This is a genomic window from Nocardioides sp. GY 10113 (assembly GCF_004919105.1).
In the GTDB taxonomy this organism is placed as follows: Bacteria; Actinomycetota; Actinomycetes; order Propionibacteriales; family Nocardioidaceae; genus Nocardioides.
Map to the genome: position 1 here is coordinate 1 of NZ_STGK01000002.1, position 56903 is coordinate 56903.

At 73.9% G+C, this 56903-nt stretch carries 51 protein-coding genes (1 of these 51 running past the window's edge); 28 read left to right on the plus strand and 23 right to left on the minus strand.

From position 1 onward, the window contains the following. Both E8D34_RS02290 and E8D34_RS02295 read right to left on the minus strand, forming a co-directional pair. The coding region (locus tag E8D34_RS02290; RefSeq protein WP_206056516.1) for a hypothetical protein at positions 1–1025 on the minus strand (1025 nt) is incomplete at its 3' end. Between the two features lie 538 nt (positions 1026–1563). Next, positions 1564–2052 carry a flavodoxin domain-containing protein gene (locus E8D34_RS02295; protein WP_136592988.1) on the minus strand — a complete coding sequence of 163 codons (489 nt, stop codon included), beginning with the start codon at positions 2050–2052 and terminating at the stop codon, positions 1564–1566. Between the two features lie 125 nt (positions 2053–2177). Between E8D34_RS02295 and E8D34_RS02300 the strand changes: the two genes are divergently transcribed. Beyond that, a complete protein-coding gene (locus E8D34_RS02300) occupies positions 2178–3302 on the plus strand; it encodes a DUF2157 domain-containing protein (RefSeq protein WP_168929309.1) in 1125 nt (374 codons plus the stop codon). A gap of 102 nt (positions 3303–3404) precedes the next feature. On the opposite strand, the gene E8D34_RS02305 is transcribed toward E8D34_RS02300, so the two are convergent. Continuing rightward, positions 3405–4901, minus strand: coding sequence for a M28 family metallopeptidase (locus E8D34_RS02305; protein WP_206056517.1), 1497 nt, complete (start codon positions 4899–4901; stop codon positions 3405–3407). A 101-nt stretch (positions 4902–5002) separates the two neighbouring features. Further along, positions 5003–6004 carry a TIGR00341 family protein gene (locus E8D34_RS02310; RefSeq protein ID WP_136592990.1) on the minus strand — a complete coding sequence of 334 codons (1002 nt, stop codon included), beginning with the start codon at positions 6002–6004 and terminating at the stop codon, positions 5003–5005. 147 nt (positions 6005–6151) lie between these two features. On the opposite strand from E8D34_RS02310, the gene E8D34_RS02315 reads away from it, so the two are divergent. After that, entirely contained in the window at positions 6152–6703 is a 552-nt protein-coding gene (locus tag E8D34_RS02315; RefSeq protein ID WP_136592991.1) for a DinB family protein, read from the plus strand. A 35-nt stretch (positions 6704–6738) separates the two neighbouring features. Here the strand turns inward: E8D34_RS02315 and E8D34_RS02320 are convergent, their stop codons facing one another. Together E8D34_RS02320 and E8D34_RS02325 are read right to left on the minus strand one after the other, a co-directional pair. Further along, a complete protein-coding gene (locus E8D34_RS02320; RefSeq protein ID WP_136592992.1) occupies positions 6739–7203 on the minus strand; it encodes a phage tail protein in 465 nt (154 codons plus the stop codon). 138 nt (positions 7204–7341) lie between these two features. Then, complete coding sequence (locus E8D34_RS02325) at positions 7342–8316, minus strand: hypothetical protein (RefSeq protein WP_136592993.1); 975 nt, start codon at positions 8314–8316, stop codon at positions 7342–7344. A gap of 82 nt (positions 8317–8398) precedes the next feature. Here E8D34_RS02325 and E8D34_RS02330 point away from each other — a divergent pair, with 82 nt between their 5' ends. Further along, positions 8399–8740 (plus strand): DUF2200 domain-containing protein, encoded by a 342-nt coding sequence (locus tag E8D34_RS02330; protein ID WP_136592994.1) that lies wholly within the window; start codon positions 8399–8401, stop codon positions 8738–8740. A 172-nt stretch (positions 8741–8912) separates the two neighbouring features. On the opposite strand, the gene E8D34_RS02335 is transcribed toward E8D34_RS02330, so the two are convergent. The 3 genes from E8D34_RS02335 to E8D34_RS02345 form a co-directional block, all read right to left on the minus strand. Then, positions 8913–9281 carry a VOC family protein gene (locus tag E8D34_RS02335; protein ID WP_136592995.1) on the minus strand — a complete coding sequence of 123 codons (369 nt, stop codon included), beginning with the start codon at positions 9279–9281 and terminating at the stop codon, positions 8913–8915. A gap of 45 nt (positions 9282–9326) precedes the next feature. Further along, the gene (locus E8D34_RS02340) at positions 9327–10121 is read right to left on the minus strand and encodes a class I SAM-dependent methyltransferase (RefSeq protein ID WP_136592996.1); all 795 of its coding nucleotides are present in this window, start codon (positions 10119–10121) and stop codon (positions 9327–9329) included. A 69-nt stretch (positions 10122–10190) separates the two neighbouring features. Next, complete coding sequence (locus tag E8D34_RS02345) at positions 10191–11117, minus strand: hypothetical protein (protein ID WP_136592997.1); 927 nt, start codon at positions 11115–11117, stop codon at positions 10191–10193. A gap of 96 nt (positions 11118–11213) precedes the next feature. On the opposite strand from E8D34_RS02345, the gene E8D34_RS02350 reads away from it, so the two are divergent. Next, a complete protein-coding gene (locus tag E8D34_RS02350; RefSeq protein WP_136592998.1) occupies positions 11214–11948 on the plus strand; it encodes a TetR/AcrR family transcriptional regulator in 735 nt (244 codons plus the stop codon). Here E8D34_RS02350 and E8D34_RS02355 read toward each other — a convergent pair. After that, complete coding sequence (locus tag E8D34_RS02355) at positions 11872–13473, minus strand: hypothetical protein (protein WP_136592999.1); 1602 nt, start codon at positions 13471–13473, stop codon at positions 11872–11874. The genes E8D34_RS02350 and E8D34_RS02355 overlap by 77 nt on opposite strands. Before the next feature lie 92 nt (positions 13474–13565). On the opposite strand from E8D34_RS02355, the gene E8D34_RS02360 reads away from it, so the two are divergent. From E8D34_RS02360 to E8D34_RS02395, 8 genes are read left to right on the plus strand one after another with little or no spacing between them, the layout of a single operon-like run. Next, positions 13566–14009, plus strand: coding sequence for an OB-fold domain-containing protein (locus tag E8D34_RS02360; RefSeq protein ID WP_206056518.1), 444 nt, complete (start codon positions 13566–13568; stop codon positions 14007–14009). Then, the gene (locus E8D34_RS02365; RefSeq protein WP_136593001.1) at positions 14006–14539 is read left to right on the plus strand and encodes a Zn-ribbon domain-containing OB-fold protein; all 534 of its coding nucleotides are present in this window, start codon (positions 14006–14008) and stop codon (positions 14537–14539) included. Before E8D34_RS02360 ends, E8D34_RS02365 begins: the two co-directional genes overlap by 4 nt. After that, positions 14532–15605 (plus strand): lipid-transfer protein, encoded by a 1074-nt coding sequence (locus E8D34_RS02370; RefSeq protein ID WP_136593002.1) that lies wholly within the window; start codon positions 14532–14534, stop codon positions 15603–15605. The genes E8D34_RS02365 and E8D34_RS02370 overlap by 8 nt, the downstream gene beginning before the upstream one ends. After that, positions 15602–16774, plus strand: coding sequence for a thiolase domain-containing protein (locus E8D34_RS02375; protein ID WP_136593003.1), 1173 nt, complete (start codon positions 15602–15604; stop codon positions 16772–16774). The genes E8D34_RS02370 and E8D34_RS02375 overlap by 4 nt, the downstream gene beginning before the upstream one ends. A 32-nt stretch (positions 16775–16806) precedes the next feature. Further along, entirely contained in the window at positions 16807–17631 is an 825-nt protein-coding gene (locus E8D34_RS02380) for an enoyl-CoA hydratase-related protein (protein WP_206056519.1), read from the plus strand. 1 nt (position 17632) lies between these two features. Continuing rightward, a complete protein-coding gene (locus E8D34_RS02385) occupies positions 17633–18883 on the plus strand; it encodes a beta-ketoacyl synthase N-terminal-like domain-containing protein (RefSeq protein WP_136593004.1) in 1251 nt (416 codons plus the stop codon). Between the two features lie 35 nt (positions 18884–18918). After that, positions 18919–19566, plus strand: coding sequence for a TetR family transcriptional regulator (locus tag E8D34_RS21480; RefSeq protein WP_346763604.1), 648 nt, complete (start codon positions 18919–18921; stop codon positions 19564–19566). A gap of 7 nt (positions 19567–19573) precedes the next feature. After that, a complete protein-coding gene (locus E8D34_RS02395) occupies positions 19574–21154 on the plus strand; it encodes a succinic semialdehyde dehydrogenase (RefSeq protein ID WP_136593006.1) in 1581 nt (526 codons plus the stop codon). Between the two features lie 105 nt (positions 21155–21259). Here E8D34_RS02395 and E8D34_RS02400 read toward each other — a convergent pair whose 3' ends face one another. Beyond that, on the minus strand, positions 21260–21796 hold the full coding sequence (locus E8D34_RS02400) for a 2'-5' RNA ligase family protein (protein ID WP_136593007.1): 537 nt from the start codon (positions 21794–21796) through the stop codon (positions 21260–21262). A 38-nt stretch (positions 21797–21834) separates the two neighbouring features. Here E8D34_RS02400 and cobT point away from each other — a divergent pair, with 38 nt between their 5' ends. Together cobT and E8D34_RS02410 are read left to right on the plus strand one after the other, a co-directional pair. Next, positions 21835–22875, plus strand: coding sequence for a nicotinate-nucleotide--dimethylbenzimidazole phosphoribosyltransferase (gene cobT / locus E8D34_RS02405; protein ID WP_136593008.1), 1041 nt, complete (start codon positions 21835–21837; stop codon positions 22873–22875). Beyond that, the gene (locus E8D34_RS02410; RefSeq protein ID WP_240771050.1) at positions 22872–23630 is read left to right on the plus strand and encodes an adenosylcobinamide-GDP ribazoletransferase; all 759 of its coding nucleotides are present in this window, start codon (positions 22872–22874) and stop codon (positions 23628–23630) included. The genes cobT and E8D34_RS02410 overlap by 4 nt, the downstream gene beginning before the upstream one ends. Before the next feature lie 34 nt (positions 23631–23664). Here the strand turns inward: E8D34_RS02410 and cobU are convergent, their stop codons facing one another. Then, on the minus strand, positions 23665–24198 hold the full coding sequence (gene cobU / locus E8D34_RS02415) for a bifunctional adenosylcobinamide kinase/adenosylcobinamide-phosphate guanylyltransferase (RefSeq protein ID WP_136593009.1): 534 nt from the start codon (positions 24196–24198) through the stop codon (positions 23665–23667). Between the two features lie 19 nt (positions 24199–24217). Between cobU and yaaA the strand changes: the two genes are divergently transcribed. From yaaA to E8D34_RS02435, 4 genes are all read left to right on the plus strand, one after another. Continuing rightward, entirely contained in the window at positions 24218–25003 is a 786-nt protein-coding gene (yaaA, locus tag E8D34_RS02420) for a peroxide stress protein YaaA (RefSeq protein WP_240771051.1), read from the plus strand. A 94-nt stretch (positions 25004–25097) separates the two neighbouring features. After that, positions 25098–25454 (plus strand): YchJ family metal-binding protein, encoded by a 357-nt coding sequence (locus E8D34_RS02425; RefSeq protein WP_240771087.1) that lies wholly within the window; start codon positions 25098–25100, stop codon positions 25452–25454. A 213-nt stretch (positions 25455–25667) separates the two neighbouring features. After that, on the plus strand, positions 25668–26606 hold the full coding sequence (sepH, locus tag E8D34_RS02430; RefSeq protein WP_136593011.1) for a septation protein SepH: 939 nt from the start codon (positions 25668–25670) through the stop codon (positions 26604–26606). A 106-nt stretch (positions 26607–26712) separates the two neighbouring features. Next, complete coding sequence (locus E8D34_RS02435) at positions 26713–27150, plus strand: hypothetical protein (RefSeq protein WP_136593012.1); 438 nt, start codon at positions 26713–26715, stop codon at positions 27148–27150. 25 nt (positions 27151–27175) lie between these two features. Here the strand turns inward: E8D34_RS02435 and E8D34_RS02440 are convergent, their stop codons facing one another. Together E8D34_RS02440 and E8D34_RS02445 are read right to left on the minus strand one after the other, a co-directional pair. Next, positions 27176–28651: a glutamate--cysteine ligase gene (locus E8D34_RS02440; protein ID WP_136593013.1), complete on the minus strand. Its 1476-nt coding sequence runs from the start codon at positions 28649–28651 to the stop codon at positions 27176–27178. A 60-nt stretch (positions 28652–28711) separates the two neighbouring features. After that, on the minus strand, positions 28712–29785 hold the full coding sequence (locus E8D34_RS02445) for a DUF4192 domain-containing protein (protein ID WP_136593014.1): 1074 nt from the start codon (positions 29783–29785) through the stop codon (positions 28712–28714). Between the two features lie 132 nt (positions 29786–29917). On the opposite strand from E8D34_RS02445, the gene E8D34_RS02450 reads away from it, so the two are divergent. The 3 genes from E8D34_RS02450 to E8D34_RS02460 all read left to right on the plus strand — a co-directional run bounded on the left by E8D34_RS02450 (position 29918) and on the right by E8D34_RS02460 (position 34774). Next, positions 29918–31366, plus strand: coding sequence for a DNA polymerase IV (locus E8D34_RS02450; protein ID WP_136593015.1), 1449 nt, complete (start codon positions 29918–29920; stop codon positions 31364–31366). A 9-nt stretch (positions 31367–31375) separates the two neighbouring features. Beyond that, entirely contained in the window at positions 31376–33601 is a 2226-nt protein-coding gene (locus E8D34_RS02455; protein WP_136593016.1) for a S9 family peptidase, read from the plus strand. 198 nt (positions 33602–33799) lie between these two features. Then, positions 33800–34774, plus strand: coding sequence for a sigma-70 family RNA polymerase sigma factor (locus tag E8D34_RS02460; RefSeq protein ID WP_136593017.1), 975 nt, complete (start codon positions 33800–33802; stop codon positions 34772–34774). 21 nt (positions 34775–34795) lie between these two features. On the opposite strand, the gene coaE is transcribed toward E8D34_RS02460, so the two are convergent. Beyond that, the gene (gene coaE / locus E8D34_RS02465; protein WP_136593018.1) at positions 34796–35380 is read right to left on the minus strand and encodes a dephospho-CoA kinase; all 585 of its coding nucleotides are present in this window, start codon (positions 35378–35380) and stop codon (positions 34796–34798) included. Positions 35381–35442: 62 nt separating this feature from the next. Between coaE and E8D34_RS02470 the strand changes: the two genes are divergently transcribed. Continuing rightward, positions 35443–36756: an AMP-binding protein gene (locus tag E8D34_RS02470; RefSeq protein ID WP_136593019.1), complete on the plus strand. Its 1314-nt coding sequence runs from the start codon at positions 35443–35445 to the stop codon at positions 36754–36756. Here the strand turns inward: E8D34_RS02470 and E8D34_RS02475 are convergent. Further along, entirely contained in the window at positions 36741–37685 is a 945-nt protein-coding gene (locus E8D34_RS02475; RefSeq protein WP_136593020.1) for a helix-turn-helix domain-containing protein, read from the minus strand. The genes E8D34_RS02470 and E8D34_RS02475 overlap by 16 nt on opposite strands. Before the next feature lie 93 nt (positions 37686–37778). On the opposite strand from E8D34_RS02475, the gene E8D34_RS02480 reads away from it, so the two are divergent. Continuing rightward, the gene (locus tag E8D34_RS02480) at positions 37779–38018 is read left to right on the plus strand and encodes a hypothetical protein (RefSeq protein ID WP_136593021.1); all 240 of its coding nucleotides are present in this window, start codon (positions 37779–37781) and stop codon (positions 38016–38018) included. Between the two features lie 28 nt (positions 38019–38046). Here E8D34_RS02480 and E8D34_RS02485 read toward each other — a convergent pair whose 3' ends face one another. The 3 genes from E8D34_RS02485 to rpsA all read right to left on the minus strand — a co-directional run bounded on the left by E8D34_RS02485 (position 38047) and on the right by rpsA (position 43094). Next, positions 38047–39369, minus strand: coding sequence for a GDSL-type esterase/lipase family protein (locus E8D34_RS02485; RefSeq protein ID WP_168929310.1), 1323 nt, complete (start codon positions 39367–39369; stop codon positions 38047–38049). Next, the gene (locus E8D34_RS02490) at positions 39366–41468 is read right to left on the minus strand and encodes an aryl-sulfate sulfotransferase (RefSeq protein WP_136593023.1); all 2103 of its coding nucleotides are present in this window, start codon (positions 41466–41468) and stop codon (positions 39366–39368) included. The genes E8D34_RS02485 and E8D34_RS02490 overlap by 4 nt, the downstream gene beginning before the upstream one ends. 150 nt (positions 41469–41618) lie before the next feature. Further along, positions 41619–43094 carry a 30S ribosomal protein S1 gene (gene rpsA / locus E8D34_RS02495; protein WP_136593024.1) on the minus strand — a complete coding sequence of 492 codons (1476 nt, stop codon included), beginning with the start codon at positions 43092–43094 and terminating at the stop codon, positions 41619–41621. Positions 43095–43270: 176 nt separating this feature from the next. On the opposite strand from rpsA, the gene E8D34_RS02500 reads away from it, so the two are divergent. Beyond that, on the plus strand, positions 43271–44086 hold the full coding sequence (locus E8D34_RS02500; RefSeq protein WP_240771052.1) for a class I SAM-dependent methyltransferase: 816 nt from the start codon (positions 43271–43273) through the stop codon (positions 44084–44086). A gap of 44 nt (positions 44087–44130) precedes the next feature. Here E8D34_RS02500 and E8D34_RS02505 read toward each other — a convergent pair whose 3' ends face one another. Next, positions 44131–45054 carry a DUF3068 domain-containing protein gene (locus tag E8D34_RS02505; protein WP_276606572.1) on the minus strand — a complete coding sequence of 308 codons (924 nt, stop codon included), beginning with the start codon at positions 45052–45054 and terminating at the stop codon, positions 44131–44133. Positions 45055–45183: 129 nt separating this feature from the next. Here E8D34_RS02505 and E8D34_RS02510 point away from each other — a divergent pair, with 129 nt between their 5' ends. Both E8D34_RS02510 and E8D34_RS02515 read left to right on the plus strand, forming a co-directional pair. Further along, positions 45184–46593, plus strand: coding sequence for a hypothetical protein (locus E8D34_RS02510; RefSeq protein WP_136593027.1), 1410 nt, complete (start codon positions 45184–45186; stop codon positions 46591–46593). After that, positions 46590–47882 carry an acyltransferase gene (locus E8D34_RS02515; RefSeq protein WP_136593028.1) on the plus strand — a complete coding sequence of 431 codons (1293 nt, stop codon included), beginning with the start codon at positions 46590–46592 and terminating at the stop codon, positions 47880–47882. Before E8D34_RS02510 ends, E8D34_RS02515 begins: the two co-directional genes overlap by 4 nt. Here E8D34_RS02515 and E8D34_RS02520 read toward each other — a convergent pair. Continuing rightward, positions 47765–52033: an alpha-(1->3)-arabinofuranosyltransferase family protein gene (locus tag E8D34_RS02520; protein ID WP_168929312.1), complete on the minus strand. Its 4269-nt coding sequence runs from the start codon at positions 52031–52033 to the stop codon at positions 47765–47767. The two genes, E8D34_RS02515 and E8D34_RS02520, sit on opposite strands and share 118 nt — an antisense overlap. Positions 52034–52038: 5 nt before the next feature. Next, a complete protein-coding gene (locus E8D34_RS02525) occupies positions 52039–52800 on the minus strand; it encodes a class I SAM-dependent methyltransferase (RefSeq protein WP_136593030.1) in 762 nt (253 codons plus the stop codon). A 37-nt stretch (positions 52801–52837) separates the two neighbouring features. Here E8D34_RS02525 and E8D34_RS02530 point away from each other — a divergent pair, with 37 nt between their 5' ends. After that, positions 52838–54031, plus strand: coding sequence for a glycosyltransferase family 4 protein (locus E8D34_RS02530; RefSeq protein ID WP_240771053.1), 1194 nt, complete (start codon positions 52838–52840; stop codon positions 54029–54031). Between the two features lie 395 nt (positions 54032–54426). Here the strand turns inward: E8D34_RS02530 and E8D34_RS02535 are convergent, their stop codons facing one another. Then, positions 54427–56124 (minus strand): hypothetical protein, encoded by a 1698-nt coding sequence (locus E8D34_RS02535; protein ID WP_136593031.1) that lies wholly within the window; start codon positions 56122–56124, stop codon positions 54427–54429. A gap of 116 nt (positions 56125–56240) precedes the next feature. Between E8D34_RS02535 and E8D34_RS02540 the strand changes: the two genes are divergently transcribed. Further along, on the plus strand, positions 56241–56903 hold the 5' portion of the coding sequence (locus E8D34_RS02540) for an oligosaccharide flippase family protein (protein WP_240771054.1). It continues 588 nt past the right edge of the window; 663 of the gene's 1251 nt are visible here — the first part of the coding sequence; the start codon lies at positions 56241–56243; the stop codon falls past the right edge of the window.

The following is a 56903-nucleotide window of genomic DNA, read 5'->3' on the forward strand; positions in this document are numbered from 1 at the left end:
GTCACCCCGTTGATGACGACCTTGTCGACCTTGTTGGCGTCGAACAGCTTGAACGACTTCGACTGCGCCACCGCGCCGTCGGTGCCCTTGTCGGTCACCTTCGGGGCCGTGCCGTCGACCACGAACGCGAAGTTCTGGGTGGTCGCGACGTTGCCGACCGCGTCGCGCGAGTTGTAGCGCAGCGTGTAGCTGCCGTCGGCGAAGGTCACCGGCACGTCGAGGACGTCACCGGCCGCCTGGAACGACGTGAACAGCGAGCCGTCCTTGTAGACGTTGCCGATGGTCCGCACGACGCGGTCGTTGTCGGTGGAGATCAGCCGGAAGGCGTAGCCGGGACGGACCAGCGGCGAGCCGTTGGTCAGGGTGGTGACCGGCTTCTCGACGTCGCACACGTACGTCTCCGGGACGTCGGTGACGGTGCGGGTGGCGACGAGCGTCGGCCAGCCGGTGGGGGCGTAGCGCACCCAGGCCGCCAGCGCGGGGTCGGTGGTGCCGCCGACCTTGCCGTCGTAGTAGACGGTGGTCACCGAGGCGGGCACGTGGTCGGGGTTGGCGACGACGATGGTCGGCTGGCCCTGGGCCGGGACGGTGATGGTCTCCTCCCAGGCTGCCTTGACCTCGCGCTCCTCGGTCCTGACGTTGCCGGTCGGCTCCCAGCCCGAGTGGGCGTCGGGGGCGTTCTCGACCTTGAACCAGTGAACGATCGTGGTTCCGGGGGTGGTCTTGGTGAACTCCCGCTCGACCACCACGGTCTCGTACTCAGCCGGGTGCCGGACGACGTCGGTGGTCGCCGGCACGTAGTCCGGATTGGCGACCTCGATCTTCTCCGGGCCGACGGCGGGAACGGTGACGGTCTTCGAGTACTGCGACTCGGTGTGCGTCACCGCGGGGACCACCTCGATCAGCTGCGCTGAGTCGGCGGTGCAGCTCGGGTCGGCTGCGGCGGCCGGGAGGGCCGGGGCGACCAGGACCACGGCGGTCAGGCTGGTGCTCAGGACCGCTGAGGCGGCAAGGCTCTTCTTCACTTCGGGTGCTCCTCGGGCAGGGTGGTGCGACACCCCGGGCGGCGAGTGCCGCCGGGGTGAGTGATGCACTCGACCGGGCCAGCAGACACCGTGGTGCTGCTGACGGGCTCCGAGCGAAGTCAAGCTGGAAGGCTCCGACTGGCTTGCTGGGCCCGTACCGGCCGAGCAAACGTCCAGGCGATTCACAGAGTGGAGATCGTTCTCTGGACACTGGCCAATCTACTCGGCGGTAACCCGGACGGTTAATCGCCACCCACCGCGTTACAGAGATCTCGGTCACACTGCGCGCGGGCCGTAGTACCCAGTCGCTTCCGGACCATGTCCCAGCGACTTGGGCCCCCGTACGGGGCGCGCGATCGCCCGGACCGACTCGCTGTGCGAGCGGCTCAACAGGGCCTTCTACGAGCAGGTCGCTACCCGGTCGTGGCGAACGGCGCAGCGATCACCGAACCGCGACCGAGGGGCTGTGCCGAGGCGCTCGACATCGTGGGGCGCGGGATCGAGGCGCACCGCTGACGACGCGGGGCGCCGGACGACGTCAGGCCAGGCTGGCGGCGATCTCCTTCGCCCAGGCGCTGACCGCCTCCGGGTCCCGCCAGTCGCCGGCCATCTTCTTCGCCATCGCGTTCGCCGGGAACCCCTTCGCGTCCGGCTCGAGCCGGCCGCCGAACGTCGCGTGACCCACGGCGCCCACCCGCTCCATCGCCGCGCGGACATGGCCCACGGGCTCCATCTCACCGGCCGGCTCCGCGTCGTCGCCGATCGGTCCGCTGCTGAACAGCCACACCTTCGTGTCGCGCAGCGCGTCGGATTCCCGCTTCACGAACCGACGGGCCGCCTTGTGCCACCGGCCGGCGTAGAGGGCACCCCCGACGACGACCGCGTCGTAGCTGCCCACGTCGCCCGTCCGCACGGCGGCGGAGCGGACGGTCACCTCGATCCCCTGCTCCGTGAGCGCATCGCCGAGCATCTGCGCGAGCCCCTTGGTGCCGCCGCGCTTGGAGCCGTAGACCACCAATGCCTTCATGGTTCCACCCTCGCCCCCGCACCCGCCCCGGCGGCAGGGGCCGACGACACACCGGCCGGGACCTTCGCCCCGTGCCCCGAGCCACGTCCAGCGGGACGATGGGAGCAGGCACGAGGAGGTGCGCCATGAACCGTGTGAGCGTGTCCAACGGACACCACCGCCTGGGGCGGGTCACCCCGGCCGCCACGCCGCTGACGGTGCTGGTGGACCGCTGGGTGACGGACGGGATCATCACCGCCGAGCAGGCCGCGCTGATCCGCGCCGAGGGCGTGGCCGGCGTCGTCGCGCCGGCTCCCGACAGCGAGCCGGCAGAGGACCGGCCCCACGCCGCGACGCTGGCCGTCGAGGCGCTCGGCTACCTCGGCGGGGTGATCGTCCTGGTCGGCGCGATCATGGTCGGCGCCCTGTACTGGGACGAGCTGTCCACGGCGGCCCGGCTCGCCCTGATCGGTACGGCGGCCGGCGGCCTGGTCGCCGGCGGGCTCCTGGTGCCCGCCCGCCTCGGCGAGGCCGGCGACCGGCTGCGCTCGGTGCTGTGGCTGGCCTCGACCGGCGCGTTCGCGGGGTTCATGGGCGTCGCCGCCGTCGACGTGCTCGACCTCGACGACAGCGCCGTGGGCCTGGCGGTGGCCGGCACGACGGCCGTGTGGGCGGGGGCCCTGTGGACGCTGCGCCACGGCTTCCTCCAGCAGGCCGCGACCGCGGTGCTGCTGATGCTCACCGCCGCCACGACGATCGTCCAGGTCTTCCCCGACGCCGACTCGCTGCCCGGGCTGGGTGTGTGGGGCGTGGCCGCCGCCTGGCTGCTGCTCGGCTGGGGTGGCGTGCTCGGCCCGCGGGCAGCGGTGCTGCCGGCGGCCGCCGCGGCCCTCGTGCTGGGCGCGATGACGACGTTCCCCGCCGACGCCGGCGTCGTGCTGGCGCTCGCCACGGCCGCCGCGGTGGTGGTCCTGGCCGTGGCCTTCCGCGACCTCGTGCTGCTGGTGGTGGGGGCCGCCGGGTCGTTGCTGGTCCTGCCGCAGGCGGTGTCGCTGTGGTTCCCCGACACGCTGGCCGCCCCGCTGGCCCTGCTGGTGGTCGGCGCCGGCATGGTTCTCGCCGCGTTGTGGGTCGCGCGGCGCCGCACCGGAAGCGGTCCCGCCGGCGGGCGGCGGGACCTGGCGGCCGGCGACCGACTGGTCGCGACGTACGCCGCGTGCGCGGTCGCCGCGGCCGTGGCCCTCGCGGTCGTCGTGATCGGGCTGACCTGATCCGAGCCCACGCCCCTCCGCGCGGATGCCCGGCGACGCCGCGGCCGCCGGCGCCCGCGTGGGGCACCGGCGGCCGACATGGCTGAACAGGCGTCGTACTGACTAGTTGATCGACGCCTGGCCCGATGCGTACAGGTAGACGACGTAGGCCATCGCGTCGGCGTTGATCTCCAGTGCCTCGTGGCTCAGGTTCTCGATCGTGTCGCAGGCCTGGTGGTAGCACGGGTCGTAGGCCTCACCCGCGATGCCACCCCACTTGGCCGCCTGCTCCTCGGTCTTGATCCCCTCGGCGCCGGTGAACAGCCCGCCGGCCGGCACGCCGTTGTTGATGAAGGCCTGGTAGTCCGAGCGGCCGCTGAACGCCGTGGGCTCCGACGGGATGCCCCGGTCGGCGTAGAACTTCTCGAAGAGCGCCTCGATGTCGTCCGATCCCTCCGGGCCGACGAGCCCGAACCCGGAGCCGTCGCCGTCGTAGATGAACAGGCCGTAGTTCGGGGAGCCGACCATGTCGAAGTTCAGGTACATCTCGAGGTCGGCGATCTCCTCGTCGCTGAGCTCGTTGACGTAGTGCGTCGACCCGACCAGGCCGCTCTCCTCGGCACCCCACCAGGCGAACCGGACGTGGTGGGCGAGCTGGCCCTTGTTGGCCGCCTTCGCCACCTGCTCGGCGACCTCGAGCAGCGCGGAGGATCCGGAGCCGTTGTCGTTGATGCCGGGGCCCTCGTTGACCGAGTCGAGGTGTGCGCCGGCCATCACGACGTTGGAGTCGTCGCCGCCGCGCGAGTCGGCGATCACGTTGGCGGTCGTGGTGGTCTCGCGGGTGACGTTGGCGAGCACGTGCAGGATCAGCCCCGGGGTGTCGGCGAGCGCGACGCCGAGGTCGTAGGTGGCGTTGAGCGCCGGGATGCCACCGCTGTAGCCCGCGCCCAGCGTGACCGCCGGGATGCCGGTGCGCGACGGGTCGGTGGTGTTGCCCTGGTTGAAGAAGACGACCGCGGTCGCGCCGGCCGCCGCCGCGTTCTCGGCCTTGAGCTGGAACGTGCAGGTGCCGCGCTGGATCAGCGCGATGTTGCCCGCCGGGAACCCGGCGAAGTCCGCCGCCTCGCAGCCGCTCGTGGAGGTGTTGCCCAGCCCGAGCTGCAGGTCGACGGCGGTGACCGCCGCCGTCACCTCGCCCGGCTCCGACTGCGTGGTGGCGCCGAAGTCGGTGCCCTCGACGTAGCTGGCGGGCGTTGGCGCGACCTGGTCCAGCTCGGAGCCGCCGAGGTCCTCGAAGCTGACGAAGTCGAACTCCTGGACGCTGACGTCGTAACCCGCCTTCCGCATCCGGTCCGCGACGTACGCCGCCGACGCGTCGTACCCCGAGGTGCCGGAGGCGCGGGTGTCGCCGTTGGCGTCGGCGATCTCCTGGAACGCCTGCTCGTGCTCGAGGACCCCGTCGAGGGTGACGCAGTCCAGGACCTTGCGGAGGCTGTCGTTGGTGCGGTTGTCGCACCCGGTGGTGGGGGCTGCGGTGGCGGTGCCGCCGGCGACCGAGAGGCCGGCCGCGACGAGACCTGCCGCGGAGATGAGTGCTGCTGACCTGCGGAACGAACTCACATGGACTCCTACCGAGAAGTCGGCGTCCCCGTTGACGCCGTCCGGGCAATCTAGGGGTCTAGTCCACGGTTGTGAAGGGTGTGCTCCGGTCCGGCCCGGCCTCAGCCGCCGGACGGACGCACCTCGGTCTTCGTGCCGACGGTCGACTCGAGCCGGACGCCGAACACGTCGAGCAGCCGGTCGTCGAGGGCGGCGCGCAGGTCGTCGATCGGGGGCAGCTCGCCCGGGGCCTTCACCGACACGACGAGCACCAGGCCCTCGGCGGACACGTCGGTCACCTCCGCCCCCGGGATGTCGGCGATCCACTCCTGGGCCACCTCCTTCGCGGTGCGGGTGTAGTTGGCGAAGACGTAGTTGAGGAAGGTGTTGGCCAGCAGCGGCACCAGAACGGCCACCATGAGGCCGGTCAGCACGGCATAGGCCCGGCGGCGCGACTGACCCCGGCTCCGGGTGGCCTCGTCCGCGTACCCGAGGACGGCGAAGACGGTCGCGCCGGCCAGGACGAGCGCCAGGAGGTTGGAGACGAACAGCAGCGTCGCACCGAGGGCCAGCCCCCAGTCCCCCGACCCCAGGCAGATGCCGACCACGGCCAGGGGCGGCACCAGGGAGATCGCGATCGCCACGCCCGGCAGGACCGCCGCGACGTCGCGCCGGGCCAGCGCCACCGCCCCGGCCAGCCCGGTGGCCAGCGCCGCCACCATGTCCAGCACCCCGGGCGAGACCCGGCTGCTGATCTGTGGGTTGTCGAGCAGCACGTATCCGACCGGCAGGACCTGGGAGAAGACCACGCCGATCACCACCACGAGCAGCGAGCCCGTCAGCACGTAGCGGCCCGCGCGGTTGCTCTCGCGCTTGGCGATCGCCAGGGCGATGCCCATGATCGGCGTCGCCAGCGGCGCGATGATCATCGCGCCGATCACGGTGGCGGTGGACTCGCCGAGCACGCCGGCCGAGGCGATCACCGCCGAGAGCGTCAGCATCGTCCAGAACGCCGATCTCTTGGCGCGGACGTCCCCGGCCCGCAGGTCGAGGTCGTCGGTCAGCTCCTCCAGCGTGCGGCGCTGGTTCTCCGGCAACAGGATCCCGCGGATCTGGTAGGCCATGTCTGAGTATGGTCCACGGCGAGCCGCTCCGCGCCCTGATCCGGAGCGTGCGGCGGCGTCGCGATCGCCGCTGCCCGGGTCGCCGCGGTCGGCACCGAGGAGGCCGCGGGCGGTGCGGTGTCGGCGTACGGGCCTAGCGTGAGCGGTATGGCCACCACCACCCCCACCGCACCCGCACCCGTCGGCGAGCGCGCGGACCTCGTCGACTCCCTGCGCCGCCACCGAGGCTTCCTGCTGACCACCGTCGATGCGATCACCGACGATCAGGCGCGCGAGCGCACCACCGTCAGCGAGCTGACGCTCGGCGGCCTGATCAAGCACGTCGCCACCACCGAGGAGCAGTGGGCCGAGTTCGTCGCCAGCGGCCCCGCGGACGCGATCGACTACTCCACCGTCGACTGGAGCAACCCGCCCGCCGAGGTGGTCGCGTTCATGGAGTCCCACCGAATGGGCGAGGACGAGACGCTGGCCGGTCTCCTCGAGCGGTACGCCGAGGTGGCCGCCGCCACGGACCGGCTGGTCGCCGAGCTGCCCGACCTGGACCTGTCGTGGCCGCTGCCGGAGGCGCCCTGGTTCGAGCCCGGTGCCCGGTGGACGGCCCGGCGGACGTTCCTGCACATCATCGCCGAGACCGCGCAGCACGCCGGCCACGCCGACATCATCCGCGAAGCGCTGGACGGCCAGAAGACGATGGGGTGAGCGTCGAGCGCTCCGGACCGATCAGCGCCGAGCGATCAGTACTCGCCCTTGATCACGAAGAAGGTGCCCCGGATGGTGCCGGCCAGCTTCGACCGCTGACGGGCGAACTTGAACCGGTCCGCCAGCTCCGCGGGCACCTCCATGCCGTCGGACAGCTTGAACCCGACGGCGCGCTTGCCGCCCTCGGCCAGCGTGTAGAGCACGTTGATCGCCAGACCGGACTCGTAGAACACGTGGGTCCAGCGCACCCCCTCGACCTCCATCTCGCTCGCCTCCAGCGGCGGCGAGGAGATCTCGAGGTCGCGCTCCTCCTTGAGGATGCGGTGCACGTAGTCGACCAGGTCGCTGGCCTCCGCCGCGGGCACCACGGCGAACTCGCGGGAGTACTTGTTCTTGAAGTAGCGCGCCTCGTTCGCGCGCAGCCCGGCCAGCGCCTCGGCGACCGGCGAGGACTCCAGACCGACGGTGGAGACGTCGGTGAAGTCGACGACGTAGGACATGCGACCTCCTCCGCGTCCGCGGTCCGTCCGCGGCGCTGACGGCCGACGTGGTGCGTCGGCTCCGCGGCAACGCTAGCGGTCGTCCAGCCCGACCGGCGGGGCGACCGCCCGTGTCGTCGCCACTCGCCGGGCGAGCACTCAGGCGCGCGCCCGGACCGTCAGCGCAGCCGGGTCCAGACCCACGGCGTCGTACGCCGCACGGGCCGCGGCGACGTACTCCGCAGACTGCTCCACCAGCCACCGGTCGTAACCGTCGTCCAGGCAGCGCACGCCACCCTCCAGCGCCAGCGTCAGGCCGCGCCCGGAGAGCGGGTCCACGCAGAGCGCCGCGTCACCGGCCGCCCGGGGACCGCCGTCCGACAGCCGGATCTGAGCTCGGACCTGATCGACCCGCGGCACCTGGTCGGCGGCCTCGTCCGGCAGCCACGACGGTGCGCTCCCGAGCGCACGGCGCCAGACCGCGCGCAGCGCGTCGGGCCCACGCGAGGCCAACGCACCGGTCAGGGTCAAGGAGACCGAGCAGGTCACGCCGTCGCCGATCGCCGACCAGCACGGCCCCGCGGCCACCTCCACCCGCCGGCCACGCAACCCGGGCAGGGCGGCGGGCGGCAGCGAGACGGTGAGGACGGTCCGGTCGGGGCCGAGGTCGCGCCGCGGACCGGGCGTGTGCCGGCCGGCGGCGAGGACGCCCACCACGGCCTCGGTCGCCTCGTCGTCCTGGCGCGTGCGCACCCGATCGGCCAGCGTCCGGATCCGTACGCCGGCGGCGGCGGCGAGGTCGCGCAGCAGCGGGTCGAGCCAGGCACGGTCGACCACCCAGCCCTCCGGGCCGCACGGGACCGCGCGCTCGACCACCGGGTCGTACCAGCCCAGGCCGGCCAGCGCGGAGGCAGCGCGCAGGTCCAGCGTCTCGAGCGTGCCGGGGTCGGGGATCCGGCCGAGGCCGAGGAGCGTCGCGCGATCGCCGTTGAGGGCGGCGGCGGCCGCGGCGACCGTCCCGGCCGGGCCGTCCCCGAGGACGACCACCGAGCTCACCGGGTGCCGCCCGCCCCGGACCACCGGGTGGCCCAGGTCGCCGGACTCACGGTCGGGACGTCGGACGTCGTCGTTCATGGCGGGCTCCTCGGGAGGTCGGGTCGTCTCTGGGAGGACCCAGGCGCCGGGTGCCTGATACACGGCGACCTACGATGCCGGCGTGCACCGGATCTTCACCACGAGCGTCGCCTCGGTCTACCCGCACTACGTGAACAAGGTGGAGCGGAAGGGACGGACCGTCGCCGAGCTGGACGCCGTGATCGCCTGGCTGACCGGCTTCGACGAGGCGGCGCTGCGCGAGCACCTGGAGGCGGGCACCACGTTCGAGGAGTTCTTCGCCGCGGCGGACCTCAATCCCGGGGTGTCCCTGATCACCGGCAGCGTCTGCGGGGTGCGGGTCCAGGAGGTCGAGGACCCGCTGATGCGCCAGATCCGCTACCTCGACAAGCTGGTCGACGAGCTCGCCAAGGGCCGGCCGTTGGAGAAGGTGCTGCGCTCCTGACGGTGCCCGTCGGCACCGGCGGGCACGGTGCGCGGGGCGCAAGGCCGGGCCCACCCGATCAGGTCTCGGCCCCGGTGACCCTCCGGCGGCGACTGCCGGCGTCGCTGCCCCGGCACCCGCACGCGGCGGGTGGACCCGACCATCGACGGGAGGATGCGCCCGCGGGTCGCGTTCACTGCTGCAGCGAGAGCGTGTTGCCGTCGGGATCGCGGAACCAGGCGATCCGGGCCCCGCCGGGCGCCGTCCAGATGCCGCGGTCGTCCTGGCCCAGACCGTCGTACCGGGTGAACGCGACGCCCCTGCCCGCGAGGCGGTCGACCTCGGCGTCGAGGTCGTCCACCGCCCAGCCGAGCACGGTGTAGGGGGCCGGCGCCACCCGGTCCACCCGGGTGATCCTGAGCTGGGTCGACGCGGTCGCGTGCACCAGCGCGAACGGACGCGCGTCCTCCAGCGGCAGGCCGAGCAGGTCGCCGTAGAACCTCTGAGCGTCGTCGAGGTCGGTCACTCCGACGAAGCCGACCTGCTGGGCTGAGTCGAGCATGTGAGGCGCCTCCCGGGCGAGCGGTCGGTCGGGCGTGGACGGTGCTCAGGGTCGAGGGCCTCGACGTCCCCGCACCCCCAGGGCCCGCGCGCTGAGCCGCACCGCGCCATCCTCAGCGGTCGGCAGCGCGGTCAGGAAGCGGTCCCGCAGCGCCTGCCGGTGCTCCTCGGCGAGGCCGGCGACGTACCCCGGCGCCGGGCCCGTGGCACCGAGGAACGGCACCCACGCCGCCGTCGCGCTCGGGTACAGGGCGTCGACGGCGACCGCCGTCGTCCCCACCCGCTCCAGGCCGGCGTCGCGCCACAGCCCCTCGAGGCGGGCGAGGTCCCAGCCGGCGAAGCGCGCGGCCTCGTCCTGCGCCGCGGCGGCGGGGTCGAGCGCCACCGCCGCCTCCCAGAAGGTGCTCAGCAGCTGCATCCCTCCCGCGTAGTCCCACACGTACGCCGCCACCTCCCCGCCCGGGCACGCCGCCCGAGCCATCGCGGCGAGCGCCGCCGCCGGATCGGGCAGGAAGTTCAGCACCAGCCCGGAGACGACCACGTCCGCGCTCTCCTCGGCCAGCTCCTCCACCCCCGCGACCCGGAAGCCCACCTCGGGCGAGGCGTGGTGCTCCTCGGCCCACGCGACGAACCCCGGCGACGGGTCGACCCCGAGCACCGAGCGCGGCCGCACCCACTCCGCGATCGCGGCGGTCAGGGCCCCGGTACCGCAGCCGACGTCGACCCAGCGCAGGTCGGACGGCGCCCCGAGCCAGCTCAGGAAGCGCGGCGCCACCAGCCGGCTCCACCGGCCGATGTAGGGCTCGTAGCGATCACCCGCGAGCCAAGCGTCCTCGGCCACGACCCCACGGTAGCGCCGATGCACCCGACCCGCCCCGCCCAGCGCGCGGGATCGGGTCGGCCCGCGCGATCAGGGCGTGCCGCGGAACTCGGCGTACAGGTCGGGCAGGATCCGTGAGAGGTGGTTCATCTCCGCCGCGCAGTGCTGCATCAGGTCGCGCCCGAAGGCCACGTCGAACGGGAGCGGGGTGCTGAGCGTGGGCAGCGGGTTGCGGGCGATGGCACACAGGTTGGCGCGTGCGTCGACCTCACCCAGGCTGGCCACGTTGAGGTAGAAGCGACTGCGCATCTCCGCCCCGTAGCCGGTGGGTCGGATCTGGTGCGCCAGGCGGCCCAGCCGGACCGGGAGGACCGAGCTGCCGACGTGGCCGGTGACCACCGTGTGACCGGCGGGGACGACGAAGCCGTGCCGCTCGGGATCGACGAAGCTGATCGCCAGCTGCTCGAGCTGGTCGCCGATGTACTCGTCGACGTAGCTGGTGTTGCCCACGTACTTCTGGCGGTCGGTCAGGCCCGGGATCCGCGAGCGGTCCTGCTTGATCGCGGCGAAGGCGTGCGCGTCGGGGTGCCACAGCTTGTAGCGGGCCGGCTCCGTGCTGTGCCAGCCGAACCACCAGTCCCACATCGCCGCGGTGTTGCCCGGCAGCCGGGTGTGCATCGCGACCCAGACCTGCCCGCCGGCGGTCAGGCCGTAGCCCCGCTCCAGCCGCGAGTAGCCGGTCGGCGCCAGGTCGCGGGTCAGGTCAGACAGCGGCGGGATCGCCGACGCCGGCGTCGGGCCGGCGTCCACCGCCCGCGCAGCCGCCGCCTGGATCGGCCGCGTGCTGGACGCCATGTAGGAGGCGTACGGCTGGGCGCGGTCAGCCCGGCGGTAGCCGAGGTAACGCGGCGCGCAGCCGAGGGTGCCGGCAACGCCGGCGGCGGCGGGCCGCAGCGGCAGCGCAGCGAGCGAGGCCGTGCCGGCGGCAGCGGAGAGCATCGAGCGACGACTGATCATCGGTGACCTTCCTGGGGAGCAGACAGGAGTGGGACGCGTTCTCGTTCGCAGACTAGAATTCGTCTTCTAGTTCTGTCGACCCGTGGGGGTGACGCGATGAGCGCCACGCGTCCGGTTCCGGCCGTCCGCGCACCCCAGCAGGCGCGCAGCCGCGCCTCCACCGAGCGCCTGCTGGACGCCGCGCTCGAGGTGCTCGCCCGCGCAGGCGTCGGCGGGCTCACGATCGCCGACGTCTCCCGCGTCGCCGGGGTCTCGGTCGGCTCGCTGTACCACCGGTTCGGTGACCGCGACGGCCTGCTCGCAGCCTGCCAGCAGCGCTTCTTCGACCGGGTGGCCGACGAGTGGCTGACCACGGGCACGGCGATCGCCGAGGAGCGCGACCCGCGGGCGCTGCTCGAGCGGATCGTGGCCGCCTTCGACGAGGTCTTCGGCAACCACAGGTCACTGTTCCGCGCGTTCATGGTGACGGGGTACGACGAGCCGACCCTCCGCGCACAGGGCATCGCCTTCAGCCGCCGCACGGCGGAGCTGATGATCGACCTGCTGGCCGAGCGCACGGCGGCGCCGCGCGAGGCCGCCGACACCGTCTACCGGATGCTGTTCGGCCACGCGATCCTGGAGGTGATGTTCGACGACGGCGAGGTGAGCGGCGCTCCCGCGGACCGGACGAGGCGGCGAGCCCACCTGGTCACAGCGGCGGCCGCGCTGCTGTCGCCGCCCGACGCCCGAGCGTCTCCCCGACCCGTCCCGGCCGCTACCCGAACGGCAGGGACCGACCCACCCAGTCCAGCCGCTCGTCCAGCCAGCCGAGGAGGCTCAACGACCTGCTGACCAGCGCCGGCGGATCACTGACCAGGGTGTCGGCGAGCAGCAGGCGGTCGAAGTCGACCTCGACCGGGCCGACCCGGGGCGTCACCCCGTCGCGCTCGCGGAACTGGACGCCCGCCATCTCCAGCACCCGGATCACCTCCTGGGCGAGGATCCCGTAGCCGATCGTCGTCGGGTGCACCCCGTCGAGGGAGAAGAGCCCGCCGTCGGTGCGCCCCTCGGGCCCGGAGCGGAAGAACCGGGTGCTGGGCACCGGGTCCAGCGCGCGCAGCGCCGCCGGCAGCTCGTACGGCGTCCACCAGGCCGGCCGCGCCCACGGACTCTCGATGTACCGGCGAGCGGCCAGCCGGTCCAGCAGCGCGGCCAGGTCGAAGAGGTACCAGTCCAGGCCGTCGCGACGCGCCGCGGCGACCGAGGCCACGATCGTCTCGTTGAAGGCGTCGATGGCCGAGTCGATGGCCCGTGCCTCCTCGCCCGTGAGGTGCGGGTCCCGACCCGGGTCGAAGTCGTCGTCCGAGATCCACGGACGGGTGTAGTAGGGGAAGTACCGCGACGCGGGCCGCACCTTGCCGGCGACCCCTCGGGCGATCGGCGCGATCGTCACCGACGGGACCGTAGCGACCACCACGTGGGCCGCGGCGACCCGGCGCAGCTCCGCCTCGAGCGCCGCCCAGTCGGCGGCGAAGGCGCTGGGCCGCCACAGGTTGCAGCCGCGTCCGGCGGCGGGTCGCTCGGCGAGCGGCAGGTCGGCGTACCCCTCCGGGGTCCAGACGGGCTCGAGCGAGACCACCGAGCCGAGCGCGTTGTTCGACCCGAGCACCACGACCAGCGTCTCGATCCCCTCGCCGGGGGCGCTCATCGCGGCCGCGGCCTCCAGCACGGTCCGGTCGGCCGCCCCCTCCCCGACCCCGTCCCGGGCGCGCTGGAGGACCGACCACGCGACGAGCTGGCGGTGGTGCTCGACGATCTGCGAGGTGAGGTCGTCGCGGGTCGGCCGCGCGATCGCGGCGGCCACCTCCGACGCGACGAGCAGGACCGGGTCGAGCAGGTCCCAGCCGGAGACCCCCATGTTGTCCGGGGGCGGCCCCGGGGCCGGCGGGCGCGAGCCGGGACCGCGCTCCCAGTAGTCCTCGATCCCGTCCATGTAGCCGCGCAGCCACAGGCCGGCGGGGACGATCTCCCAGAAGTCCAGACGCTCCCCGAACCGGTCCTGCATCGCACGCGCCAGTCGCTCCAGGTCCAGCGGCAGACCGCCCGGCCCGGTCGGCCACTCGTAGGTCGGGAAGGTGAACGCTCCCGCGGGCAGGCCCAGCTCGTAGGCGACCAGCGCCGGCCAGCTCAGGTCGGTGCGGTGGACGGCCCCGCTCATGAACCCCTGGGTCAGCGAGTCGCCGACGGTGACCAGTCGGTGTCGTGCGTCCGGCGCGGCCACGGCGGCCACGTCGATGCCCAGCCGGGGATCGACCACCGGCTCCCGGGGGCTGGTCCGGATCTCGACCTCGTCCGGCGTGCGGCGCTGACCCGCCATGCTCCAGTCCTACTCCCCCGCACCGGCGGGCGCCACCGCGGGCCTCCGATCAGGTTCTATCGCTTGATAGAAACAGTTGATAGATTCTCGGCGTGAGCACCGAGAGCCTGTCGGCGCCGTACTCCACGGAGTTCGGCTTCGAGCGCACCGTCGGCCCGAAGATCGGCGTCTTCCTCGGCGGCCTGCGCGAGGGCCGGCTCCTCGGGGTCCGGGGGTCCGAGGAGCGGGTCCTGTGCCCGGTCGCCGAGTTCGACCCGGTCACCGCCGAGGAGACCGGGGGCTTCGTCGAGCTCGACCCGGTCGGTGCCGTGCACAGCTTCACCTGGGTCGAGCCCCGCGCGCAGGACCCGCTGGACCGCCCCTTCGGGTGGGCGCTGATCGCGATCGACGGCGCCGACACCTGCCTGTTCCACGCCGTCGACACCGGAGGCGACCCGGCCGCGCTCCGCACCGGCCTCCGGGTCCGCGCCCGCTGGGCCGACCAGCGGGTCGGCTCGATCCGGGACATCGTGTGCTTCGAGCCGGTGACGGCATGAGCGTCCATGGCCTGGCCGATGCCGAGCTGCCCGCGCCGGTCGCCACGATCGCCGCGCCCTTCCACGTCGACTACACCTATGTCGCCGGCGTGGGCCGCTCGGTCTACCTGCGCGGCATGGCCGAGGGCCGTTTCCTGGCCCGGGAGTGCCCCGGCTGCGGCCAGGTCTACTTCCCCGCCCCCGAGCAGTGCGCGCGCTGCCTGGTCGCGCTGCTGTCGCCGTCCGAGATCCCCGGCACCGGCACGGTCAGCACGTTCTGCATCGTCAACCTGCCCTTCCCCGGCCAGCTCTTCACCCCGCCGTACGTCGTCGGCTACCTCAACCTCGACGGGACCGGCACCAAGCTGATGCACCGGATCATGGAGGTCGAGCCCGAGCGGGTGAGCGTCGGGATGGCCGTCGAGCCGGTCTGGGCGCCGCCCGAGGAGTGGGAGCCGTCGCTGGCCAGCGTCCGCTACTTCCGCCCCGTGGACCCCGCGTTGCGGGCGCCGCTTCCCCCGGGGAGCGCTCGAGGAGGCCGTGATGCGTGACGTCGGCGTCGTCGCCTTCGCCCAGTCCGACTGCCTCGCCGCCAACCGGCGCGACGACATGGCCGACATCCTGGCCCCGGTGATCGCGGCGGCCGTCGCCGAGGCCGGCATCGACCGGAGCGAGATCGACTTCTACTGCTCCGGCAGCCACGACTTCCACGAGGGTCGCACCTTCGCCTACATCGAGTCCCTCGACGCGGTCGGGGCGTGGCCGCCGATCTCGGAGTCGCACGTCGAGATGGACGCCGCGTGGGCGGTCACCGAGGCCTGGTCCTGGCTGCAGCTCGGCGAGGGCGACCTCGCCCTGGTCTACGGCATCGGCCGCGGTTCGCTCGCCCGCGACCTCGACCAGGTCAGCCGGACGATGCTGGACCCCTACTACCTCGCGCCCCTCTCCCCGCCGCGGCACGCGCTCGCCGGCATCCAGGCCCAGGCACTGCTGGCCACCGGCAGGGTGGACGAGACCGACCTGGCGGCCACCGTCGCCCGCAGCCTGGCCGACGCCGAGTCCAACCGGCACGCCCAGCGGTCGGGGCGGCCCTCGATCGAGGAGCTGCTCGCGGCGCCGTACGTCGCCGCGCCGTTGCGGGAGCACGACTGCGCCCCTGTCGGGGACGCCGCGGCGGTGCTGATCCTGGCCGCCGGCGACCGGGCCCGTGAGCTCTGCGAGCGTCCGGCGTGGATCCGGGCGATGGACCACCGGATCGACAGCCACTACCCCGGCTCGCGCGACCTGACCCGCCTGGAGACCGTCGAGATCGCCGCTTCCCGGGCCTCGGCGATGGCCGGCTTCGGCCCCGGCGACGTCGACGTCGCCGAGCTGCACACCGAGTACTCCTACGCCGAGCCGCTGCTCGCCACGGCGCTCGGACTGGGCCCCGACGTCGTGCTGAACCCCTCGGGCGGGCCGCTGGCGGGCAACCCGACCACGGCCACCGGGCTGATCCGGATCGGGGAGGCCGCGGCGCGGATCCGCTCGGGGTCCGCCGACCGGGCACTGGCCCATGCGACGTCGGGCCCGGCGCTGCAGCACAACCTGGTCAGCCTCATGGAGGGGGACGGATGAGCAGCCACGAGCGGGTCGCGGTGGTCGGGGTCGGCCAGAGCAGGCAGGCCAAGCGCCGGCAGACCTCGATCGCCGGCCTGGTCCGGGAGTCGGTCGCCGGCGCGCTGGCCGACGCGGGGCTCGGCTTCGCCGACGTCGACGCGATCGTGCTCTCCAAGACCCCCGACCTCTTCGACGGCGTGATGCAGCCCGAGCTCTACCTGGCCGACGCGATGGGCGCCCGCAACCTTCCGGTCACCCGCGTCTTCACCGGCGGCAGCGTCGGCGGGCACGCGGCGATCTACGCCGCCCACCTGGTCCAGGCCGGCCTGGCCGAACGGGTGCTGGTGGTCGCCTACAGCAAGGAGTCCGAGGGCGACTTCACCTGGGCGCTCTCGCGGCCGCTGCCCTTCAACGTGGCGCTCGGCGCCGGTGCCGGCGGCCACTTCTCCCCCGTGATCCGCGAGTACATCCACCGGTCCGGGGCGCCCGAGCACATCGGCTGGCAGGTCGCGGTCAACCACCGCCTCAACGCCACCCGCAACCCGCTGGCCCACGTGCAGATGCCCGACATCACCATCGAGAAGGTCCGCGACTCCCCCATGCTGTGGGACCCGGTGCGGTTCCTGGAGTCCTGTCCCACCTCGGACGGCTCCGCGGCGATCGTGGTCACCGGCGAGGCCGAGGCGGAGCGGATCGCTGCCGCCAGCGGCCGTCCGCCCGCCTGGGTGCACGGGATGTCCTGGCGCACCGAGACCGGCCACTTCGCCGGCCGCGACGAGGTGAACCCGCGGGCCGGCGCCGAGTGCGCCGCCGACGCGTTCGCCCAGGCCGGGATCACTCGCCCGGCGGCCGAGCTCGACGTGGCCGAGCTCTACATCCCGTTCAGCTGGTACGAGCCGATCTGGCTGGAGAACATCGGCCTGGCCGCGGTCGGGGACGGCTGGCGGATGGTCGACCGCGGCGCCACCGCCTTCGGCGGCGACCTCCCGGTCAACCCGTCCGGCGGCGTGCTGTCGGGCAACCCGACCGGCGCCACCGGCCTGGTCCGCTTCGCCGAGGCCGCCCAGCAGGTGCGCGGCCTGGCCGGCGCCCACCAGGTCGAGGGCGCCCGACGCGCCGTCGGCCACGCGATGGGCGGGGCCTCGCAGTTCCACGCCCTGTGGGTCGTGGGCGCCGAGAAGCCCTGAGCCACCGAGACACCGACGACCTGGAGGACGCCATGGCAGACCTGCTGTACGAGCGGGACGGACACACCGTCGTACTGACCATGAACCGGCCCGAGCGCAAGAACGCGCTCAGCCTGGACATGCTCGAGGGGTTCCAGGCCGCCTGGGACGAGATCGACGGCGACGACGGGATCCGGGTCGCGATCCTCACCGGGGCCGGCACCGACTACTGCGTCGGCGGCGACCTCACCGACGGGTGGATGGTGCGGGTGCCGGGGTCGCGACGCGGCGCGGCACCCGCCGAGGTCCCCCACGGCGACGCGGCGAAGCCGACGCCGGGCCGCAGCCTGGTCACCGAGGCGCTCCTGCTCAGCCGGACGCTCACCAAGCCACTGATCGCCGCCGTCAACGGCCCCTGCCTCGGCGGCGGCTGCGAGATGCTCCAGCAGACCGACATCCGGGTCGCCGAGCGCCGCGCGGTCTTCGGGCTGCCCGAGGCCCAGCTCGGCCTGATCGCCGGGGCCGGCTCCACCGTCCGGCTCAAGCGGCAGATCCCCTACACCAAGGCGATGGAGATGATCCTCACCGGCGATCCCCTCACCGCCGAGGAGGCCTACCACTTCGGCCTCGTCGGCCACCTGGTCGAGGACGGCCAGTCGCTGGACCGGGCCATCGCCCTCGCCGACCGGGTCGCCGCCAACGGGCCGCTCGCCGTCCGCAACGCCAAGGCCGCCGTCGTCCAGAGCGGGTGGCTGGAGGAGGAGACCGCGCGGGCGATCGAGCGCAGACTGGTCACCGAGGTGATCGGCTCGCACGACGCCCGGGAGGGCATCACCGCGTTCCGCGAGAAGCGGACGCCGACCTTCGAGGGGCGCTGACATGACTGCTGGCCTGGATGCGGACCTGACTGTCGGGACGGCTGCCCGAGACCGGGCGCCGCACGTGATCGGGGTCGGCATGACCCGGTTCACCAGGATCGAGACCGAGCCGTGGACCTACCCGGAGATGGCCGGCGAGGCCGTCCGGGCCGCGCTCGCCGACGCCGGCATCGGGTACGACGCCGTGCAGCGCGCCGCCGTCGGGTTCGTGTTCGCGCCCTCCACCGCCGGCCAGCGGGTGCTCTACGACATCGGGCTCACCGGCATCCCGGTCGTCAACGTCACCAACAACTGCGCGACCGGCTCCACCGCGCTGGCGCTCGCCGTCGAGTGGGTCGCGGCGGGGCTGGCCGACGTCGTACTCGCCGTCGGGTTCGAGCAGATGACGCGAGCCGCCATGGCCGCGACCCCGCCCGAGGTCCCCGGTCGCCTCGCGACGAGCACGCTCGACCGCCACCTGGAGACGATGTGGACGGCCCACGGCGTGGCCCAGACACCGCTGACGGCGCAGTTCTTCGCCCATGCGGCCGTCGAGCACCGGCAGCGCTACGGCACCACCGACGAGCAGCTGGCCGCCGTCGCGGTGAAGAACCACGCCCACTCCACGGCCAACCCCAAGGCCCAGTTCACCGACGCCTACACGCTGGAGGAGGTGCTGGCGGACCGACCGGTGCACCCGCCGCTGACCCGGTCCCAGTGTTCGCCCATGTCCGACGGCGCGGCAGCCGCCGTCGTGGCCAGCGCGCGCTTCGCCGAGGCCCACGGACTCACCGATCGGGCGGTGCGGGTGCTCGGACAGTCGCTGGTCACCGACACCCGGGACACCTTCTCCTTCGGGTCGATGATCGACGTGGTCGGGTCGCCGATGACCGCGGAGGCCGGCAGGAGGGCGCTGGCCTGCGCGGGCGTCGGCATCGACGAGGTGGACGTGATGGAGCTGCACGACTGCTTCTCCGTCAACGAGCTGCTCACCTACGAGGCGCTCGGGCTCTGCAAGCCCGGCGAGTCCGGCCCCATGGTCGCCGACGGCGCGACGACGTACGGCGGCGACTGGGTGGTCAACCCCTCGGGCGGGTTGATCTCGAAGGGGCACCCGCTCGGCGCGACCGGCCTGGCGCAGTGCGCGGAGCTGACCTGGCAGCTGCGCGGGGAGGCCGAGGGCCGGCAGGTCCCCGGCGCCGAGCTGGCGCTCGCCCACAACCTCGGCCTCGGCGGCGCCTGCGTGGTCACCGTCTACGGGTCTCCGCGATGAGACCGGCGAGCGCCGTGGCACCCGTCGCTGCGACGATGCTGCGGGTGGACCCCGACCTGCCGACCGAGCGACGGATCCTGCTCGCCGCCGAGCAGCTCTTCGCCGAGCGCGGGATCGACGCCGTCTCGCTGCGTGCCGTGATGGCCGCCGCGGGCACCAACGTCGCCTCCGTGCACTACCACTTCGGCTCCAAGGACGCCCTGGTCGAAGCCCTGATCCGGGAGCGCGCCGGCGAGGTCTCGGCGCGCCGGGCCGAGCTGCTCGACGGGCTGGCGGAGCCCGGCAGGCTCGACGCGCCCTCCCTCGCGCGGGCGTTCGTCGAGCCGGTCGCCCACATGGCGCTGCACGACGGCCCGCACTGGGTCCGGATGGTCGCCGGCATCATGGCCTCCGGCCACCCGTCGATCTCGGTCCTCATCGACGGCTTCCGCACCCAGGCGCGGACGTTCACCGAGCTGCTGTCGCAGCTCCACCCGGAGTGGAGCCCCGAGAAGGTGCGGTTCCGCCTGAGCCACGCCATGCGGACCACCTTCACGGCCCTCGGCGACCTCGGCCTCGACCACGACCTGCCGCAGATCTCGACCTCCGCGATGAGCACGCAGGAGATCGTCGCCGAGCTCAACGACCTGGTGGCCTCGGTGCTCAGCGACCCCGAGCCGCGCCCACCCGAGGCCAGGGGCTGACCGCGCCATGCACCTTCCTCGCCCGTCGGCCCGGCCTCGGCCCGACCTGGCGGCCCTGACCGCGCTGTTCCGTGGCGACCCCGACCGGGCGTTCGAGGTGGTGGAGGTCTACACCGGCACCCCGATCGCCCGCGTCCCGCGCGCGAGCGCCGCGGACGTGGCGGCCGCCTTCGACGCCGCACGGACGGCGCAGCACGCCTGGGCGGAGCGCTCGGTGGCCGACCGGCTGCGGGTCTTCCGGCGCTTCCACCGGCTGGTGCTCAGGCGGCACGCACTGATCAGCGACGTGATCCAGCTCGAGACCGGCAAGGCCCGGCGGATGGCGTTCGAGGAGATGTGCGACCTGCCGATCCTGACCAGCCACTATCTCCGGCGCGCGGATCGGATCCTGCGCCCGGTGCGTCACCCCGGCGCCGTACCGGGGGTGACGGAGGCGGTGGAGCTGCGCCACCCGCTGGGGGTGGTCGGGGTGATCTCGCCGTGGAACTTCCCGTTCGCGATCGCGCTGTGCGACGCGATCCCGGCACTGATGGCGGGCAACGCGGTGGTGCTCAAGCCGGACCCGCACACCCCGCTCTCGGCGGCGCTGGCGGTCAGCCTGCTGCGCGAGGCCGGCCTGCCGCCGGAGCTGGTGCAGCTGGTCTGCGACGACGGCGCCGACGGCCCTGGGGGTCGGGCGGTGACCGGTCCCGCGGTGGTCGAGCAGGCGGACTTCGTGATGTTCACCGGGTCGCTGGCCACCGGCCGGCGGGTCGCCGCCCGGGCCGCGGAGCGGGTGGTCCCCTCCTGCCTGGAGCTCGGCGGCAAGAACCCGATGATCGTGCTCCGGGACGCCGACCTCGACGAGGTGGTGGCCAGCGCGGTCCTCGGCGTCTTCGGCAACAGCGGCCAGCTCTGCCTGCACATGGAGCGGATCTACGTCGAGGACGAGGTCTACGACCGGTTCCGCGACCTGTTCGTGGAGCGGGTGGGCCGGCTGCGGGTCGCGGCCGGCTACGACTTCGAGGCCGAGATGGGCGCGCTGGCGAACCCGGCCCACCTGGCCCGGGTCGCGGCCCACGTCGACGAGGCGGTGGCGGCCGGCGCCCGGGTGCTGGTCGGCGGCCGCGCGCGCCCCGACCTCGGCCCCACCTTCTACGAGCCCACCGTGCTGGAGGGGGTGGCGCCGGGGATGCGGGTGCATGCGGAGGAGACCTTCGGTCCGGTCGTCGCGCTCTACCGGTTCACCGACGTCGAGGAGGCGATCCGGCTGGCCAACGACAGCGAGTACGGACTCAACGCCAGCGTCTGGAGCGCCGACCACGACGTGGCGATGGCGGTCGCGGCGCAGCTCCAGACCGGCCACGTCAACATCAACGACAGCGCCCCGCTGGGGTACGCCACCAAGTCCGCGCCCTCGGGCGGCGCGAAGGCCTCCGGCCTCGGCGTGCGCAACGGTGACGAGGGACTCCTGAAGTTCACCTACCCCACGACGGTCGCGACGCTGAGGAAGCAGGTGCTCGCACCGCCCGAGGGCACCCCGTACGCCGCGCACGTCCGGCGCACCCTCACCACGCTGGCGTGGATGCGCCGACTCCGCCTCCGCTGACCCCGCGAGCCGGGGGGTGAGGGCCTCGGCGCGCGATCCAAGTCCCGGCTGCGGTGCGCGACGACCGGCTCGGCGGTGCGCGACGACCGGCTCGGCGGTGCGCCACTACCGGCTCGGCGGTGCGCGGAAGGGCCAGCGGCCGCGCACGTGGCAGTCGCCCTCGTCGTACCAGTGCCACTCCAGCGCCTCCGCACGGCAGGCGGCCGGCAGCGTCCCGCCCAGAGCGGTGCGGACCGACGCGACGCTGACGTCGTCGGCCACGCGGTCCAACGTCACGTGCGGGACCGACGGCCCCTCGCCGAACGCGCCACCGTACGGCGGGCAGTCCGGGAAGGCCGACCAGAGCCGGGCGGTGAGGTCCGCGAACGGAGCGGCCGGGGCGGGCGGGGTGTGCAGGGTCCCGTCGGGGAAGGCGTCCACGGCCGCCAGGGTGAAGTCGAACGCGGGCGTCGCCGCGGCGATCCGGGCCACGCGGGCCAGCGCGTCCGGGTCGGGATCCTCGCGCCACGGGGAGAGCGCGGTGACGTGGGCGTGCGTGAACGCCGGATCCGCCGAGACCCACGCCGGGTCGTAGTGCGCCCAGCGCGCCCGGACGAACGGCTCGAGCGCCGGGACCGGGACGACCAGCACCGAGTGACCCACGACCCAGGACCGTAGCGGCCGGCGGCTAGGTTGCCCCCATGACCTCCCCCGCGATCGCCCCGCCCTCCCCCACCGCCCGCGCTGCCGCCGTGGAGCGGCTGGCCGGGTTGGCGACGCCCGCCGGCGCGCTCGGCCGCCTCGGCGACGTGGGCGTGTGGCTGAGCGCCGCGCAGGGCCAGGTGCCGCCGGCGCCCCTGGAGAACGTCCGGCTGGTCATCTTCGCCGGCGACCACGGCGTCGCCCACCACGGCGTCTCCGCCTATCCCCCGGCGATCACCGGGGCGATGGTGCGCACCTTCGTCGCCGGCCGCGCCGGCGTCTCCGCCCTGGCCGCCGCCCACGGCGTGCACGTCCGGGTGCTCGACCTCGGGGTCGACGACGACCTGGAGGGCGTGCCCGACGCGGTCCGCGCGCACAAGGTACGACGCGGCAGCGGCGCGCTGCACCTCGAGGACGCGCTGGGCGCCGAGGAGACCGCACGCGCGCTGGCCGCCGGTCGCGCGGTCGCGGCCGAGGAGATCGCCGCCGGCGCGCAGCTGCTGCTCAGCGGCGACATGGGGATCGGCAACACCACCCCGGCGGCCGCGATGGTCGCGGCGGGGTTGGGCCTGCCCGCCGCCGAGGTCGTCGGCCGCGGCACCGGCATCGACGACGCCGCGCTCGACCACAAGGTGCGGGTCGTCCAGCAGGCGCTCGACCGCGCCGGCAACCGGCTTGCCGACCCGGTGGAGACGCTCAGCGCCGTCGGCAGCGCCGACCTGGCCGCCACGGTCGGCTACCTCCTCGAGGCGGCCGAGCGCGGCGTACCGGTCCTGCTGGACGGTCTGATGTCGGTGGCCTGCGCCCTCACCGCGGACCGGATCGCGCCCGGCGCAGCGGCCTGGTTCGCCGCGGGCCACCGGTCCACCGAGCCGGCGCAGTCGATGGCCCTGGACAAGCTGGGGCTGGAGCCGCTGCTCGACCTCGGCCTGCGCCTGGGCGAGGGCTCGGGAGCTGTGGCCGCCGTCCCGGTGCTGCGCTCCGCGGTCGCCGTGCTGCGCGACGTGGCGCTGCTGGCCGAGCTCATGCCGGACGCGTGAGCCGCCCCGCACCGATCGACGGCCTGCTGTTGGCGCTGGGCACGCTGACCGCGATCCCGGTGCCGGCGGTGCGGTCGGTCACCCCGGCGACCGCGCGCGGTGCGATGCTGCTCGCCCCGCTCGCCGCGCTGCCGCTGGCCGCGGCGGTCATGGTCGTCGTCGCCGCGGGCGCGGCACTCTCGCTGCCCGCCTGGTCGGTCGCGTTCGTAGCCCTCGCCGCGCTCGCCGCAGGCAGCCGCGCGCTCCACCTCGACGGACTCTCCGACGTCGCCGACGGCCTGGTCGCCTCCTTCGACCGCGAGCGGTCGCTGGCGGTGATGAAGGGCGGTACGGCGGGGCCCGCCGGCGCGGCCACGCTGGTACTGGTGCTCGGCGCGCAGGCGGGCGCGCTGGCCGCCCTGGCTGACGACCTGCGCGGTGCGCTGTTGGCCGGAGCCGCCGTCTGCGGCTCTCGCGCGGCGCTGTGGATCACCTCCGCCCGCGTGGTGCCCGCGGCCCGTCCGGGCGGTCTCGGCGCCACCTTCACCGGCACCGTGCCGGTGGCGTTCGCCGCTCTCGGCTGGCTGGCCATCGGCGCCGCCTCCGCGCTGGTCGACCCGGTCCGCGGCCCCGTCACGGTCGCGGCCGCGGCGCTGGCCGTCATGGCGCTGACCCGGCACGCCGTACGACGGTTCGGCGGTGTGACGGGCGACGTGTTCGGCGCGGGCATCGAGGTCGCGCTGACCGTGCTGCTGATCGGCGCAGCCGCGGCCTGACCCGGCTCGGCGGGCCCTGACCCCCGGCTCGGCGTCAGAGGCGCAGGACGCGGCCGGCGACGACCAGGTGCACCTCGCCGCAGGCCGCGCCGACCCGCTGGTTGACGGTGCCCAGGAGATCCCGGAACAGCCGCCCCGAGCGGTGGGTCGGGACCACGCCCAGGCCGACCTCGTTCGTGACCAGCACGACCGGCGCCGGCGCACCCGCGACGGCCGCCGCGAGGGCGCCGACCTCCGCCAGCACGTGGCCCTCGACCTCGTCGGTCGGGGCCTCCCAGAGCCCGGCCCGGTCGACCAGCCCGGTGAGCCAGGTGCCGAGGCAGTCAACCAGCACGGCCCGGTCACCGGCACCGTCGACCACCGCGGCCACGTCCAGCGTCTCCACCGTCTGCCAGGTCCCGGGCCGCCGGGAGCGGTGCGCGGCGACCCGCGCGGCCCAGTCGGGGTCGTCCAGCACGGGGCCGCAGGCGACGTAGAGCGCCTCGGCGTCGCCGACCAGCCCCTCGGCGTGACGCGACTTCCCCGACCGGACGCCGCCGGTCACGAGGACCGCGGAGTTGCTCGCCATGCGGGCGACCCTATCCTTGGTGCCCGTGCTGATCCTGCTGCCGCCGAGCGAAGGGAAGTCCGCTCCCGTCCGCGGGGCAGCGCTCGACCTCGACTCGCTGTCCCTGCCGCTGCTCACCGAGACCCGTCAGCGCATGCTGGAGGCCCTCGTCGACCTGTGCCGGACCGACCCCAACCACGCAGCGAGCGTGCTCGGGCTCTCTCGCACCCAGTCCGACCTGGTCACCCGCAACGCCGGTCTCCTCGAGGCGCCGACCGCCCGCGCGGACCGCATCTACACCGGTGTCCTCTACGACGCGCTCGGCTTCGGCGACCTCTCGACGGCGGCGAAGCGCCGCGCGGCCACCCGGGTCGCGGTCACCTCCAGCCTGTTCGGGCTGGTCCGTCCCGGCGACCGGATCCCGGCCTACCGGCTCTCCGGCGACGCGACGGTGCCCGGCGTCGGCCAGGTCTCCGCGGCCTGGCGCGACACGATGGGCCCGGCGATGGGCGAGGCCCTCGGCGGCGGCCTGCTGGTCGACCTCCGCTCCACCATGTACGCCGGGTTCTGGCGCCCGCCCGCCGAGCTGGCCGACCGCGTCGCCACCGTGCGGGTGCTGCACGAGAAGGACGGGCGGCGCCAGGTGGTCAGCCACTTCAACAAGGCCACCAAGGGCCGGATCGTGCGGGCCCTGCTGGAGGACGGCGCCGACCCGCGCACGCCCGAGGAGCTGGCCGGGGCGCTCGAGCGCCTCGGTTGGACCGTGGAGCCGGCCGCGGCCGGCCGCAAGGGCACGCAGCTCGACGTCGTCGTCGCCGAGCTGTGAGGCGGCGGTGACCCGAACCGGCGGACCGGACCGCAACCGGCCCGCGCCGTGCACCTGCGACTCGGGCGTCGCCTGGGACGACTGCTGCGGAGCCCTGTTGGCCGGTTCCCGCAGCGCGAGCACCGCCGAGCAGCTGATGCGCTCGCGCTACAGCGCCTTCGTCGTGGGCGACGCCGACTACCTGCTCGACACCTGGCACCCCGCCACCCGCCCCGACCGGATCGACCTCGACGACCGGCTGCGCTGGACCGGCCTCCGGATCCTCGCCACGGAGGCGGGCGGCGCCGAGGACGCCCGCGGGATCGTCGAGTTCGCCGCCGACCACGTGCTGACCACCCCGGACGGCGGAGAACAGGCCGGAACCCTCCACGAGACCAGCCGCTTCTCACGGCAGTCCGGCCGATGGCTCTACGTGCGCGGCCGGCTGCACGACGAGGGTGCCCTGGGCTGACACCCGGCGCGCCCTCGCGCGACCGCCGCCCCGCGACCCGGGAACACGAAGCAAAATGTCGACAGATCACCCCCGCGCCGGGCGCGCCTCGCGATCCGGGAGGGCCCGAGGCGTAGGCTCACGGCAGGCTGGAAGTGGTCTAGCGACCGCCGCCGGCCGAGCCCCAGCCGAACACGGCGAACCGACCACCACCACGACACGAAGCAGGCACCGATGACCCACCTCACGCTCGCTGGCCTCAGCGAGGACGGGCGTCGTCTGCGCCTGGTGAGCGACGAGGGTGCCGAATTCACCGTCGACATCAACGCGGCGCTCCGCGCCGTGATCAGCGGCCCCACCGCACGCATCGGCCAGTTGGAGACCAAGATGAACAGCACCCTGCGCCCGCGCGACATCCAGACCCGCATCCGCTCCGGAGAGTCCCCCGAGTCGGTCGCCGAGGCCGCCGGGACCACGGTCGAGGCGATCATGCCCTACGTCGCTCCCGTGGTGGCCGAGCGCGAGCACGTGGCCGAGCGCGCACAGCGCTCCTCGCTGCGCCGCGGCGCGGGTGAGGGCGGGGCGGCGACGCCCGGGCGCGTGCTGGGCGACATCGTCGCGGCGCACCTGCGCAGCGTGGAGGCAGACCCCAACGCCGTCGAGTGGGACGCGTTCCGCCGCGAGACCGGCCGCTGGGTGCTGTCCGCCAGCTATGCGACCGCGGCGCGCAGCGGCACCGCTCGGTTCACCTTCGACCCGCCGGGCAACTACGCGACCGCCGACAACGACGACGCCCGCTGGCTGGTCGGCGATCTGGTCGACGACGCACCCGCACCCCGCGACGACCTGCTGCACGCGCGCCAGCGGCGCCTGGCCGCGGTGGCCGAGGACCTGCCGCTCGGTGACGACGCCCTGGACCTGGCCATCCCGCTGCCGTCCGACGCGCCGCCGGCGCCGGCAGCCCAGCAGGGGCACGCCGCCGAGGCGGGTGCCGCCGCGGGACGCCACGAGCCGCCGGCGCCGGAGCCGGTGCTCGAGCAGCCGGTCCTGGAGGAGGACGAGCTCCAGCCGACGGCGGATGCCGACCCGCGCCCGCGGCGCCCCGCGAAGAAGCGCGGCCGCGCCTCGGTGCCGAGCTGGGACGAGATCATGTTCGGCGGCGGCGACCAGTAGGTTCCGCGCCGGCCTCCGGTCCCACGGCCCCGAGGTCGGAGCCCGGCGGTCCGCACCCTGTGGATCGAGGCCGCGGGACCCCGCCGCGGTGCGGGACCCTTCCCGGGTGAGCCACCGCGAACGACAGGGCATCCTCGAGCCGGTTCCGCACGCGCTGGCCAGGGTGCTGCGCCGTGCCGTGCTCGAGCACGGGCGATCCGAGGAGCGTCGCTCCTACCCGCCCACGCTGCGCGTCGGCTTTCCCGGCGGCGCGCAGCGCTGCCTGGAGGTGGGGGCGCCGTCCGCGTTCGACCACACGCTCCGCACCGAGGTGGCCCAGGCGATCGCTCGCGACTTCCTGGTCGCGGGCCGGGTGCCGCTGCTGTGGCTCACGCGGCCCTTCCACGCGGGTGACGAGCACGACCGTCCGTGGTCCGCCGCCGTGCACGCGGCCGGCAGCGAGCTCGGGGTGGCGCTCGACCTGGTGGTCGTCACGAAGCAGTCCTGGCGCGACCCGCGCACCACGACCGGCCGGACCTGGCAGCGGCCGATCCGCGTCCGCTGAGGCCGACCGACCTCGGCGCCCTCGCCTACCAGGTGTGCACCGGCTGGTTCGAGTGCATCCGCTCGCGGTAGTCCCGCAGCACGGTCCGCAACGCATCGAGCCGCTGCTCCAGCGACGAACCGCCGGACCCGACCTCTGCCATCCGCTCCACGAACCAGGTGGCGCCGTTGCGTCCGGTGAGGCAGCGCTGCTCGATGATGCCGAGGTAGCGGTCGATCTCGTCGCCCCCGACACCCCAGGCCCGTAGCCCGTCGGCGGCCATGGGCAGCAGCTTGCGCAGCACCAGCTCCGCCACCGGGACCCCGCCGACCCCCGGCCAGTAGACGACCGCGTCGATGCCGTCGCGCGAGCCCGCGTGGAAGTTCTCCTCGGCGACCCCGAACGACATCTGCGACCACAGCGGCCGATCGCTCTCGGCGAGGGCGCGGACCAGGCCGAAGTAGAACGCCGCGTTGGCGACGGTGTCCACCACGGTCGGGCCCGCGGCGAGCACCCGGTTCTCGACGCGCAGGTGCGGGACGCCGTTGCGGATGTCGTAGACCGGACGGTTCCAGCGGTAGATGGTCCCGTTGTGCAGCCGCAGCTCCGAGAGCGTGGGCGTGCCGCCGGCCTCCAGCACGGTCAGCGGGTCCTCCTCGTCGGTGACCGGCAGCAGGGCCGGGAAGTAGCGGACGTTCTCCTCGAACAGGTCGAAGACCGACGTGATCCACCGCTCGCCGAACCACACCCGGGGGCGCACCCCCTGTGCCTTGAGCTCCTCGCTGCGCGTGTCGGTGGCCTGCTCGAAGAGGGGGACCCGGGTCTCGCGCCACAGCCGCTTCCCGAGCAGGTACGGCGAGTTCGCGGAGAGCCCGAGCTGCACCCCCGCGATCGCCTGGGAGGCGTTCCAGTACGCCGCGAACCGCTCCGGCGAGGTCTGCAGGTGCAGCTGGGTGCTGGTGCAGGCCGCCTCCGGCATGATCGAGTCCGCGGTCGTGCGCAGCCGCTCGTCGCCGATGATGTCGATCACGATGTCCTCGCCGCGGGCCCGCAGGATCTGCTCGTCGAGGAGCTTGTAGCGGGGATTGGCGCTGATCGTCTCCTCGGTCAGGTGCTCGGGGGTCAGCGTCGGCAGGATCCCGATCATCACCAGGTGCGCGTCGATCTGCGCCGATCGCTGCTCCGCCGCGTTGAGGCTGCGCCGCAAGGCCTCCTCGTAGCGGCGCAGGCCTCCCCCGCGCAGGAAGCCCGGCTCGACGTTCATCTCGATGTTGAACCGCCCCAGCTCGGTCTGGAAGTCCGGGTCGGCGATCAGCGCGAGCGCCTCGGCGTTGCGCAGTGCCGGGTCGCCGTTGGGGTCGACGAGGTTGAGCTCGACCTCCAGCCCGGTCATCGGGTCGTCGGTGTCGAAGATCGACTCGGCCAGCATCCGCTCGAAGACATCGAGACACCGATGCACCTTCGCCCGGTGCCGGGTGCGGTCGGCACGGCTGAATTCCTGGGGATCGACGTCCAGGCCCATGAAGCGAGGTTAGCCCGGAACGGCTCGATCAAACCCGGGCGCGCGCAGACGCGGGTGCGGTCATCGACCCTCCTGGTCCCGGCATCGACCCGGTGGCACCGCCATCTCCAGGAGGGCGGCCAGTCGGGCGGCGCCGGGATCGTCCGGCGCGAGCGCGCGACACCGGTCGACCGCAGCCCAGGCCATCGCTCCGTCGCCGGCGCGCCAGGCACTGAAGCCGAGCAGCGTCGCGACGGCGGGCACGTAGGCCTCCGGCACCTGCGGGAGCACCCCCGCCCACGTCCACCGCTCCGACTCGGCGTCGCCGCCCGCCGCTCCCAGCAGGACCTCGGCCGGCGGCAGGGGTGGGTCTCCCAGGGCCACCAGGAGCTCGGCCACGGCCGCCGGTCCCGGCGGCGCGCACCCCTGGTGACGGCGGACCCAGGCGAGCACGCTCTCAAGGTCGGGGCCGACCGCGACGCGACGCGGAACGGCCGCGGCGGGGGCATCGGTCAGGGCATCGGCGAGGGCATCGGCGAGGGCATCGGCGAGGGCATCGGCGAGGGCATGGGCGACGGCCGCGACCGCGGCGGGATCCGATGCGAGCGAGGCGACCATCTCGTCGCGGCTGCGGAACGGGAGCCGCCCTTCCACCAGAGCCTGGACCACGAACGGGTGGCTGCTCACGTCGTACTCCACCGGGGCCTCGCCCTGCGGTTGCCCGACGCGGTCCAGCCGGCGGTAGCGCCGACCGTCGGCCCAGAGCGCCTGCAGGACGTCGATGCCGCTGCGTCGCGCGCCGCGGCGCAGCGCGGCCCAGGCCGCCTCCACGGCACCTGCCTCCGCGGCGGAGGAGTCGCTGTAGAAGAGAAGGACGACGCCCCGAACCCCGTGGCGGCGGGCAGGCTCCAGGAGGAGCTCGCCGACCGCGGACGCCTCGGCCCCGCCGGAGGGCAGGTCGAGCCGGGCGTGGAACGGCCGGGGCGCCCCGAAGGTCAGCATCACCACCGACCGCTCCGGCCAGAAGCCGAGCAGCACCGGGGCCAGGGCCAGCAGGTCCTCGGTCGATCGCGCGGTCAGCCGCAGCGGTGGGCGCCCGGCCGGGGGCGGGACGCGCTCGGGCCGCTGCTCGGGGACTCCTGGTGTGATCGCCATGTGCCGACCCTGGCGGTCCCCGCCCGGCGCACCGCGGCGCCGAGGGCGGGCTGGGGACCTCCCCGCGCGGCCGAACGGGCTGTGGACGACCGGGTGGCTCGTGGTGGGAGTGCCGGGGGCTACGGTGCACCCGTGCGCGCCCAGGCCTCGGTCCTCCACCTGGACCTCGACGCCTTCTTCGCCGCCGTCGAGCAGCGGGACAAGCCGTCCCTGCGCGGCCGGCCGGTGGTGGTCGGCGGCACGGGCGGGCGCGGCGTGGTCTCCACCGCCTCCTACGAGGCCCGGGCCTTCGGGGTCCGGTCGGCGATGTCGACCCGTGAGGCCCGCGCCCGGTGCCCCCACGCGGCGTACCTCTCCGGCCGGTTCGCCGCCTACCGCCAGACCAGCCGCGCCGTCATGGACCTGCTCCGCTCGTACTCGCCGCTGGTGGAACCGCTCTCGCTCGACGAGGCGTTCGTCGACCTGACCCGCGCCGACCTGCCCGACCTCGACCTGGGCACCGTCACGGCCTTCGCCGACCGGCTGCGCCGCGAGGTCACCGAGGTCACCGGCGGCCTGACCGCCTCGGTCGGCCTCGGCAGCTCGAAGCTCATCGCCAAGATCGCCAGCGACCTGGACAAGCCGGACGGGCTCGTCGTCGTCCCGCCGGGCACCGAACGGGACTTCCTCAGGCCGTTGAAGGTCGGCGTGATCCCGGGTGTGGGCCCGGCCACCGCGGAGCGGCTGCGCCGCCTCGGCGTCCACACCGTCGCCGAGCTCGAGCGGCTCGGGGAGGACGAGCTGGTCCGGGAGATCGGCCGGGCCCACGGCCAGTCGCTCTTCCGGCTGGCCCGGGCGCAGGACGACCGGCCGGTCGAGCCGGAGCGCGAGGCGAAGTCCGTCAGCGTGGAGTCCACCTACGAGCACGACCTGACCGACCGCCGCCAGATGGAGGCGATCCTCACCCGACAGGCCGGAGAGGTCGCCCGTCGCCTGTCCGACGGCGGCGTCTCGGGCCGGACCGTCACGATCAAGGTGCGGCTCTACGACTTCTCCACCTCGAGCAGGTCCAGCACGCTGGCCTCGCCCACCGACAGCGCGACCACCATCGGACGCGTGGCGCGCGGCCTGCTGGCCGACCTCGACACCTCCGGCGGCGTCCGGCTCCTGGGTGTGGGTGTCGCAGGGCTGGCGGACTGGGTCCAGGAGGACCTCTTCGGCACCGAGGACGAGCCCGGCGACGAGCCCGGCGTCGAGCCCGGCACCCCGCCCGGGACCGCCGACTCCGAGGCTGCCGTTTCCGAGGCTGCCCGGTCCGAGGCTGCCCAGTCCGAGGCTGCCGCGTCGCGGCCTGTCGCCTCCGGCCCTGCCGCCCCACCGCAGGAGGCCGGCGCGCGCGCCCCGCACGATTGGCCGCCGGGCGCCGACGTCGAGCATGCCGAGCACGGCAGGGGCTGGGTGTGGGGCGCGGGGCGCGGGGTCGTGACGGTCCGGTTCGAGACCGCGGAGACCGGGCCGGGCCCGGTCCGCTCCCTCCGCGCCGACGACCCGGACCTGCACCGATGGCGCCCTCCCCGCGACGAGGACGGAGCGTCCGGCTAGCGTTCCCACATGGCCCCCGCCTCTCCCGCCTCCCCCACCTCGCCCGACACCGCAGCCACCGCTGCCACCGACGCCACGGCAGTCCCGCCGGCCGCCCCGCCGGTCGCGGCCCGGCGCCCGGTCACGACGACCCACCACGGCCGGGAGCGCGTCGACGAGTACGACTGGCTGCGCGCCAAGGAGGACCCGGAGGTGCTCGGCTACCTGGAGGCCGAGAACGCCTGGACCGACGCCCGCACCGCCCACCTGGCCCACCTGCGGGCGACGATCTACGAGGAGATCAAGGCGCGCACGCTGGAGACCGACCTCTCGGTGCCGACGCGCGTGCGCGGGTACTGGTACTACAGCCGCTCCTTCGAGGGGAAGCAGTACGGCGCCAGCTGCCGGGTCGCGGTGACCGACCCCGCCGACTGGACCCCGCCGATGCCCGCCGCGGACGCGCTGCCCGACCAGCCCGCGCTGCCCGGCGAGGAGGTGCTGCTCGATCTCAACGAGCTCGCCGAGGGCCACGAGTTCTTCTCCCTCGGCGGGTCGGCGGTGAGCTCGGACGACCGGATCCTGGCCTACGCGACCGACGTCGTCGGCGACGAGCGCTACACCGTCCGCTTCCTCGACCTGGTCACGCGCGAGCACCTGGCCGACGAGCTCACCGACGTGCTCGGCGGCGTCACCTGGGGCACCGGGACCGGACACTGCTACTACACGACCGTCGACGAGACCTGGCGGCCGGACAAGGTCTGGCGGCACCGCCTGGGCACCGCGCAGAGCGAGGACGAGCTGGTCTTCCACGAGCCCGACGGCCGGTTCAACGTCGGGGTCGGGCGCACCCGCAGCCGCCGGTTCGTGGTGGTCGCGGCGGGCTCGCGCACGACCACCGAGTACCACCTGCTCGACGCCGGCGACCCTGCCGCCGTGCCGCAGGTCTTCGCCGAGCGCAGCGAGGGCATCGAGTACTCCCTGGACCACCTCGTCGTCGGCGGCCAGGACCGCTTCGTGGTGCTGCACAACGCCACCGGCCCCGAGTTCGAGCTCGGGTACGCCGCCGGGCCGGCGCCGGCCGCGGAGTGGACGCCCCTGCTCCCCCACGACCTGGCCGTGCGCCTGGAGGACGTCGACGCCTTCGCGGGCCACGTCGTCGTCCAGCAGCGCAGCGAGGGCCGGACCCGGGTGCGCGTGCTGACGCTGGGCACCGACCCCGACGACCCGGTCGTCGATGACCGGCTGCTGGAGCTGGGCGGCGAGCTGGCCACCGTGGGGCTGGGCGGCAACCCGTCGTTCGAGCAGCCCCGGATCCGGGTCGGGATGACGAGCATGGCCCAGCCGTCCTCGGTCTACGACGTCGACCTGGCCACGTCCGCGGCGACGCTGCTGAAGCGGGCGCCGGTGCTCGGCGGCTACGACCCGGCCGACTACGAGGAGCACCGGCTGTGGGCCACCGCGCCCGACGGGACGCAGGTTCCGATCTCGCTGGTCGTGCGCAAGGGCGCCCGCGGCGCCGGGCAGGAGGGCACCGCGCAGCCGGTCCCCCTGGTGCTCTACGGCTACGGGGCCTACGAGGCCTCGATGGACCCGTACTTCTCGATCTCCCGCGTCTCCCTGCTCGACCGCGGCGCCGCCTTCGCGATCGCGCACGTGCGCGGCGGCGGCGAGATGGGCCGGCACTGGTACGACGACGGGAAGATGGAGAACAAGCAGCACACCTTCGACGACTTCATCGCCTGCGCGCGGCACCTGGTCGCCGAGGGCTGGACCACCGCGGACCGGCTGGTGGCCCAGGGCGGCAGCGCCGGCGGGCTGCTGATGGGCGCCGTGGCCAACCAGGCGCCGGACGCGTTCGGTGGCATCGTCGCCGAGGTGCCGTTCGTGGACGCGCTGACCTCGATGCTGGACTCGTCCCTGCCGCTGACCATCGGCGAGTACGACGAGTGGGGCAACCCCGAGGGGGACGCCGAGGCCTACGACCGGATCGCCGGCTACGCGCCGTACGACAACGTCGCCGACCTGCCCTACCCGCCGATCCTGGCGATCACCTCGCTCAACGACACCCGGGTGCTCTACGTCGAGCCCGCGAAGTGGGTGGCCCGGATCCGCGCCACCGCGCCCGGGGCCGACGTACTGCTCAAGACGGAGATGGCGGCCGGGCACGGCGGCGTCTCGGGGCGCTACCGGGCCTGGGAGGAGGTCGCGTTCTCCCAGGCGTGGATCCTGGACCGCCTCGGCCTCGCCGGCTCCTGACCGAGGGCTCGCTCGGGTCGCCCGGAGGGCGCCGCCAAGTTGAGAACTCCCTGAGAGTCCGCCTTCGGAGCAACTTCCAGGTTTGCCGGGTCGTCTGAACCGGTAAGAGCGCGGGTGGGGTGCCGGGAATCGGGTACCCGACGTAAGCGTTGGAACCAGAGCCGGGCCCCCTGTGCCCGACTGCGAAGGAGGTTCGCGATGGCGACTGCAGTGAGCAGGACCGCGGGAGCGCGGCGGAGTACCGGACGCGAGATCGAGGGCCGCGACAGCGTCGGTCTCTACCTCGACGAGATCGCCCGCACGCCGCTCCTGGACGCAGCCCGCGAGGTCGAGCTGGCCAAGGCGATCGAGGCCGGCCTCCTCGCCGAGCGCCTCCTGGCCGAGGGACGCTACGGGCGTCGCAAGGGGTCGCCGAAGGGCAGCCCGACGCGTGAGGAGCTGGAGTGGCTGGCCGAGGAGGGCCAGAAGGCGATCGACGAGTTCATCACCGCCAACCTGCGTCTGGTGGTCTCGATCGCGCGCAAGTACGGGCGCGCCCAGATGCCGATGCTGGACCTGATCCAGGAGGGCAACACCGGCCTGATCCGCGCCGTGGAGAAGTTCGACTACGCCAAGGGCTACAAGTTCTCGACCTACGCCACCTGGTGGGTGCGCCAGGCGATCACCCGCGGCATCGCCCAGCAGGCCCGCGTGGTGCGGCTGCCGGTGCACGTGGTGGAGGAGCTCAACCAGGTCAGCGGCGCGCGACGCACGCTGGAGCGCCAGCTGGGCCGCGAGCCGGAGCCGGCGGAGATCGCCGGCGAGCTCGGCATGGACGTCGAGCGGGTCCTCGACCTGATGTCCTGGGGTCGTGACCACGTCAGCCTGGACACCCCGGTGGACGAGGACGGCGACACCTCGCTGGGCGACCTGATGGCCCAGGAGACCGTGCCGAGCCCCGACCTGACGGTGCTCGACACCGAGTCGCGGGACCGGCTCAACGTGCTGGTCGACCAGCTCGACGCCCGGGCGGCGGACATCATCCGGGCCCGCTACGGCCTGGTCGACGGTCGCCAGCACAAGCTGGCCGACATCGGCACCAAGCACGGCATCTCGGCCGAGCGGGTGCGCCAGCTGGAGCGGGAGGCGCTGCAGAAGCTGCGCCGCCTCGGCGACCCGGACCTGGCCGCCTGACCCACCCACACACAGCGCGAGCTACGTGGTGAGCGCGCGGAAGATCTCGGTCACCCGCTGGCGCAGGTCCTCCAGCGAGCCGGTGTTCTCGATGACGTGCGTCGCGATCGCCCGGCGCTGCTCGCGGGTGGCCTGCGCCGCGATCCGCCCCGAGGCGTCCTCGGTGGTCCAGCCGCGGTCGCGCAGCATCCGCTCCACCTGCACCTCGTGCGGCACGTCGACGACGATCACCGCGTCGAACTCCTCGTGCCGCCCGGACTCGGCCAGCAGCGGGATGTCGTGCACCACGACCGCACCCTCGGGCGCCTCGGCCTCGCGGGCGGCGTAGAGCTCGAAGACGAGTGGGTGCACGATCGCCTCGAGCCGGCGCCGCTGCTCGGCGTCGTTGAAGACGATGGCGCCGACCTTGGCCCGGTCCAACCCGCCGGAGGCGTCCAGCACGTCCTCGCCGAACGCCTCCACCACCGCCGCCAGCCCGGGTGTGCCCGGCTCGACCACCTCGCGGGCGAGCCGGTCGGCGTCGATCACCACCGCTCCGAGCTCGGCCAGGATCCCGGCCACCGTGCTCTTGCCCGACGCGACACCGCCGGTGAGTCCTACGCGCATGCCGGCAAGGCTAGCGGCGCCCCGGCCCGCCGCCCCCGGCGGCGGGCCGGCACAATCGGCGCATGACCGCGGCCACCAGCCACCCCACCCTCTCCCCCGGTGACCGGGTGGCGCTCCTGGTCCCCGGCAGCGAGACCTACCTGGACACGGTGCACCGGCTCCTCACCTCCGCGATCCTGCCGATCCCGCTCGACCCGCGGCTGACCGAGGACGAGCGGGCGCGGATCCTGGCCGTGGTCCGACCGCACCGCGTGGTCGCCGATGCGGACGCGCTGGCCGCCCTGCACGCCGACCTGGTCCGCACGCTGCCCGAGCCCGGGCTCCCCCTGGCCCGACCGATGCACTGCACCAGCGGCACCACGGGTACGCCGAAGGGCGTCGACTCCGGCGTCCTGTCCCGCGCCGCGGCCCAGGCCCTGGTCGACGAGGAGCGCGCGCTGTGGGGGTTCCGCGACGACGACGTGCACCTGGTGCTCAGCCCGCTCTACCACTCCGCGCCGCTGCGGTTCGCGCTCGGCACCCGCCTGGCCGGCGGCCGCGTGGTGCTGCCCGGCCACTTCGACCCCGTGGCGGTCACCGCGGCCATCGAGCGCGAGCGGCCGACGACGATGTTCTGCGTGCCGGCGCACCTGCAGCGCCTCTTCGCGTACTGGGACCAGGTCGGTTCGCCCGACCTGACCGGATTCCGGCTGGTGGCGCACGCCGGCGCGCCCTGCCCGACGGAGGTGAAGGAGCGGCTGATCGCGGAGTTCCCGGCCGGCAGCACGTGGGAGTTCTACGGCTCCACCGAGGGCCAGTTCACCGCCTGCCGCAGCGAGGAGTGGCAGGAGCGGCGCGGCACCGTCGGTCGGGCCCGGCCCGGCCGGCGGCTCAGCGCCGACCCGGACGGCACCCTGTGGTGCGTGGTGCCGGAGTTCGCACGCTTCTCCTACTTCGGCGACCCCGCCAAGACCGCCGCCGCCTGGCGGGAGACCCCGGACGGGCCCGCGTTCACCGTCGGCGACCACGGACGGATCGACGCCGACGGCTACGTCTACCTCGACGGCCGGCGCGAGGACCTGATCATCACCGGCGGGGTGAACGTCTACCCCACCGAGGTCGAGCTCGTCCTGGGAGGCTGCCCCGGCGTCGTCGACGTCGCCGTGTACGCCGAGGACGACCCGACCTGGGGCCAGCGGGTCTGTGCGGCGGTGGTCGTCGCCGCCGAGGACCCGGCGGACGAGGCCGGGCTGGCGGCGTACGCGCGGGAGCACCTGGCGCCGCCCAAGCGACCGAAGACCTGGCGGTTCCTGCCGGAGCTGCCGCGCACCCTCACCGGCAAGGTACGCCGCGACCAGCTGCTGCCGCGACCGAGCACGCCTCAGCAGGCGAACTGACGCCGGTACTCCAGCGGGCTGACCCCGCGCACGCGGCTGAAGTGGTGGCGCAGCGTGGCGGCATTGGCGAAGCCGACCTCGCTGGCGATCCGCTCCACCGGGTGGGCGGTGCCCTCCAGCATCTCCTCCGCGGCGGCGACCCGCTGCCGGGTGACCCAGGTGTGCGGCGTGGTGCCGGTCTCGGCGCGGAACCGGCGGGCGAAGGTCCGCGGTGACATGTGCGCACGCCGCGCGAGCTCGTCGACGCTGTGGTCCTCGCCGAGGTTCTCCACCACCCAGGTGAGCAGCGGTCCGAGGGTGTCGGCGTCGCAGTCGGGCACCGCGCGGGCGATGTACTGGGCCTGGCCGCCGTCGCGGTGCGGCGGTACGACGGCGCGGCGGGCGATCGTGCTGGCCACCGCCGCGCCGTGCTCCTGGCGCCACACGTGCAGGCAGGCATCGAGCCCGGCAGCGGTGCCGGCACTGGTGACCACCTGGCCCGCGTCGACGTAGAGCACCTCGGGCACGACCCGGGCCGTGGGGTGGTCGCGGCGCAGCTTGTCGGTGTACATCCAGTGGGTGGTGCACTCGCGGTCGTCGAGCAGCCCGGCGGCGCCGAGGATGAACGCGCCGGTGCAGACCGACAGGATCCGCGCACCCCGCTCGTAGCCGGCGCGCACCGCGTCGATCACGGACTGCTCGGGCAGCTCGCCGCCCGGGATCGCCGGCACGGCGATCAGGTCGGCCTCGCGGGTGCGCCCGAGGTCGAAGGCCGCCTGCATGGTGAACCCCATCGTGGTCGACATCGGCTCGCTCGTGGCGGCGCAGACGGCGAAGTCGATCGGCGGGACGCCGTCGGCGGTCCGGTCCACCCCGAAGGCCTCGCAGAGCACCCCGAGCTCGAAGGGCGCGACGCCGTCGAAGGCGAGCACCGCGACGTTGGTCAGCATCCAGCCATGGTGCGCCCTGCGTGGCAGCAAATCAACGCATACCGGCTTTTCTGCCACTGGTGGCCGGAAATCCATCGGCGCAGGATTACTGCCATGACCACTCTCATCGCCACCCTGGCCACCTCGATCCCGCTCGCCGCGGCCTTCGCGGCACTCGCCTCCTGGTCCCGCCGCGACCGCTTCGCCGCTCGCAGCGTGCTGCCGGGCGACGTCGTCCCCGCTCCGACCGACGGGACCGCCCCGACCCGCGCGGCCACCCGGCCGGAGAGCGCGACGGCCGCGACCCCGGTCACCCGCAGCCACGGCCGCCGCCTCGTCGCCGACGCGTGCTGATCAGTACCGGACGATCAGTGCCGCCCGATCAGCGCCGGCCCCGGGGGACCCGGATCCGCGCCACGTCGCCGTGGGCTTCGACCAGACGCGACTCGACCCGGACCCGCCAGGCACGGCGCACCGGCAGCCGCCGGGTCGCGAGCCGCGCCGACGGCGTGCGCCCGATCACCACCCAGCGCCCGTGCTGGCGCGCGGTCACGACGTAGTGGTCCGCGGCCGCGACCCGCTGCCAGCGGAGCACCGTGACGCGCTGGTTGCGCCGTGCGACCCTGAACGCCGTCGGCGCCTGCAGCAGAGGCGCCGGCAGGACCGTCACCACGTTGGAGTACACGCCGCCCTCGGGTTCGTCGTCGCCCTTGACCGGCTGCAGCCGGAACTGGTGCCGGTGGCCGTTCGCGAACGACCCGGTCCAGCTCCCGCCGGTCACCTGCCCGGGCAGCCGCCGCCACGGCTCACCGTCGGTGCGGTCACGGGTCCACACGTAGCTGGCGGTGGCGCCGGGCGGACCGGTCCAGTCGAGCGAGACCTGGCCGTCACCTGCGGTCGCGACGAGGTCCGCCCCGGTCCGCGGGCCGACCTCCGGCGTGGGCCACGGCCCCGGCGGGACGTCGACCCCGAGGTCGGCCAGCGCGGTCGCGACCGCGGCGGCGATCCGCACCTCCCCGCGTGCGTTCGGGTGGGTGCCGTCCCAGGTGTCGCGGGCGGCGTCGTAGCCGTCGGCCGTCCGGGCGAGCAGCACCCGCGAGTCGGCGTCGTCGCGCGCGGCGACCTGGTCGCCCAGCAGCGCGTTGAACTCCGGCACCCCGTTCTTCCAGTGCTGCGTCGCCTCGGCCAGGACCAGGTCGACCTCCGGGTCGACGCCGCGCGCGTCGTCCACGAACCGACCCACGCGCGCGCCGACCGTCGCCGGCGGCCGAGCACCCCACGTCAGGTCGTTGACGCCGAGCATCTCGACCACGATGTCGGGCCGGTAGTCGGCCACCAGGGTCTCGATCGGGACGTCCAGGACGTCGACCTGCATCCCCCAGCGCGCAGCGTGGTCACGGTCGAAGTCGGGGTCGGCGTAGTCGAGCGAGCCGGCGTTCCCGGCCACGTTGTCGAAGAGGTCCTCGCGGGGCCCGACGAAGTCCACCGGGGTGGCCGTGCCCCGCAGGCGCTCCCAGAGCCGGTAGCGCCACGTCCAGTCGCCGGCGGAGCCGTGGGTCACCGAGTCGCCGACGATCAGGATCCGGACCGGAGCGGGCGCCGTGCCCTCCCCCGTACCGTCGGCTCGGGCGGCCGCCGGCACGCCGGCGAGCGCCAGCACGAGCGCCAGCACCGAGCCGGCGGCCCGTCGCCGCGCGCTCGTCACCTCTGGACGCGGATGCGGAGGCTGCGGGACGCGTCGGTGCCGGCCGCCGTCGCCCGGAGCTTCACCCCGCTCACGAGCGGCGCGCTCACGGCGGTGCGTCGCACCTTCACGGTCAGCGTCAGCGACGCGCCCGGGGCGAGCCTGGGGGTGCGCCACGTGCCCCGGTTGATCGCGCCCGAGACGTTGCGCTGCCCGACGCGGTAGGCCCAGCGGTGCGCGACGGACCGGGTCGGTGCCGCGACCACGTAGCGCCGGGCACGGAGGGCCTCGTTGGTGATCCTGACCTTCACCCGGCGGCTGGAGCCGACGCGCGGGGTCCGCACCTCGGCGCTCTCGGCCCAGGCTCCGCCGGAGCGGGCGCGCAGGGTCGGGCGAAGGCCGAGGACCGTGTACGTCGCCCGCGCCGTCGTCCGGTTGCCGGCGCCGTCGACCGCGGTCACCGTCGCCGTCCGCGTGCCGGCGCTTCCGGTGCGCACGGCCGTGACCCGGCACGACTGGAGCGTGGAGCCCCCTCGGTCGGTGCACGCCACCTCCGGTGTCACCGCCTCGCCGACCTCGTACCGCGCGCCGCGCGGCAGGATCAGGCGGGCCTCGGGCTTGATCGCGTCCGCGACCTCGCCCCGCGCGGCCCGGTAGCTCATGTTGCTGTAGTTGCCCACCTGGACCGCGGAATCGACCAGCTTCCACACCTCCTCGCCCGCGGCGTCGACCTGGGAGGCCACGGCGCCCTGGTAGGCCGACCAGCCGATCAGGGTGTCGCCGGCGGCGAGGCGCTGGGCCGACCCGGCGAACATCGCGAACCGGTCGGGCTCGTAGCTCGACACCAGCCGCGCCACGCCCTGCGCGGAACCGGTCGGCTCGGACTCCAGGGCGTACTCGGTCACCCTCGTTGAGCCCCGGGCCACCGTCGCTCCGGTCCGATCCGACGGGTCCACGCAGAACGACGGGGCCGCCGGGGAGTTGTCGAGCGAGCCGTTGTCGAACAGCACCAGGTGCCCGTTCGCGAGCGGCCGAACAGTGTGCTGGGCGCACGGCCCGCCGTCGGGGTCGTCCGGGAAGTCGAAGTCGCTCAGCCGGCCGCCGAACCGCCACACCACATCGCCGCGCTGGTACCCGTCGTGGGCGGACCAGGCGATCTTGAAGGCCGCACTGAGGTGCCGGAACGAGGCGAGGACATCGCCGTCGGGAAGCACCTCGACCGAGTTGAGGTGGGCGTAGTCGGTCACTCCCGCCGCGGTCGCCGTGGTCTCCGTCGCCACGTCCACGTGGTCCGCGCTGTTCCAGGTGTAGACGATCTGTCCATCCGACGCGACCTCCTGGATCACGGCGTCGACGAGCCCGGTCGTCGCATTGTCCTCGTAGCCGATGAGGATCCGGCTGCCGTCGGCCCGCAGGATCGAGTCGTGGAAGTTGGTGTTCGCGAATCCCCCACCGGGCGCCAGGACCCGGTGGCTCACCACCGGCGCCAGGGTCTCGTCGAGCTCCAAGATCTCCCAGTCGCCCTCCTTCGGGAAGACGCAGTCGTCGACGCAGCGGGCCACCGAGTAGTGGCCGCCGGGCGCGGGCTTGAAGTCGTGCACCGCGTCACCCAGGTCGTCGACGACGACCGGGACGCCGTGCCTGTCCACGGCCGCGATCCACGATCGGAACGTCAGCAGGGTGGTCCCGACGTCGGCGGAGGGGTCGTTCACCGTCGCGGTCAGGTTCGGGAAGGTCGGCGGGACGACGATCAGCGCGTACGCCGTGGTCGCTGCGCCGTCCTCGATGATCACCGAGATCTCGTCGCCGGCCGTGAGACCGGTCAGCTCGGTCGGGCCGTCGACCTCGGCACCGTCGACGAGCACCCGCCCATCGGGGTCGCTGGTGCTGGCCGCCACCGTGACCCTGCCGTCGGTCCCCTCGCCGGTCCGCACGCTGTAGCGGGTGATGGCCGGGTCAAACGCCGGGCTGAGCGTCACGCCGTCGCCGCCCACCTCGATCCCGTGGGCCGGCGCGACGGTCCGGAGGACCTCAGCGTGCGCGGACGCCGGCGACACCGCCGGCGCCGCCCCCAGGGCCAGGGTCAACCCCAGGCCCACCTTCACTGCCACGTGCTTCACCGACAACGCTCCCCTGCCCCCTTGCTCAGCGACGGCGCCGCCGACGCGCGGGCACCCGGATGTCCAGTCGGCCGACAACATCGCGGTGTGACCGAAATGACGAACGGCCCCGACGATACGTCGGGGCCGTTCGGCAGGTGCTACCGGGTGTCAGTTGCCGCCGGTGAGCTTCTCGCGCAGGGCCTGCAGGGCCTCGTCGGAGGCCAGCGAGCCGCCGGTCTCCTCGACCTGCTCCTCGCCACCGGACGAGTACGACGACGCGTCGCCGGCCTCGATCTCGGCCTGCTTGGCCTCGGCCTGCTGCTTGACGTGGGCCTCCCAGCGGGCGTGGGCCTTGGCGTACTGCTCCTCCCACGCGGCGCGCTGCTCGTCGTAGCCCTCGAGCCACTCGCCCGACTCCGGGTCGAAGCCCTCGGGGTAGATGTAGTTGCCCTGCTCGTCGTAGGTCGCGGCCATGCCGTACAGCGTCGGGTCGAACTCCTCGACGTCCGAGGCGGCGGTGGTCTCGTTCGCCTGCTTCAGCGAGAGCGAGATCCGGCGACGCTCGAGGTCGATGTCGATGATCTTGACCATGACGTCGTCGTTGACCTGGACGACCTGCTCCGGGATCTCCACGTGGCGCTCGGCCAGCTCGGAGATGTGCACCAGGCCCTCGATGCCCTCCTCGACCCGCACGAACGAACCGAAGGGAACCAGCTTGGTGACCTTGCCGGGCACGATCTGGCCGATCTGGTGCGTCCGGGCGAAGTGCTGCCACGGGTCCTCCTGGGTCGCCTTCAGCGACAGGGAGACACGCTCGCGGTCCATGTCCACGTCGAGGACCTCGACGGTGACCTCGTCGCCCACGGTGACGACCTCGGAGGGGTGGTCGATGTGCTTCCAGGACAGCTCCGAGACGTGGACGAGACCGTCGACGCCGCCGAGGTCCACGAACGCACCGAAGTTGACGATCGAGGACACGACACCCTTGCGGATCTGGCCCTTCTGGAGCTGGGTGAGGAAGCCGTGGCGAACCTCGGACTGGGTCTGCTCGAGCCAGGCACGGCGCGACAGGACCACGTTGTTGCGGTTCTTGTCGAGCTCGATGATCTTGGCCTCGAGGGTCTGACCCACGTAGGGCTGCAGGTCGCGGACGCGACGCATCTCCACCAGCGAGGCGGGCAGGAAGCCGCGCAGGCCGATGTCGATGATGAGGCCACCCTTGACGACCTCGATGACGGTGCCCTCGACGACGCCGTCGGCCTCCTTGACCTCCTCGATCGTGCCCCAGGCGCGCTCGTACTGGGCGCGCTTCTTGGACAGGATCAGGCGACCCTCCTTGTCCTCCTTCTGAAGGACCAGAGCCTCGACCTTGTCGCCGACCTCGACGACCTCGGACGGGTCGACGTCGTGCTTGATGGAGAGCTCGCGGGAGGGGATGACACCCTCGGTCTTGTACCCGATGTCGAGCAGGACCTCGTCCCGGTCGACCTTGACGATGGTGCCATCCACGATGTCACCGTCGTTGAAGTACTTGATGGTCTGGTCGATAGCGGCCAGGAAGTCGGCCTCGGAGCCGATGTCGTTGACGGCCACCTGCGGCGCGTCGTCGTTGTAGCCGAGGGGGGTCGAGAGAGTGCTCGTCATGAGGAGGGATAGATCCTTGGGTGGGCAGAAGTAGGAGTCATGCGTGTCCACGGATGCAGACACGGTTACCCAGACTACGCGCGCAGCGAGCCCCCAGTCCAACCGGCGACGCCCCGGAGCCAGCGTCCGGGGCCCGCTGCCCGAGCGCGTCGCGGACCGCCGGTATCGTTGGCACCGTGCAGCAGTGGCCGCATCCCCCGGTGACCGCCCACCGCCGAGCGTCAGGCGAGGACGAGTCCCGTCGGGCCAACGGCGCCGACTGGGACCGCTACGCCGACGAGTACCAGGCCCTGCACGGGCCCTTCCTCGGTGACGTCGGCTTCGTCTGGGGACCCGAGGGGCTGACCGAGGCCGTGGCCGGCGTGCTCGGCGACGTCAAGGACAAGGACGTGCTCGAGGTGGGGTCGGGCGCGGGGCAGTGCTCGCGCTGGGTCCGCTCGCAAGGCGGCCGGGCGTTCGGGCTCGACCTCTCCTACCGCCAGCTCCAGCACTCGCGGCGGATCGACGAGGCGACCGCGATCGAGGTGCCCGCGGTGCTCGGCACGGCCACCCACCTGCCGTTCGCCGACGCCAGCTTCGACGTCGTCTTCTCCTCGTTCGGCGCGCTCCAGTTCGTCGCCGACATCGACGACGCCGTCGCCGAGACCGCTCGGGTGCTGCGCACCGGCGGCCGGTTCGCCTTCTCGATCACCCACCCGACCCGGTGGATGTTCCCCGACGACCCCACCGCCGAGGGCCTGGTCGCGTCGCAGTCCTACTGGGACCGGACCCCGTACGTCGAGGTCGACGACGAGACCGGCGCGACGTCGTACGTCGAGCACCACCGCACCCTCGGCGACTGGGTGCAGGTGCTGGCCGGCCACGGCTTCATGATCACCGACCTCGTCGAGCCGCAGTGGCCCGAGGACAACGAGCGGGTCTGGGGCGGCTGGTCCGCCGTCCGCGGCCGGCTCACCCCGGGAACAGCAGTGTTCGGCGCCCGGCTCGCCTGAGCGAACCGGGCGCCGAACGCCGCTTGGGGAAGGGACGGGGTGGGTCAGCCCACCGCCGCCGGTACCGGCTTGTGCTGACCGCCGGACTCGCCGTTGCGACCGTTCCCACCGGAGGAGCGGGAGAGCACGATCCCGACGGCCACCAGGATGCCGCCGAGGACGAAGCCCACGATCGGCGCCCAGACCGTCAGCAGCTTGATCAGCGAGACGTTCGACTTGGCCTCGTCCGCCGTGGTCTCCAGCTGCTCGTCGGTGAACGAGATCTTGAGGTCGAGGACCGGCGTCCCGTCCTTCAGGTAGCGCTGCTGGTCCTGGACCTGCTGCTGGATGGCACCGGTGGTCGGCTCCACCCAGATCTCGGTGTGGTTGGTGTACGTGCCGAGGGTGCCCGCGGCGATCGAGGCCGGCGCGTTCTCGATGTCGACCTTGTAGACGTAGACGTCGACGCCGAGCAGCGTCTCCTCGCGGTCGTAGACGGCCGGGACCGCAGCACCGAGGGTGCTGTCCCAGTACGTGTAGTCCTTCTTCTCCGCGTTGAAGGGCCACTTGTTGACCAGACCCTCGTGCGGGACCGCGTCCGCGGGCAGCGCGTCGAAGTCCGGGACCGCCTCGCCCGTCACGCGGTCGGTGGCGAAGACATCCTCGCTGGCGCTGACCAGCCGGGGGTCGCTGCCGTCGACGCAGTCCGGCGCGTCGCCGGTGTCGATGACCACACAGGTCGTGTTGGTCCAGGCCGCCACCTCGTCCGTGGACACGTCGGAGTCGACCTTCGTGATGCTCTGCACCTTCGCGGGGTTCTCGACGAGATCGCCGGTGGCGGCGTCGAGCTTCTTCACGGTGCCGTCGAGGTTGGTCGTGGTGCTGACGTCGAGCGGCAGCTTCTCCACCTTCCCCGGCACCCAGGTCACGGTCAGCACACCGACCATGAGGAGAAATGCTCCGAGGCCGAGACAGATCGGCCCGAACATCTTCTTCACTATTGCCCTCCCAAGCACGTGATTGAGTTCAGCGAACCGTAGCAGTACCGGCGAGTAGACGTGAGGCGTCAGTCACACCCGGATGAAAACGGGTGACCATCGGTGTGGCAAAATCCCGCCGTGCTGGATCCGACGACGATCGCGCGCCCGCCGGCGGGCGACAGTCCCGATCGTCCCGGCGCGAGCCCGCGGCCCGTCACGTCGGCCGACCTGGTGCTCGTGATCGGCGCCGCGATGGTCGCGGCACAGGCCGCCCTGCGGGCGTGGGTGCTGCACGCGTCGTACTTCTTCGGCGACGACCTGCGTCTGATGGTCGACGCCCATGAGCGCCCGCTCTCCGTCGCCTACCTCCTCGATCCGCACCAGGGTCACCTGGCGCCCGGGACCCGCCTGCTCGCCTGGCTGGTCACCGCGTCAGGGCCGCTCGACTGGACCCTCGCCGCCACCCTGACCGTCCTCGCCCAGCTGCTCGCCAGCGCCGCGTGCCTGTGGATGCTCCTCGTCCTCCTCGGCCCGCGCTGGCGCGCGCTGGTGGCGCTCGCGATCTACCTGGTTGTCGCGCTCGCCGCGCTCGGCACCACGTCGTGGGCGGCCAGCACCGCCCTGCTGGTCGCCCAGGCCGCCTCCTTCGCCGCGGTGGCGTCGTGGGTGCGCTACCTGCGGCGGCGCCGCCCTCGCGACCTGGCGCTGACGGTCGTCGCGGTCCTGCTCGGGCTCGCCGTCTCCGTGTGGGCGACGCTGGTGCTGCCGGTGCTCTGCCTGGTGGCCGCGGCCCTCCTGTCCCGACGCTGGTCCAGGTCCCGCCTAGTGGGACGGACGCTCCGCTACTGGCCCGTGGCGCTGGCCGTCGCGGCCATCGGAGCCGCCGCTGCCATCGGCGCCGACGGAGCGGACGGCACGGACGGGACGGGCGGGACGCGCGGCGCGAACGGGATCTGGAGCAGGGTGCAGCAGGCCAGTCCCTGGCCCCACGACAACGCGAGCCGGGCCTACGTGAACCGGCTGCGTGCCGACCTCGACGCCCGCGAGGAGACCGTCGACCTGGCCTCGCAGGTGGTGCCGCCGGCCGTGCTGCCGGCCGACGGCGCGCCGCAGCATCGCACGGAGGCCCTCGTCCCGCTGGTCTCGGAGAACGCTCAGTTCCCGACCTCCACCGACGAGCTCAGCGTGATCACCGACGCCGGCGCCGTGGTGCCCGCGGCCATCGGCGGCGGCCCGCGCGGCGAGGGCCGCCCCGAGGGCGAGTGCGGCTGGCAGATCACCGATCGCCCGGTCACCATCCGCCTCGACGCCCCCGCCCGGGAGGGCCAGTGGGCGCGCTTCGGCTACCTCTCGGCGGGTTCCTCCCCCGTGCTGGTCACGGGCGGTGGCGAGCAGGTCCAGGCGTCGCTCGCCGACGGCCTGAACAGCCTGTACCTGAGGGTGCCCGCCGCGACGCGGTCGCTGACCGTGGGCGGCCTCGACCCAGGCGCCAATCTCTGCGTCGACTCCGTCGAGGTCGGCACCCCGACGCCCCTGGAGGCACCATGACCGCCCGGTCGGGACACCCGGCGCACCGGACGACGCCGTTGGAGACGATCGTCCCACCGCCGCCCGAGACCGGCACCCAGTTCCCGGTGCTCGACACGCTGCGCGCCGTCGGCGCGCTGGCGGTGCTCACCACCCACGTGGCGTTCTGGACCGGCGCGTACACACGCCACGGCACCTGGGGCGCGCTGCTGGCGCGCCTCGACGTCGGCGTCGCCCTCTTCTTCGTGCTCTCCGGGTTCCTGCTCGGTCGCCCGTACCTGCTGCGCGCGGCCGCCGGCCTCGGCGCCCCGGGCACCGGCCGCTACCTGTGGAAGCGGTTCCTGCGGATCTATCCGCTCTACGCGATCACCGTCGCGCTCGCGCTGGGCCTGATCCACGACAACCGCGGGGCCTCCCCCGGCGACTGGCTGACCACGCTGCTGATGCTCGACAACCACCTCGGCTACGGCTTCCCGGCGGGCCTCACGCACATGTGGAGCCTCGCGGTCGAGGTGGCGTTCTACCTGGTGCTCCCGCTCCTGATGCTGGTCGGCACGGGCCGCCACCGCCCCTGCCGGACGCTGTCCCCGGCCCGGGTGGCAGCGCTGGCAGCCGGCATGGTCGCGGCGAGCGTCTGGTGGACCCTCGACGGCGCGGGCCGCGTTGCCGAGGCCACGACCACCGGGGAGCCGACGGAGTGGCTGCCGGCGTACCTGTCCTGGTTCGCGGTGGGCATCCTCCTAGCGTTGCTCCAGGTCCGCCAGGAGCGCCGTCCGACGGGGCAGCGCCCAGGGCGACTCGCCTCCGCCGTCGAGGGCCTGGCCCGGCAGCCCGGCGTCTGCTGGACGCTCGCCGGCGCGCTGCTGCTGATGGCCAGCACGCCGATCGCCGGGCCGACCATGCTGGCCTCCTCCGAACCGACCGAACTGCTCACCAAGAACCTGCTCTACGCCGCCGTGGGCGGGCTGGTCGTGCTCACCGGCGCCTTCCCCGACGCGTCCTCGGCCTACCAACGGACGATGGCGGCGCCGCTGGGGCGCCGCCTCGGCTGGATCTCCTACGGCATCTTCTGCCTCCACCTGCCGATCCTGCACCTGGTGATGTGGACGACCGGTTGGCCGCTCTTCGAGGGGCGCGGACCGGCCGTCTGGGCGCTCACCGTCGCGATCAGCCTGGTTGCCGCGGAGGCCGCCTACCGCGTGGTGGAGCGGCCGGCCCTGCGCCTGAAGGGGATCCGGCCCGGCGGGTGGCGGTCGGGCGCCTCGAAGAAGCACGTCAGCACCCCGACGACGGGCAGCAGCGCCAGGTAGTGGACCCAGGCGAGCTCGCCGGCCCAGGTGCCGAGCCCGCCCCACGGGAACAGCGCGTAGGCGAGGCCGCCGACCAAGCAGGGCAGCGCCACCACGACCGGGACCAGCTGCGGCGCGCGTCGCCACGCCGCCAGCGTGCCGGCGACCATCGCGGCGCCGAGCAGGACGCCGGGCCACCCGGCCACCAGGCCGGTCACCGCGACCAGCGCCACCGTCCCGGTGCCCGCGCCCAGCCGGCGCGCCCGCACCGGTGCCAGCGCGGCGCCCGGCCCGCGGCGTCGACGTGCCGCCACCGCGACCAGCACGGCCAGGGCGAGGAGGCAGGCCCCGCCGACCATCAGGCCGGTCCGGTAGGGCCGGTCGGGGGCGTACGTCGCGTCCAGGGTGCCGGCCGCAGGAACCCGCCAGCCCTGCTTCCACCCGTCGACCACGACCGGCTCCAGCGGTCGACCGTCCAGGGATGCCTCCCAGCCGGCGTTGGCGTTGGTCCGGGCATCGACCACGCCGATCCCGTCGGGCACCTCCAGCGTCCGCCGCACCGGGTCCCCGTCGCCTGCCGTGCCGTCGGTTCCGGTGGTGGTCGCCGTGGTCGCGACGGACAGCGTGCCGACGCGAGCCGGCGGGTCGCCGAGCACCAGCGTGTCGAGGACGAACGCCTCCGAGGCCTCTCCCCTGACGTCGTTCTCGCCGGCGACGAGCGCGACCCTCCGCACCGGCTCGCCGTCCTCGTCGCACAGCCGCGCGTCGGCCGAGCCGCCCGCGGCCAGCGCGCGCGGCGCAGCGGAGACCGAGGTGTCGTGGGCGACGCCGTCGATGGTCACGGTCGGGCCGCTGCCGCAGCCGAGGTCGGTCTCGTCGGCCGAGAGGGCGAGCGGGAAGTAGGGCACGCCGCGCACCTGCACCTCGCTGATCCCGTAGCCCAGCGGCTCGGCCTGGCCATCGGCCCCCAGGCCGACCGTGTCGTCCGCCTCGAGCACCCTGATCCTCAGGCGGTCGGTACGGATCGCGCGCGGGAAGGAGACCCTGCCTCCGACGACCCGGTCCCCCCGGTCGCCGTCCACGTCGAGCTCGAAGCTGCCGCCGGACCACACCACCTCGATCCGCGTCGGGGCACGGACCGGCGCGTCGACGTCGGTGGTCAGCGTCAACCCGGTGACGCGGCGGCGGTCGAGCCACGCCAGCTCCAGCGTGGGCACCACCGCCGCCGGGTCGGCGGTCCAGGTGGTGCCGGGATCGCCGTCGACCGCGGCCACGGCACCGGCCCGCGGGTCCGGCACCGGCGCGGAGGTCGCCTGCACGTCCACGGGCTGCCCCCGCAGCAGGAGTCCGTCGAGCGCCCGCCCCGCGCGGGGGCGGACCCGGACGCTGGCGTTGTAGACGCTCGCGGCCGGCATCGTCACCACGCGCTCCATCGCCACCGGCTCCTCGCCGGTGCGCGCCTGGCCCACGCGGCACCGGGTGTCGGCGTCGACCTCGACGCACCCCGAGCGCGCGTCCAGGTCGGCCCGCAGGACGACGGCGCGCGGCACCGGCCAGCCCTCCGGCAGCGTCGGCAGCACGAGCGACCGGCGCACCTCGACCCCGGGCACCTCCACCTCGGCCAGGCGCAGCTGGGCGCCGGGCAGCCGGCTGGCGTTCTCGACCCGCACCGAGGAGGTACGGCGGAGCTCGGCGTCGAGCGGCACGACCGTGGTCTCCCCGGGGCGCAGCGTCACCGCCGGGGTTGCGCCGGCCGCGGTCACGACCCGCAGCTGCTCCTTGCCCGGCGCCTCGGCGTCCAGGGTGATCCGGACCGACCACACCTCCCGTTCGCCACCGAGGTCGATCTGCCACCAGGCACGATCCGCGCCGCCGCCCGACACCCACGCGGTCTCGGCCGACCCGTCGATCGCGGCGTAGGGCAGCCGGCCGGGCTGGCTGCCGCCGTACGTGCCGGCGTCGGAGAGCGAGGACGACGCCGAGATCGCCTCGGCCCCGGTGAGCCGGGCGGTGGTCGCCCACCGGTCCTGGTCGGCGAGCGTGTAGTCGGGCGTCGGGCTCCCGTTGCGACGGACGTCGCCGGGCGTGGTCACCGACGAGTAGCCGTCGTGCAGCCGCGGGAAGAAGCGCTCGCGGTCGCGCAGCCCGTCGGTGAGCACCACCGGGCCGTCCGGCTCGCCGGCGAGGTCGGCGGCCAGCACGGTCGGCTCCTGGCCCACGAGGTCGAGGTCCGCGAGGTCGAGCAGGTCCTCCGGCCCGCCGGCGACCACTGTCGGGCGCTCGGCGGCCACGGCGGCGCTCACCCCCGGGACTGCGAAGACCTCGATCGCGGGCACGTCCACCTGCCAGCCGCCGTTCGCCATCAGCCGGCGGCCGTCGGCGCCGACCAGGTGGCTGCCCCCGCCGACCGTCGGTCCGAAGGAGGCGACCCGCACGAGCCCGGGCGACTGCTCGATCGCCTGGTGGACCAGGACCGGGTCGGGGACGTCGTCCTGACGCGCCAGGTCGTTGCGGACCAGCAGGTAGGAGATGCCCGCCCGGCGGAGGTAGGAGACCAGCCCGTCCGAGCCGCGCCCCTCCGCGAAGGCCTCCTCGATCCGGTCCAGCATCCTGATGTTGCCGGCCGGCGCCAGCGGGATCACGTTGCGCACCGCCCACGGCGACTCCGCCAGCCACTGCATCGGCTCGTCGCGGGGCGTGCCCCAGAAGTACTCGCCGAACGCCGCGCCCGGCACCAGGAGCGTGCTGGGCGCGTGGTCGGAGGCGCCCGAGTGCTCCGCCAGCCAGTCGGCCGCCTCGGTCCAGTACGGCGGCACCTCGACCACCGGGCCGCCCGGCGCGATCCGGCCCAGCGCCGCGGGCATCGCCGCGAAGACGACCGCGAACACCGCGATCCCCGACAGCACGACCCGGTTGCCGCGGTCGGTGCGGGTGGTGCGCGGCCAGGCCAGGAGGCGGTCGACGGCGAACGCCAGTCCGACCACCAGCGGGAGCCGGATCACCGGGTCGAACTTGTGCACGTTGCGCAGCGGCGCCAGCGCTCCGTCGAGCAGGGCCGCGACGTCCTCGTGGAACCACCCGACCACGCTGCCGTGGTGGCCGGCGGTCACCATCAGCAGCCCGGTGACCAGCCCGAGCCCGAGGAAGCGCCGCTCCGGCGTGGCCCGGTCCAGCAGGCCGGCGAAGCCGAGCAGGAGGACGATCCCGCCGTTGACGGCCAGGTAGGGGGTGCTGAGCAGGTCGCGACCCGCACGGGAGTCCCCGTCCACGTAGGGGACCCAGTTGGAGGTGCCGCGGAGCGCGTCGAACACGGTGGTCGGGAAGGTGGTGACCGAGGTGGTCTCGATGAAGTCCAGGAACGGCGGGCTGTAGGCGCCCATCACGAAGAGCGGGACCAGCCACCACAGCGTGCCGAGCAGGGTGAACAGCGGCCACCAGAGCATCAGCGCCCGGCGGCGCGGGCCGGGTTCGCGGGTGAGCAACCAGAGCGCGCCGAGGGGGATCACGGCGAAGGTGGCGGCGGCGTTGACGCCGCCCACGGCGGCGATCGCCAGTGCCGACCGGGCCGCGGCCCAGCGTGGGGACCCGGCGCGGGAGCCGAGCACCAGCGGCAGCAGCACCCAGGGCGCGAGCGCGCTCGGCCACGCCTCGATGGAGATCGGGCCGAGCGTGCTCAGCATCCGCGGGGAGAGGGCGTAGGCGAACCCGGCGAGCAGGCAGGCCAGGTCGCTGCGGACGCCGAGAGCGCGGACCAGCCGGGCCGCGCCGACCAGAGCCACCGCCAGCACCAGGCCGAGCCAGAGTCGCTGCGTGACCCAGCCCGGAAGATCGAGGAGCCAGCCGACGCTGAAGAACGGACCCATCGGCCACAGGTAGCCGTAGGCCTGGTTCTGCAGCTGGCCGAAGGCCCCCTGGGCGTCCCAGAGGTGGACCGCGCGACCGAGCAGGTGCAGCGGCGCCTGCGCGAGGTCGAACTTCGTGTCGGCGACGAGGTAGCCCGGGCTCTGGACGAACGCGAGGCCGACGCAGACCACGCTCGCGGCGAGCAGGCGCCACCTCCAGCGCCGGTTCCCTGCCTCGTCCACGTCGCGGCGCTCGGCGGGGCGGGCGCCGGCGGGTCGGCCCGCTCGTCCGGCGGCGTCGGTCGGCGCCGCGGCCGCGCCGTCCAGCACGCGCGTCACCTCCGGCGAAGGACGATGACGAGGTTCCACGTCACCACCTCGCGCAGCACCGGGACGCGGAGCACCCAGCGGGCCCAGCGCGGGTGGTAGCGCGGCGCCAGGTCGACCACGTCGACCCCGTCGACCAGCCGCTGGCGTCGCGCCCAGGCGAGACCGTCGCGGACCGTCACCGGGAACAGCGACTCCCCGAACCGGTTCTTGGGCTCGTGGCCGTGGCGGCGACGGTACCGGCGCCGGGCGCGCATCCCGCCGAGGTAGTGCCAGGGCGCGGTCTCGTGACCGCCCCACGGCCCGAACCACACGGTGTAGCTGAGGAAGACCAGGCCGCCCGGGCGGACCACGCGGAGCATCTCGTCGGCCATCCGCCACGGGTCCGGGACGTGCTCGAGCACGTTGGAGGAGTAGCAGACGTCGATGCACCCGTCACGGAACGGCAGCTCCATGCCGCTGCCGAGGACGGTGCCCTCCTCGATCTCACCGGCGCCCGCCAGCTCCCCGGCGTCGGCGTCCAGGGCCAGGTAGCGCGCCCCCCGGGCCTGGAACGCACGGCGGAAGTAGCCGGGCCCACCGCCGACGTCGAGGACGAGCCGCCCGTCCAGCTCGGTGTAGGAGGCGACCTGAGCGGCGGAGTCCTCAGCGAGGGCGGTGTAGAACCGTGCCGGGTCGGGCTGCTCGTAGCGGAACTCGTTGAACAGGTGCAGGGAACGCCGCAGCGTCGCCCGGAACTCGCCTCCGGCGGGCCGGACCCTCGGCCGCATTGTGACCATCATTACTCCCCTGTCCTACAGTTTCCGGGTGCACCAACGCGCCCCCCTCCCCCCTCCGCCCATCGCCGGCAAGCACGTGGTCTTCATGTCCTGGCGCGACTCCGGCAACCCCGAGGGCGGTGGCGCCGAACGTTACTTGCAGAAGATGGCGACCGGTCTGGTGGCCCTGGGGTGTCGTGTGACGGTGTTCACGGTGAAGTATGCCGGCGCCCCCACCGACGAGGTCATCGACGGGGTCCGCTACGTCCGCGCCGGCTCGAAGCTCTCCGTCTACCCGCTGGCGGCGTGGAACCTGCTGCGCCGCCGGTTCGGGCGCGTCGACGTCGTCGTCGACATCCAGAACGGCCTCCCGTTCTTCACGCCGCTCGGCACCCGGCGACCGATCGTCGTGCTCGTCCACCACGTGCACCGCGAGCAGTGGCAGGTCGTCTACCCCGGCCGCGGCGGCCGGATCGGCTGGTGGGTCGAGAGCCGGCTCGCCCCCTGGCTCTACCGGGGACGGCAGTACGTCGCCGTCTCGCGAGCGACCCGCGCGGAGCTTCGCGAGCTCGGCGTCACCGGCCCGCGGGTCGCCGTCGTGCACAACGGCACCGAGCCGGTGGTCTCGGTCGAGACCCGCAAGACCGCGCACCCCTCGATCTGCGTGGTCGGGCGTCTGGTCCCCCACAAGCAGGTCGAGCATGCGATCGACGCCACCCGGGCGCTCCTCCCCGAGTTCCCCGAGCTCCGGCTGCGGATCGTGGGCAGCGGCTGGTGGGAGGACGACCTGCGCGCCTACGCGCCCGACCTGGTCGCCCGCGGCGTCGTGGTCTTCGAGGGCCACGTCAGCGAGCAGCGCAAGCAGCAGATCTACGAGGAGTCGTGGGTGATGGCGCTGCCCTCGCTCAAGGAGGGGTGGGGCCTGGTGGTCGGCGAGGCCGCGGCCCACCGGACCCCGACGGTCGCCTACCGAAGCGCCGGCGGCACCCAGGAGTCGATCGTCGACGGCGTCTCGGGGCTCCTCGTGGACACCGAGCACGAGTTCGCCACCGCGCTCGGAGACCTCCTCCGCGACGACGAGCGCCGCGAGGTGCTCGCCAAGGGAGCGCTCAAGCACAGCTACGGATTCACCTGGGAGCACTCCCAGGCCGCGTTCGCCCGCGTGCTGAGCGAGGCCGTGCAGGGCCGACTCATCGACGACCAGGACGCCGCGGACGCCGCCGACGCCATTCCGGCGGGCTGATCGGCGGGCTGCTCGGCACGCTGCTCGTCGGGCTGATCGGCGCGCTCATATCGGCGCATCGACGGGCGCGAGCCCGCAGTCGGGACCACCCACCCCTCGGACGACCGGGCCGCGGGTGTCCCGGCGCAGCAAAAAAGCCGTCGCGCCGGATGCGAACATCCGGCGCGACGACCTACGCCACGTTGGTCACTGCGCCACTCAGTACTCCAGGACCACTTCGTTGACACTGGCGGGCGACTGGTCCGGCGTGGTCGTCTGGGACGAGACGACGCCGTAGACCGTCGTCGCAGCAACGGCACCACCGGCGAGGGTGCTGCCCAAGTAGATGAGAAGTGATTTCACGTAATTCCCTCCGTTTCGGCGCAGAACGTACCACCAATGTGATGCCAGTCGCATCAGGCGGACCGGAACAGTTTCCGGATCCACCACCCCAGCGCCGCCACACCCCACAGCACGAGGGCCGCGTACGCCGCCCAGGCGCCCGTCAAAGCGGCCCGACGGGCCGTCGGGACCGGCTGCGCGACAGCGTCGGCATCGAGCGCGATCAGCTCGATCGACGGCGTGTCCACCAGCACCCGGCCGACCACCGGGGCGTCGTACTCCCGGGAGGTGGGTGCGTCCGGCTCGCGGGCCACCAGGCCGATCCCGAGGCCGGCCAGCGCCGCGGTCCGCTCCGCCGCGTCCGGCAGCGCGAGCGCCGCCAGCACCTCCGGCGTCCGCGGGTCCTCACCGGGGAGGATCCGACCCGAGACGGCCAGCTCGTCGTTGACCACGTAGTCGGGCTGCAGGTAGCGGGGCAGAGGGTCGAGGACCCGCCGGCCGCCGTTCCACGACGGCGCCCGATAGCTGGTGAACGGCAGCACCAGTAGGTCGCCGGCGGGCCGGTCGCCCTCGAGCGCGGCGCGCGCCGCGGCGTAGCCGGCCGGATACGTCGCCGGCGCCAGCTGCCCCGAGAATCCCCAGCTGGCGTCCGGCATCAGACCCAACGGGACCGCGACGGCGGCCGCCGCGACCGTGAACCGCGCCGCAGACTCCCCCGTCGCCCGGTGCAGGCGACGCGCGACCCGCTCGACGCCGGCCGCGAGCAGCACGGCGGCCAGCGGCGCGCAGAGAGCCAGGGCGCGAGCGCCGTCCCGGAGGATGCCGGCACCCGGCAGGTGGGCGGCGGTCCACTCCAGCGACCCGGGCGCGGCCCACGTCCAGGTCGCGACGGCGAAGCCGACGATCCAGACCACCACCAGAGCCCCAGCCGTGCGTGGGCCGAGTCGGCGCCACGCCGGCCGGGCGCCGAGCGCGGCCAACGGCACCAGGACCAGGACGCCGACCCAGGCCAGCACCGTCTCCCGGCTGTCCGGCACCACCGCGCCGTTCCAGATGCCACCGAGGGTGAGCGCCGCGACCGGAGCCGGCAGCGGCCCCTCGCCGCGCAGGGCGAACGCAGCGGTCTCCGTGCCGGTCGCCGCGCCCGCGTGCAGCGCACCGGAGACCAGCCACGGGGCGTTGGCCGCGGCGACCGCGGCCAGCAGGCGCAGTGCGGGTCCGACGCGGCGGGTCACCCCCACCGCACACACCACCAGGGCCGCCATCGCGCCGGCGTTGGCGCTCAGGCTGGCGACCAGCAGGAGCAGCGGCAGCGCGGCACCGAGCCGCCCGTCCGCGCGGTAGCGGGCGGCGGCCAGCACCAGCCACGGCAGCGCCGCCCAGCAGAGCAGGATCGGCCAGTGCCCCAGCCACAGCCGCTCGACGACGAACGGGGTCCACACGTAGAAGGTCGTCCCGGCGACGCGGGCGACCGCCGAGGGTCCCGCCAGGCGCGCCGCGCCGAGTCCCCCGGCCCCCAGCGCACCCAGCAGGACGACCTTCTGCAGCAGCATCCCCGGCACCACCTCGTCCAGCACCGCGACCACGAGGTCCGACGGCACCGCGCGCGGCAGCGCTGTCCCTGCCCCGAAGAAGTCCCCGCGCACGGCGAGGTCGGGCACCCAGACCATGTCGAAGGTGAGGACGTAACCCCATCCGAGCGCGGGCCCCAGCAGCAGCGCGGCGAGTAGCCACGCCCAGGCCGCCGGCGCCCAGCGCCTCAGGAGGTCCATCGGCCGGGTCGCTCGACGGCGACGACGGCTGCGTGGGCGGGGGCGGCAGTGGACACGGCGGCGAGTCTAGGGGTGGCGCAGAACACATCCGGGGAGGCCTGGCATACGCTCCCGCCGTGGCCACTCCCCTCCGTCGTCTGCCTGCACTGCTGCAGAGCGGCGGCTCGATCGCCATCGCCATGGCGATCATGAACGTCTCCACCTACGGCTTCACGATGATCGCGGCGCGGGTCCTCGGACCGCGCTCGTACGGCGCCCTGGCCAGCCTGATGGCGACGCTGCTGGTGATCACCGTGCTGCAGCTGGGCCTGCAGGCCACCGCGGCCCGACGGATCGCCGCCGAGCCCACCCACGTCGCCCAGATCGAGCGCACCATCCTCGGGGTCACCTACCGCGCGGCGCTGGCCCTGGGCGTGCTGCTGCTCGCGCTGACGCCGGTGCTGAACTCGCTGCTGCGGCTGGACAGCTACGCCACCGCGGCACTGGTCTCGGTGGTCTCGATCCCGTTCACCATCATGGGCGGGCAGGCCGGCATCCTCCAGGGCGAGCGTCGCTGGGCACCGCTGGCGGTGCTCTACCTGCTCAGCGGCGTGCCGCGCCTGGTGATCGGCACCGCGCTGATCCTGGTCAGCCCGACCGAGTTCGCAGCGCTGATCGGCACCGGGATCGGAGCCTGCGCCCCGGTGATCGCCGGCTGGTGGTTCCTGCGCCGGCCCCGGGCCGAGGGCGCGCAGAGCGAGGCCCACGGCTTCCGCCGGGTGATGGCCGAGACGTTCCAG

Bases quoted from the DNA above. Each gene is read 5' to 3' on its own strand.
- E8D34_RS02295 (WP_136592988.1), bottom strand. From the start codon at position 2,052: ATGAAGGCATTGGTGGTCTACGGCTCCAAGCGCGGCGGCACCAAGGGG.
- E8D34_RS02300 (WP_168929309.1), top strand. From the start codon at position 2,178: ATGAACCGTGTGAGCGTGTCCAACGGACACCACCGCCTGGGGCGGGTC.
- E8D34_RS02310 (WP_136592990.1), bottom strand. From the start codon at position 6,004: ATGGCCTACCAGATCCGCGGGATCCTGTTGCCGGAGAACCAGCGCCGC.
- E8D34_RS02315 (WP_136592991.1), top strand. From the start codon at position 6,152: ATGGCCACCACCACCCCCACCGCACCCGCACCCGTCGGCGAGCGCGCG.
- E8D34_RS02320 (WP_136592992.1), bottom strand. From the start codon at position 7,203: ATGTCCTACGTCGTCGACTTCACCGACGTCTCCACCGTCGGTCTGGAG.
- E8D34_RS02325 (WP_136592993.1), bottom strand. From the start codon at position 8,316: ATGAACGACGACGTCCGACGTCCCGACCGTGAGTCCGGCGACCTGGGC.
- E8D34_RS02335 (WP_136592995.1), bottom strand. From the start codon at position 9,281: ATGCTCGACTCAGCCCAGCAGGTCGGCTTCGTCGGAGTGACCGACCTC.
- E8D34_RS02345 (WP_136592997.1), bottom strand. From the start codon at position 11,117: ATGATCAGTCGTCGCTCGATGCTCTCCGCTGCCGCCGGCACGGCCTCG.
- E8D34_RS02350 (WP_136592998.1), top strand. From the start codon at position 11,214: ATGAGCGCCACGCGTCCGGTTCCGGCCGTCCGCGCACCCCAGCAGGCG.
- E8D34_RS02355 (WP_136592999.1), bottom strand. From the start codon at position 13,473: ATGGCGGGTCAGCGCCGCACGCCGGACGAGGTCGAGATCCGGACCAGC.
- E8D34_RS02365 (WP_136593001.1), top strand. From the start codon at position 14,006: ATGAGCGTCCATGGCCTGGCCGATGCCGAGCTGCCCGCGCCGGTCGCC.
- E8D34_RS02370 (WP_136593002.1), top strand. From the start codon at position 14,532: ATGCGTGACGTCGGCGTCGTCGCCTTCGCCCAGTCCGACTGCCTCGCC.
- E8D34_RS02375 (WP_136593003.1), top strand. From the start codon at position 15,602: ATGAGCAGCCACGAGCGGGTCGCGGTGGTCGGGGTCGGCCAGAGCAGG.
- E8D34_RS02380 (WP_206056519.1), top strand. From the start codon at position 16,807: ATGGCAGACCTGCTGTACGAGCGGGACGGACACACCGTCGTACTGACC.
- E8D34_RS02385 (WP_136593004.1), top strand. From the start codon at position 17,633: ATGACTGCTGGCCTGGATGCGGACCTGACTGTCGGGACGGCTGCCCGA.
- E8D34_RS21480 (WP_346763604.1), top strand. From the start codon at position 18,919: ATGCTGCGGGTGGACCCCGACCTGCCGACCGAGCGACGGATCCTGCTC.
- E8D34_RS02395 (WP_136593006.1), top strand. From the start codon at position 19,574: ATGCACCTTCCTCGCCCGTCGGCCCGGCCTCGGCCCGACCTGGCGGCC.
- cobT (WP_136593008.1), top strand. From the start codon at position 21,835: ATGACCTCCCCCGCGATCGCCCCGCCCTCCCCCACCGCCCGCGCTGCC.
- cobU (WP_136593009.1), bottom strand. From the start codon at position 24,198: ATGGCGAGCAACTCCGCGGTCCTCGTGACCGGCGGCGTCCGGTCGGGG.
- sepH (WP_136593011.1), top strand. From the start codon at position 25,668: ATGACCCACCTCACGCTCGCTGGCCTCAGCGAGGACGGGCGTCGTCTG.
- E8D34_RS02440 (WP_136593013.1), bottom strand. From the start codon at position 28,651: ATGGGCCTGGACGTCGATCCCCAGGAATTCAGCCGTGCCGACCGCACC.
- E8D34_RS02445 (WP_136593014.1), bottom strand. From the start codon at position 29,785: ATGGCGATCACACCAGGAGTCCCCGAGCAGCGGCCCGAGCGCGTCCCG.
- E8D34_RS02455 (WP_136593016.1), top strand. From the start codon at position 31,376: ATGGCCCCCGCCTCTCCCGCCTCCCCCACCTCGCCCGACACCGCAGCC.
- E8D34_RS02460 (WP_136593017.1), top strand. From the start codon at position 33,800: ATGGCGACTGCAGTGAGCAGGACCGCGGGAGCGCGGCGGAGTACCGGA.
- coaE (WP_136593018.1), bottom strand. From the start codon at position 35,380: ATGCGCGTAGGACTCACCGGCGGTGTCGCGTCGGGCAAGAGCACGGTG.
- E8D34_RS02470 (WP_136593019.1), top strand. From the start codon at position 35,443: ATGACCGCGGCCACCAGCCACCCCACCCTCTCCCCCGGTGACCGGGTG.
- E8D34_RS02475 (WP_136593020.1), bottom strand. From the start codon at position 37,685: ATGCTGACCAACGTCGCGGTGCTCGCCTTCGACGGCGTCGCGCCCTTC.
- E8D34_RS02480 (WP_136593021.1), top strand. From the start codon at position 37,779: ATGACCACTCTCATCGCCACCCTGGCCACCTCGATCCCGCTCGCCGCG.
- rpsA (WP_136593024.1), bottom strand. From the start codon at position 43,094: ATGACGAGCACTCTCTCGACCCCCCTCGGCTACAACGACGACGCGCCG.
- E8D34_RS02505 (WP_276606572.1), bottom strand. From the start codon at position 45,054: ATGTTCGGGCCGATCTGTCTCGGCCTCGGAGCATTTCTCCTCATGGTC.
- E8D34_RS02515 (WP_136593028.1), top strand. From the start codon at position 46,590: ATGACCGCCCGGTCGGGACACCCGGCGCACCGGACGACGCCGTTGGAG.
- E8D34_RS02525 (WP_136593030.1), bottom strand. From the start codon at position 52,800: ATGCGGCCGAGGGTCCGGCCCGCCGGAGGCGAGTTCCGGGCGACGCTG.
- E8D34_RS02535 (WP_136593031.1), bottom strand. From the start codon at position 56,124: ATGGACCTCCTGAGGCGCTGGGCGCCGGCGGCCTGGGCGTGGCTACTC.